Annotated in this window: 61 protein-coding genes and 1 rRNA gene (1 of these 62 only partly in view); 27 read left to right on the plus strand and 35 right to left on the minus strand. The window is 65.4% G+C overall.

Features of this window, described 5'->3' with window-relative positions; translation table 11 throughout:
• Positions 1-338: ribosomal RNA gene (locus ACFSCW_RS00005) — 16S ribosomal RNA — on the minus strand; the annotation flags it as partial.
• A 538-nt stretch (positions 339-876) separates the two neighbouring features.
• Positions 877-1,305: a CBS domain-containing protein gene (locus ACFSCW_RS00010; protein WP_380885612.1), complete on the minus strand. Its 429-nt coding sequence runs from the start codon at positions 1,303-1,305 to the stop codon at positions 877-879.
• 69 nt (positions 1,306-1,374) lie between these two features.
• Between ACFSCW_RS00010 and ACFSCW_RS00015 the strand changes: the two genes are divergently transcribed.
• Positions 1,375-1,680 (plus strand): hypothetical protein, encoded by a 306-nt coding sequence (locus ACFSCW_RS00015; protein WP_380885613.1) that lies wholly within the window; start codon positions 1,375-1,377, stop codon positions 1,678-1,680.
• A complete protein-coding gene (locus ACFSCW_RS00020; protein ID WP_380885614.1) occupies positions 1,661-2,041 on the plus strand; it encodes an acyl-CoA thioesterase in 381 nt (126 codons plus the stop codon). The genes ACFSCW_RS00015 and ACFSCW_RS00020 overlap by 20 nt, the downstream gene beginning before the upstream one ends.
• Here ACFSCW_RS00020 and ACFSCW_RS00025 read toward each other — a convergent pair.
• Together ACFSCW_RS00025 and mgtE are read right to left on the minus strand one after the other, a co-directional pair.
• Positions 2,038-2,433, minus strand: coding sequence for a DUF1489 family protein (locus ACFSCW_RS00025; RefSeq protein WP_380885615.1), 396 nt, complete (start codon positions 2,431-2,433; stop codon positions 2,038-2,040). The two genes, ACFSCW_RS00020 and ACFSCW_RS00025, sit on opposite strands and share 4 nt — an antisense overlap.
• A 31-nt stretch (positions 2,434-2,464) precedes the next feature.
• The gene (gene mgtE / locus ACFSCW_RS00030; protein WP_380885617.1) at positions 2,465-3,868 is read right to left on the minus strand and encodes a magnesium transporter; all 1,404 of its coding nucleotides are present in this window, start codon (positions 3,866-3,868) and stop codon (positions 2,465-2,467) included.
• Positions 3,869-3,988: 120 nt separating this feature from the next.
• Here mgtE and ACFSCW_RS00035 point away from each other — a divergent pair, with 120 nt between their 5' ends.
• The 6 genes from ACFSCW_RS00035 to ACFSCW_RS00060 are packed head-to-tail and all read left to right on the plus strand — an operon-like array spanning position 3,989 to position 7,439.
• Complete coding sequence (locus ACFSCW_RS00035; RefSeq protein WP_380885619.1) at positions 3,989-4,441, plus strand: peptidylprolyl isomerase; 453 nt, start codon at positions 3,989-3,991, stop codon at positions 4,439-4,441.
• Between the two features lie 14 nt (positions 4,442-4,455).
• The gene (gene crcB / locus ACFSCW_RS00040) at positions 4,456-4,812 is read left to right on the plus strand and encodes a fluoride efflux transporter CrcB (RefSeq protein WP_380885621.1); all 357 of its coding nucleotides are present in this window, start codon (positions 4,456-4,458) and stop codon (positions 4,810-4,812) included.
• A complete protein-coding gene (locus ACFSCW_RS00045; protein ID WP_380885623.1) occupies positions 4,809-5,894 on the plus strand; it encodes an RluA family pseudouridine synthase in 1,086 nt (361 codons plus the stop codon). The genes crcB and ACFSCW_RS00045 overlap by 4 nt, the downstream gene beginning before the upstream one ends.
• Positions 5,891-6,550: an HAD-IA family hydrolase gene (locus ACFSCW_RS00050; protein ID WP_380885625.1), complete on the plus strand. Its 660-nt coding sequence runs from the start codon at positions 5,891-5,893 to the stop codon at positions 6,548-6,550. The genes ACFSCW_RS00045 and ACFSCW_RS00050 overlap by 4 nt, the downstream gene beginning before the upstream one ends.
• The gene (locus ACFSCW_RS00055) at positions 6,547-6,762 is read left to right on the plus strand and encodes a hypothetical protein (protein ID WP_380885627.1); all 216 of its coding nucleotides are present in this window, start codon (positions 6,547-6,549) and stop codon (positions 6,760-6,762) included. The genes ACFSCW_RS00050 and ACFSCW_RS00055 overlap by 4 nt, the downstream gene beginning before the upstream one ends.
• A complete protein-coding gene (locus ACFSCW_RS00060; protein WP_380885629.1) occupies positions 6,759-7,439 on the plus strand; it encodes an ATP12 family chaperone protein in 681 nt (226 codons plus the stop codon). The genes ACFSCW_RS00055 and ACFSCW_RS00060 overlap by 4 nt, the downstream gene beginning before the upstream one ends.
• A gap of 124 nt (positions 7,440-7,563) precedes the next feature.
• Here the strand turns inward: ACFSCW_RS00060 and ACFSCW_RS00065 are convergent, their stop codons facing one another.
• The 5 genes from ACFSCW_RS00065 to ACFSCW_RS00085 all read right to left on the minus strand — a co-directional run bounded on the left by ACFSCW_RS00065 (position 7,564) and on the right by ACFSCW_RS00085 (position 14,950).
• Positions 7,564-8,865 (minus strand): dihydrolipoamide acetyltransferase family protein, encoded by a 1,302-nt coding sequence (locus tag ACFSCW_RS00065; protein ID WP_380885631.1) that lies wholly within the window; start codon positions 8,863-8,865, stop codon positions 7,564-7,566.
• Positions 8,866-8,870: 5 nt separating this feature from the next.
• Positions 8,871-9,875, minus strand: a complete 1,005-nt coding sequence (locus ACFSCW_RS00070) for an alpha-ketoacid dehydrogenase subunit beta (RefSeq protein WP_380889950.1) — start codon at positions 9,873-9,875, stop codon at positions 8,871-8,873.
• 44 nt (positions 9,876-9,919) lie between these two features.
• Positions 9,920-11,197 (minus strand): 3-methyl-2-oxobutanoate dehydrogenase (2-methylpropanoyl-transferring) subunit alpha, encoded by a 1,278-nt coding sequence (locus tag ACFSCW_RS00075; RefSeq protein WP_380885633.1) that lies wholly within the window; start codon positions 11,195-11,197, stop codon positions 9,920-9,922.
• Positions 11,198-11,266: 69 nt separating this feature from the next.
• Entirely contained in the window at positions 11,267-14,017 is a 2,751-nt protein-coding gene (locus ACFSCW_RS00080) for a [protein-PII] uridylyltransferase (RefSeq protein WP_380885635.1), read from the minus strand.
• A gap of 48 nt (positions 14,018-14,065) precedes the next feature.
• Positions 14,066-14,950 (minus strand): alpha/beta fold hydrolase, encoded by an 885-nt coding sequence (locus ACFSCW_RS00085; protein WP_380885637.1) that lies wholly within the window; start codon positions 14,948-14,950, stop codon positions 14,066-14,068.
• A 136-nt stretch (positions 14,951-15,086) separates the two neighbouring features.
• Here ACFSCW_RS00085 and ACFSCW_RS00090 point away from each other — a divergent pair, with 136 nt between their 5' ends.
• Entirely contained in the window at positions 15,087-15,557 is a 471-nt protein-coding gene (locus tag ACFSCW_RS00090; protein WP_380885639.1) for a DUF4440 domain-containing protein, read from the plus strand.
• Positions 15,554-16,231 carry a GNAT family N-acetyltransferase gene (locus ACFSCW_RS00095; RefSeq protein ID WP_380885641.1) on the plus strand — a complete coding sequence of 226 codons (678 nt, stop codon included), beginning with the start codon at positions 15,554-15,556 and terminating at the stop codon, positions 16,229-16,231. The genes ACFSCW_RS00090 and ACFSCW_RS00095 overlap by 4 nt, the downstream gene beginning before the upstream one ends.
• Here the strand turns inward: ACFSCW_RS00095 and mutS are convergent.
• Positions 16,218-18,779 (minus strand): DNA mismatch repair protein MutS, encoded by a 2,562-nt coding sequence (mutS, locus tag ACFSCW_RS00100; protein ID WP_380889952.1) that lies wholly within the window; start codon positions 18,777-18,779, stop codon positions 16,218-16,220. The genes ACFSCW_RS00095 and mutS overlap by 14 nt on opposite strands.
• A 103-nt stretch (positions 18,780-18,882) precedes the next feature.
• On the opposite strand from mutS, the gene ACFSCW_RS00105 reads away from it, so the two are divergent.
• The 5 genes from ACFSCW_RS00105 to ACFSCW_RS00125 all read left to right on the plus strand — a co-directional run bounded on the left by ACFSCW_RS00105 (position 18,883) and on the right by ACFSCW_RS00125 (position 24,304).
• Complete coding sequence (locus ACFSCW_RS00105; RefSeq protein ID WP_380885643.1) at positions 18,883-19,929, plus strand: type III polyketide synthase; 1,047 nt, start codon at positions 18,883-18,885, stop codon at positions 19,927-19,929.
• The gene (locus ACFSCW_RS00110; RefSeq protein ID WP_380885645.1) at positions 19,926-20,609 is read left to right on the plus strand and encodes a methyltransferase domain-containing protein; all 684 of its coding nucleotides are present in this window, start codon (positions 19,926-19,928) and stop codon (positions 20,607-20,609) included. Before ACFSCW_RS00105 ends, ACFSCW_RS00110 begins: the two co-directional genes overlap by 4 nt.
• Positions 20,588-21,661, plus strand: a complete 1,074-nt coding sequence (locus tag ACFSCW_RS00115) for an NAD(P)/FAD-dependent oxidoreductase (RefSeq protein ID WP_380885647.1) — start codon at positions 20,588-20,590, stop codon at positions 21,659-21,661. Before ACFSCW_RS00110 ends, ACFSCW_RS00115 begins: the two co-directional genes overlap by 22 nt.
• Positions 21,662-21,692: 31 nt before the next feature.
• Positions 21,693-22,088, plus strand: coding sequence for a peptide-methionine (R)-S-oxide reductase MsrB (gene msrB, locus ACFSCW_RS00120; protein WP_380885649.1), 396 nt, complete (start codon positions 21,693-21,695; stop codon positions 22,086-22,088).
• Between the two features lie 152 nt (positions 22,089-22,240).
• Positions 22,241-24,304: a transglycosylase domain-containing protein gene (locus ACFSCW_RS00125; RefSeq protein ID WP_380885651.1), complete on the plus strand. Its 2,064-nt coding sequence runs from the start codon at positions 22,241-22,243 to the stop codon at positions 24,302-24,304.
• On the opposite strand, the gene ACFSCW_RS00130 is transcribed toward ACFSCW_RS00125, so the two are convergent.
• From ACFSCW_RS00130 to ACFSCW_RS00140, 3 genes are read right to left on the minus strand one after another with little or no spacing between them, the layout of a single operon-like run.
• Positions 24,286-24,987 (minus strand): M48 family metallopeptidase, encoded by a 702-nt coding sequence (locus ACFSCW_RS00130; protein WP_380885653.1) that lies wholly within the window; start codon positions 24,985-24,987, stop codon positions 24,286-24,288. The two genes, ACFSCW_RS00125 and ACFSCW_RS00130, sit on opposite strands and share 19 nt — an antisense overlap.
• The gene (locus tag ACFSCW_RS00135; protein ID WP_380885655.1) at positions 24,962-25,402 is read right to left on the minus strand and encodes a YcgN family cysteine cluster protein; all 441 of its coding nucleotides are present in this window, start codon (positions 25,400-25,402) and stop codon (positions 24,962-24,964) included. The genes ACFSCW_RS00130 and ACFSCW_RS00135 overlap by 26 nt, the downstream gene beginning before the upstream one ends.
• Entirely contained in the window at positions 25,390-25,974 is a 585-nt protein-coding gene (locus tag ACFSCW_RS00140; protein WP_380885657.1) for an SCO family protein, read from the minus strand. Before ACFSCW_RS00140 ends, ACFSCW_RS00135 begins: the two co-directional genes overlap by 13 nt.
• Before the next feature lie 57 nt (positions 25,975-26,031).
• On the opposite strand from ACFSCW_RS00140, the gene ACFSCW_RS00145 reads away from it, so the two are divergent.
• The gene (locus tag ACFSCW_RS00145) at positions 26,032-26,622 is read left to right on the plus strand and encodes an ankyrin repeat domain-containing protein (RefSeq protein WP_380885659.1); all 591 of its coding nucleotides are present in this window, start codon (positions 26,032-26,034) and stop codon (positions 26,620-26,622) included.
• Between the two features lies 1 nt (position 26,623).
• Here the strand turns inward: ACFSCW_RS00145 and ACFSCW_RS00150 are convergent, their stop codons facing one another.
• The 11 genes from ACFSCW_RS00150 to ACFSCW_RS00200 form a co-directional block, all read right to left on the minus strand.
• A complete protein-coding gene (locus tag ACFSCW_RS00150) occupies positions 26,624-27,070 on the minus strand; it encodes an MmcB family DNA repair protein (RefSeq protein WP_380885661.1) in 447 nt (148 codons plus the stop codon).
• A 73-nt stretch (positions 27,071-27,143) separates the two neighbouring features.
• Positions 27,144-27,743 (minus strand): cell wall hydrolase, encoded by a 600-nt coding sequence (locus ACFSCW_RS00155; protein WP_380885663.1) that lies wholly within the window; start codon positions 27,741-27,743, stop codon positions 27,144-27,146.
• A gap of 239 nt (positions 27,744-27,982) precedes the next feature.
• Entirely contained in the window at positions 27,983-28,315 is a 333-nt protein-coding gene (locus tag ACFSCW_RS00160; RefSeq protein ID WP_380885665.1) for a DUF1491 family protein, read from the minus strand.
• Positions 28,312-28,770 carry a PaaI family thioesterase gene (locus ACFSCW_RS00165; RefSeq protein WP_380885667.1) on the minus strand — a complete coding sequence of 153 codons (459 nt, stop codon included), beginning with the start codon at positions 28,768-28,770 and terminating at the stop codon, positions 28,312-28,314. Before ACFSCW_RS00165 ends, ACFSCW_RS00160 begins: the two co-directional genes overlap by 4 nt.
• Entirely contained in the window at positions 28,760-29,224 is a 465-nt protein-coding gene (locus ACFSCW_RS00170) for a PTS sugar transporter subunit IIA (RefSeq protein ID WP_380885669.1), read from the minus strand. The genes ACFSCW_RS00165 and ACFSCW_RS00170 overlap by 11 nt, the downstream gene beginning before the upstream one ends.
• 62 nt (positions 29,225-29,286) lie before the next feature.
• Positions 29,287-29,868 (minus strand): ribosome hibernation-promoting factor, HPF/YfiA family, encoded by a 582-nt coding sequence (gene hpf / locus ACFSCW_RS00175; RefSeq protein ID WP_380889955.1) that lies wholly within the window; start codon positions 29,866-29,868, stop codon positions 29,287-29,289.
• Positions 29,869-29,919: 51 nt separating this feature from the next.
• Positions 29,920-30,621: a DNA polymerase III subunit epsilon gene (gene dnaQ / locus ACFSCW_RS00180; RefSeq protein WP_380885671.1), complete on the minus strand. Its 702-nt coding sequence runs from the start codon at positions 30,619-30,621 to the stop codon at positions 29,920-29,922.
• A gap of 11 nt (positions 30,622-30,632) precedes the next feature.
• Positions 30,633-31,226, minus strand: coding sequence for a dephospho-CoA kinase (coaE, locus tag ACFSCW_RS00185; RefSeq protein WP_380885673.1), 594 nt, complete (start codon positions 31,224-31,226; stop codon positions 30,633-30,635).
• Positions 31,223-32,056 carry a shikimate dehydrogenase family protein gene (locus ACFSCW_RS00190; protein WP_380885675.1) on the minus strand — a complete coding sequence of 278 codons (834 nt, stop codon included), beginning with the start codon at positions 32,054-32,056 and terminating at the stop codon, positions 31,223-31,225. The genes coaE and ACFSCW_RS00190 overlap by 4 nt, the downstream gene beginning before the upstream one ends.
• Positions 32,053-32,649: a Maf family protein gene (locus ACFSCW_RS00195; protein WP_380885677.1), complete on the minus strand. Its 597-nt coding sequence runs from the start codon at positions 32,647-32,649 to the stop codon at positions 32,053-32,055. The genes ACFSCW_RS00190 and ACFSCW_RS00195 overlap by 4 nt, the downstream gene beginning before the upstream one ends.
• Positions 32,640-33,464 (minus strand): pyruvate, water dikinase regulatory protein, encoded by an 825-nt coding sequence (locus ACFSCW_RS00200; RefSeq protein ID WP_380885679.1) that lies wholly within the window; start codon positions 33,462-33,464, stop codon positions 32,640-32,642. The genes ACFSCW_RS00195 and ACFSCW_RS00200 overlap by 10 nt, the downstream gene beginning before the upstream one ends.
• 268 nt (positions 33,465-33,732) lie before the next feature.
• On the opposite strand from ACFSCW_RS00200, the gene hemE reads away from it, so the two are divergent.
• From hemE to ACFSCW_RS00220, 4 genes are all read left to right on the plus strand, one after another.
• On the plus strand, positions 33,733-34,758 hold the full coding sequence (gene hemE, locus ACFSCW_RS00205; RefSeq protein ID WP_380885681.1) for a uroporphyrinogen decarboxylase: 1,026 nt from the start codon (positions 33,733-33,735) through the stop codon (positions 34,756-34,758).
• Entirely contained in the window at positions 34,758-35,201 is a 444-nt protein-coding gene (locus tag ACFSCW_RS00210; protein ID WP_380885683.1) for a CopD family protein, read from the plus strand. Before hemE ends, ACFSCW_RS00210 begins: the two co-directional genes overlap by 1 nt.
• Before the next feature lie 136 nt (positions 35,202-35,337).
• Positions 35,338-36,594: a transcription termination factor Rho gene (gene rho, locus ACFSCW_RS00215; RefSeq protein WP_380885685.1), complete on the plus strand. Its 1,257-nt coding sequence runs from the start codon at positions 35,338-35,340 to the stop codon at positions 36,592-36,594.
• 154 nt (positions 36,595-36,748) lie between these two features.
• Entirely contained in the window at positions 36,749-37,399 is a 651-nt protein-coding gene (locus ACFSCW_RS00220) for a TerC family protein (protein WP_380885687.1), read from the plus strand.
• On the opposite strand, the gene ACFSCW_RS00225 is transcribed toward ACFSCW_RS00220, so the two are convergent.
• On the minus strand, positions 37,396-38,091 hold the full coding sequence (locus tag ACFSCW_RS00225) for a dienelactone hydrolase family protein (protein WP_380885689.1): 696 nt from the start codon (positions 38,089-38,091) through the stop codon (positions 37,396-37,398). The two genes, ACFSCW_RS00220 and ACFSCW_RS00225, sit on opposite strands and share 4 nt — an antisense overlap.
• Positions 38,088-38,561, minus strand: a complete 474-nt coding sequence (locus tag ACFSCW_RS00230; RefSeq protein ID WP_380885691.1) for a methylated-DNA--[protein]-cysteine S-methyltransferase — start codon at positions 38,559-38,561, stop codon at positions 38,088-38,090. Before ACFSCW_RS00230 ends, ACFSCW_RS00225 begins: the two co-directional genes overlap by 4 nt.
• Positions 38,562-38,608: 47 nt before the next feature.
• On the opposite strand from ACFSCW_RS00230, the gene ACFSCW_RS00235 reads away from it, so the two are divergent.
• The 7 genes from ACFSCW_RS00235 (at position 38,609) to ACFSCW_RS00265 (ending at position 44,868) form a co-directional block, all read left to right on the plus strand.
• On the plus strand, positions 38,609-38,842 hold the full coding sequence (locus ACFSCW_RS00235) for a DUF6489 family protein (RefSeq protein WP_380885693.1): 234 nt from the start codon (positions 38,609-38,611) through the stop codon (positions 38,840-38,842).
• Complete coding sequence (gene mnmE / locus ACFSCW_RS00240) at positions 38,839-40,119, plus strand: tRNA uridine-5-carboxymethylaminomethyl(34) synthesis GTPase MnmE (protein ID WP_380885695.1); 1,281 nt, start codon at positions 38,839-38,841, stop codon at positions 40,117-40,119. The genes ACFSCW_RS00235 and mnmE overlap by 4 nt, the downstream gene beginning before the upstream one ends.
• A gap of 58 nt (positions 40,120-40,177) precedes the next feature.
• Entirely contained in the window at positions 40,178-42,010 is a 1,833-nt protein-coding gene (mnmG, locus tag ACFSCW_RS00245) for a tRNA uridine-5-carboxymethylaminomethyl(34) synthesis enzyme MnmG (protein WP_380885696.1), read from the plus strand.
• Positions 42,007-42,618, plus strand: coding sequence for a 16S rRNA (guanine(527)-N(7))-methyltransferase RsmG (gene rsmG, locus ACFSCW_RS00250; RefSeq protein ID WP_380885698.1), 612 nt, complete (start codon positions 42,007-42,009; stop codon positions 42,616-42,618). Before mnmG ends, rsmG begins: the two co-directional genes overlap by 4 nt.
• 2 nt (positions 42,619-42,620) lie before the next feature.
• Positions 42,621-43,403 (plus strand): ParA family protein, encoded by a 783-nt coding sequence (locus ACFSCW_RS00255; protein WP_380889957.1) that lies wholly within the window; start codon positions 42,621-42,623, stop codon positions 43,401-43,403.
• A complete protein-coding gene (locus ACFSCW_RS00260) occupies positions 43,400-44,290 on the plus strand; it encodes a ParB/RepB/Spo0J family partition protein (RefSeq protein WP_380885700.1) in 891 nt (296 codons plus the stop codon). Before ACFSCW_RS00255 ends, ACFSCW_RS00260 begins: the two co-directional genes overlap by 4 nt.
• Before the next feature lie 134 nt (positions 44,291-44,424).
• Positions 44,425-44,868, plus strand: coding sequence for a glycine zipper 2TM domain-containing protein (locus tag ACFSCW_RS00265; RefSeq protein ID WP_380885702.1), 444 nt, complete (start codon positions 44,425-44,427; stop codon positions 44,866-44,868).
• 82 nt (positions 44,869-44,950) lie between these two features.
• On the opposite strand, the gene ACFSCW_RS00270 is transcribed toward ACFSCW_RS00265, so the two are convergent.
• The 9 genes from ACFSCW_RS00270 to ACFSCW_RS00310 form a co-directional block, all read right to left on the minus strand.
• Complete coding sequence (locus ACFSCW_RS00270) at positions 44,951-45,877, minus strand: flagellar motor protein MotB (RefSeq protein ID WP_380885704.1); 927 nt, start codon at positions 45,875-45,877, stop codon at positions 44,951-44,953.
• Between the two features lies 1 nt (position 45,878).
• Positions 45,879-46,742: a flagellar motor stator protein MotA gene (motA, locus tag ACFSCW_RS00275; protein ID WP_380885706.1), complete on the minus strand. Its 864-nt coding sequence runs from the start codon at positions 46,740-46,742 to the stop codon at positions 45,879-45,881.
• 131 nt (positions 46,743-46,873) lie between these two features.
• A complete protein-coding gene (gene flgL, locus ACFSCW_RS00280) occupies positions 46,874-47,800 on the minus strand; it encodes a flagellar hook-associated protein FlgL (RefSeq protein WP_380885708.1) in 927 nt (308 codons plus the stop codon).
• Positions 47,801-47,803: 3 nt separating this feature from the next.
• Complete coding sequence (locus ACFSCW_RS00285; protein WP_380885710.1) at positions 47,804-49,402, minus strand: flagellar hook-associated protein FlgK; 1,599 nt, start codon at positions 49,400-49,402, stop codon at positions 47,804-47,806.
• Positions 49,399-49,746 (minus strand): rod-binding protein, encoded by a 348-nt coding sequence (locus tag ACFSCW_RS00290; RefSeq protein WP_380885712.1) that lies wholly within the window; start codon positions 49,744-49,746, stop codon positions 49,399-49,401. Before ACFSCW_RS00290 ends, ACFSCW_RS00285 begins: the two co-directional genes overlap by 4 nt.
• Entirely contained in the window at positions 49,743-50,939 is a 1,197-nt protein-coding gene (locus tag ACFSCW_RS00295; RefSeq protein ID WP_380885714.1) for a flagellar basal body P-ring protein FlgI, read from the minus strand. Before ACFSCW_RS00295 ends, ACFSCW_RS00290 begins: the two co-directional genes overlap by 4 nt.
• A gap of 8 nt (positions 50,940-50,947) precedes the next feature.
• Positions 50,948-51,610 carry a flagellar basal body L-ring protein FlgH gene (locus ACFSCW_RS00300; protein ID WP_380885716.1) on the minus strand — a complete coding sequence of 221 codons (663 nt, stop codon included), beginning with the start codon at positions 51,608-51,610 and terminating at the stop codon, positions 50,948-50,950.
• Positions 51,591-52,379 (minus strand): flagellar basal-body rod protein FlgG, encoded by a 789-nt coding sequence (gene flgG / locus ACFSCW_RS00305; RefSeq protein WP_380885718.1) that lies wholly within the window; start codon positions 52,377-52,379, stop codon positions 51,591-51,593. The genes ACFSCW_RS00300 and flgG overlap by 20 nt, the downstream gene beginning before the upstream one ends.
• Positions 52,380-52,392: 13 nt before the next feature.
• A protein-coding gene (locus tag ACFSCW_RS00310) for a flagellar basal body rod protein FlgF (protein WP_380885720.1) crosses the window boundary here: on the minus strand, positions 52,393-52,962 show its 3' portion. Its footprint extends 171 nt past the window's final position; 570 of the gene's 741 nt are visible here — the last part of the coding sequence; the start codon falls outside the window, past its right edge; the stop codon is at positions 52,393-52,395.

Below are 52,962 nucleotides of genomic sequence, written 5' to 3' on the forward strand. Positions count from 1 at the left end.
CCAATATTCCCCACTGCTGCCTCCCGTAGGAGTCTGGGCCGTGTCTCAGTCCCAGTGTGGCTGATCATCCTCTCAGACCAGCTAAGGATCGTCGCCTTGGTGAGCCTTTACCTCACCAACTAGCTAATCCTACGCGGGCTCATCTTTCGGCGATAAATCTTTGGTCTTGCGACATCATCCGGTATTAGCACGGGTTTCCCCGAGTTATTCCGAACCGAAAGGCAGATTCCCACGCGTTACGCACCCGTGCGCCACTAGACCCGAAGGTCTCGTTCGACTTGCATGTGTTAGGCATGCCGCCAGCGTTCGTTCTGAGCCAGGATCAAACTCTCAAGTTTGATGTCCGCATCCGACGCGGGAGGAATAGTCCCACGACGAACACGCTCATTTCAAGGAGCCGTTCCTGCACATATATCACGTATGGAAACGTGAAGGACATGTAAGACCGTCTGCCAAGACCGAAGCCTCGAACAGAAGATCTATGGAACGGCTTGGTTTTTCCGAGCACCCGGCACCTTGAGCTGCCGGACCCGGGGCCGCCGCCCACATGTCCCTTCATCTTGCATCAACAATGTCAAAGAGCCAAAAACAGGGACGCCGTGTGGCTTCCCCTTTTTACCGGGGTAGCCGGGCGTCCTGCTTTTTTGCGACCGCATCAGTGGGGGCCGTGCGGCCCGCGTCGCTGCGGTGAGAGGGCATATATGTGGGGCGTTTTCCCCCGTCAACAGCCTTTTTGCATTTTTTGTGACGGACTTCCGGATCGACGTTCCAGACCCCGTTCACGGCCGGATATGAGCGATTGAGAGCGTCCTACACGGCCCACTCTATATGTCGCGTGCGCGTATGCGTGCATTGGGTCGTGATTCCGCCGCCCGATCAGGCGGTCTGAATATATTCGCGCAGCGCTTCCGCTTCGGCTTCGATCTTGTCGATCCGGTACTTCACCAGGTCGCCGATCGACACGAATCCGACCAGCGAATCCGATTCGGTGACCGGCAGATGCCGGAATCGGCGCTGAGTCATCAGCGACAGCGCTGAGAGAACGCCCTGATTCGGGCTGACCGTGTGCGCCGGCGCCGTCATCACGTCGGCGACTCGCCTGTCGAGCGCCGCTGCGCCGCCGGAGGCGAGGCAGTAGACCACGTCGCGCTCCGAGAAGATGCCGAGCACGCGGCCGTTGTCCAACACGGGAAGCGCACCGATTCGCTTTTCCGCAAGCAGGGCGATCGCGTCCGACACGCTCGTGTCCGGCCCGACGCTGATCACTCTCCCTTCCCGTCCCTTCAGAATCGCCGCGATCGTCATGGTTCGACTCCCTGGTTGGGTGAACGAGCAGCATTGATGTTCGGTCCGTTTCCCGCAAGGGGAAAGGCGATGGCCGAACCCAAGCCCAGCCTGTCCGACCCGGACTATGCCCGATTCGCCTGGGGGCGCTTCAAGCGGCTGATGGCATGGATGGCGCTGGCGGCGCTGGTCGCGACAGCGACGGGCCTGGGCATTCTGTGGCTACTCCAGGGACCGGTGCCGCTGCTCTTCCTGATTTTCACCGCGGGCGGAATCTTTTTTTCAGTGCTGCTGGCCGCGGCGCTGATGGGGCTGGTCTTCCTGAGCGCCGGCACCGGCCATGACGAACATATTCAGGATTATTCGGAAGACGATGATGACAATCGATTCGCGTGAACCCATTCTCCGCGTCGCGCCCCGGCCCGGCGACATCAACTCGAACGGGCATATCTTCGGCGGCTGGGTGCTGAGTCAGATGGACATCGCCGGCGGCATCGTCGCCGGACGCACCGCCAAGGGCCCGACCGCGACGGTCGCGATCGAGGCGATGACCTTCATCGCGCCGATCCTGCTGCAGGACATCATCTCCGTTTACGCGCATGTCGAAAAGCGTGGCCGTACCTCGATGGGCATCCGCATCGAGGTGATCGCCGACCGCGCGCGGGGCGCTCAGCAGGTCAAGGTCACCGAAGGGCTGTTCACCTTCGTCGCGCTGGACGAGAACGCCCGTCCGCGCCCAGTCGCCTGGGAAGACTAGACGAGCGCCAGCGCGCTCAGCTCTTCAAGCAACTGCGGCGGCAAATCGGCGAGACCGGAGCCGCCGCCCATATCCTTGGGCGCATCCGACGGAGTCAGATATCGCCAGCCTTGGTGCGCGCGGCGCGGATGGGGCTGAACGGCGATCAGGTGCGAATCGAGCTCGATCAGGCAGCGCCGGTCCTCGCTTTCGGCAAAGCCCAGGATTTCCTGACGCCCGACGAGCCGGTGTTTGATGATCCAGAACAAGGATCCGCCGATCATCTCGGTGTGCCGCGTCGGTCGGTACCGCGTCGTGATGCGCACCACGCCGCTGTCCGCTCGCCCGGAGATTCGCGCGCGCAGCGCCTCGGCCGTGGCGCAGCCAACCGCGACTTTGGTCAGGTGAAGCATGGCCTCTCAGGTGGGGCGGAGGCGCGTCGGTTCAACCGCCCAAATGGAAGAGCGTCGCCAGACCCAAAAAGCTGAAGAACCCCATGACGTCGGTCGCGGTGGTCACGAACACCGCCGACGACACCGCCGGATCGACTCGCAGCCGGTCGAGCGTGATCGGGATCAGGATGCCGGCCAAGCCTGCGACGAGATTGTTGATCAGCATGGCGAGCGCGATCGTCAGGCCGAGCAACGGATAGGCGTAGATCAGCCCGACCGCGACGCCGATCAGGAGGCCGAGACTGAGCCCATTGGCGCTGGCGATGGTCAGCTCGCGCCCGAACATGCGGAGTGTGTTCGATTCGGTAAGCTGGTTGGTGGCAAGCGCGCGCACCGCCACCGCGAGCGTCTGCGTGCCGGCATTGCCCCCCATGCCGGAGACGATCGGCATCAGAACGGCTAGGAGAGCGAATCGGCCGATCTCGGCCTGAAAAAGCCCGACCACCGACGCGGCGAGAATCGCGGTGCCGAGGTTCACCACCAGCCAGGTGAGCCGCGTCTTGATCGTAAGCTGGATCGGCTGGTTGATGTCGCCGTCGCCGGCGCCGGACAGGCGGAGAATGTCCTCGCCCGCTTCTTCCTGGATGATGTGGACGATGTCGTCGACGGTGATCATGCCGACCAGCCGCCCCGACTGGTCGACGACGGCGGCCGAGATCAGCGCGTATTTCTGGAAGCGGAGCGCCACTTCCTCCTGATCCATGTCAACCGGAATCAGCGTCTGCTCGCGCTTCATCACGTCGGCTATCGCGACCTTGCGCGGCGTGCGCAGGATCCAGCTCAGCTGGCAGGTGCCCACCGGATGATGCGCGGGATCGACGACGAAGATTTCCCAGAAGTCGGTGGTCAGCTCGTCATTGCCGCGCAGATAGTCGATGACATGCCCGACGGTCCAATGCTCGGGCACCGCGATCAGCTCGCGCTGCATCAGGCGGCCGGCGGATTCCTCCGGGTAGCCGAGCGCTTCCTCGATCGCGGCGCGGTCGTCCGGCTCCATCGCGCGCAAGACTTCGCGCTGCTCGGCCGGCTCCATATCCTCGATGATCGCGACCGCGTCGTCGGTATCGAGCTCGGAGGCGATGTCCGCGACCTGAGACGGATCGAGCTCGTCGATCAGGTCCTCGCGGACATAATCGTTCATCTCGGCGAACACGTCGCCGTCGAGCAGGTCCTTCAATGCGAGGGCGAGCGGCTGGCGCCATTCGGACGGGGCCAGCTCGAACAGGTCGGCGATGTCGGCCGGGTGGAGCGGCGCGACCAGGGCGCGCGCGCCTTCCTCGTCGCCCTCTTCCAGCCGGTCGATGACGGCGCGAACGAACTCGGGCTTCAGCCGGTCGTCCTCGTCGAGCTGGGTTTCTGCTTCGGAAGCGGTCTGGTCGAGTTCGGTCTCGCTCATCTCCGCCTCCTTTGCTTTAGCGCCCGCGGCGGCTTAGGCCGGGCGCGCGGGAAAAGGCAATCCTTCCATCCCTGTGGCACCTCTCTATATGGGCGCCTTTACATCCCAAGGAGTTCCGACATGGCCGGCGATACGCTCACGCTTTCTCTCGACACCGGCGGCGACGTGGTCATCCGGCTGCGCCCCGACCTCGCCCCCAACCATGTCGAGCGAATCTCCGAGCTGGCGAGCGAAGGCTTTTACGATGGCGTGGTGTTCCATCGCGTGATCGACGGCTTCATGGCCCAGGGCGGCGACCCGACCGGCACCGGCACCAGCGGCTCCAGCAAGCCGAACCTGAAGCAGGAATTCAACAGCGAGCCGCACGTGCGCGGCGCCTGCTCGATGGCGCGGACGATGGATCCGAACAGCGCCAATTCGCAGTTCTTCATCTGCCTGGACGACGCGACGTTCCTCGACCGGCAGTACACCGTGTGGGGCGTGGTCGAGAGCGGCATGGAGTTCGTCGACAAGCTTCCCAAGGGCGAGCCGCCGCGCAATCCCGGCAAGATCCTGAAAGCGACGGTCTCCTGAACACACTTCTCGTCATGCTCGGCGGCGCCATCGGCGCGGCGCTGCGCTTCCATGTCGGAAGCGTAACGATCCGCGCTTGGGGTCCGTCCTTTCCTTGGGGGACTTTGATCGCGAACATCTCCGGCGGGCTGGCGATGGGCCTGCTCGCCGGCATCCTTGCGCGAACGAGCGGCGGCAACGAGCCGTACCGCCTGTTCTTCGGGGTCGGCGTGCTGGGTGGATATACGACCTTCTCGGCATTCAGCCTGGAAACGTTCGGCATGATCGAGCGCGGACAGACCGCGCTTGCCCTTGGCTATATTTTGATTTCGGTCGCTGGCGCGATCGGCGCGCTGGCGGCCGGATTGTTGCTGGTGCGCGCGGTCGCATGAGCGAAGTCCGCACCTTCACCGTCGCGCCTGACGACGACGGCATCAGGCTCGACCGCTGGTTCAAGCGGCACATGCCGGACATTTCGTTCGCGCAGGTCTCGCGCTGGGCGCGCACCGGCCAGCTCCGCCTCGACGGCAAGCGCGCCACGCCCGGCGATCGGATCGAAGCCGGACAGGCGATTCGCGTGCCGCCCGCCGAACCGGCTGCGCCCGAAAAGGCCAAGCCGAAGCGCGAACGGGTACCGCTGACCGACGACCAGATCGCCTTCGCCCAGGAATTGCTGATCCATCAGGACGCCCAGGCGCTGGTCATTAACAAGCCGCCGGGGCTCGCGACGCAGGGCGGCACCAAGACGCACGAACATGTCGATGCGCTGCTCGACGCGCTCCAGTTCGAAGCGGACGGACGGCCAAAGCTGGTCCACCGACTCGACAAGGACACGTCGGGCGCGCTGCTGCTCGCCCGCACCAGCCGGGCCGCCGCCTTCTTCGGCAAGAGTTTTTCCAGCCGCACTGCGCGCAAGGTCTATTGGGCGCTGGTCGCGGGCGTGCCCTCGATCGAGAACGGGTTCATCGACCTTCCGCTTGCCAAGCAGCCCGGCACCGGCGGCGAGAAGATGCATGTCGACGAAAAGGAAGGGCTGCCCGCCAAGACGCGCTACCGTCTGATCGAGCGCGCCGGGAACAACACGGCCTGGCTGGAGCTGCAGCCGCTGACGGGCCGCACCCACCAGCTGCGCGTGCATCTGGCGGCGATCGGTCATCCGATCGTCGGCGACGGCAAATATGGCGGTCCGGACGCGTTTCTGGCCGGCAGCATCAGCCGCAAGATGCACCTGCACGCGCGGCGCATCCGCATCGACCATCCCGATGGGGGACGTCTTGACGTCACTGCCGAGCTTCCTGCGCACTTTGCCGAAAGCCTGCACACGCTGGGCTTCGACCCGAGCGCGGGCGACCTTCCCCTCGACGAAGTGAAGTTCAGCGAGACGCCCGAAGGCAAGCGCCGCGCCACAACCGCCGCCGCCAAGGCGCGCCGCAAAGAACGGAAGGGCGAGCGCCGGTCGCGGAGGCGGGGGTGAACCGCCTCGCCCTGTTCGATTGCGACGGGACGCTGGTCGATTCGCACGGGGCCATCGGCCGCGCGATGGACGAGTGCTTTACCTGCCACGGCCTGACGCCGCCCGATCGCCACGCGACGCGGCGGGTGATCGGGCTCAGCCTGCCCCATGCGATGCAGGCACTGCTGCCGGACGCGGAGGCCGAGCTGCATCACGCGCTGGCCGAGACCTACAAATCCGCCTTTCAGCGCCACCGTGCCGAGGGTCTGGTCGACGAGCCGCTGTTCGAAGGGATTGCCGAGGCACTGGCCGCGCTGGAGGCCCGGGGCTGGCTGCTCGGCGTGGCGACCGGCAAGTCGGACCGGGGCCTGCGGCTCTGTCTTGAGCGGCACGGGCTTCACGCCCGGTTCGTCACGCTGCAGACCGCCGACCGCCATCCCTCCAAGCCGCACCCGGCGATGGCGGAGGCGGCGATCGCCGAAGCCGGGGCGGCACCCGAAATTACGGTGATGATCGGCGACACCAGCTTCGACATGATGATGGCGCGCGCCGCCGGCGCCCATGCGCTGGGCGTCGGCTGGGGCTATCATGACGCGGCCGAGCTGCAGGCCGCGGGCGCAGCCGCCGTGGTCGACACGGCCGAGGAGCTGACCTGCTGGATGGAGCGTTTCGCGTGACGAATCCCGATGACCTCGCCCGCACACGCTTCTTCATCCTGTCGCTGCTGCGTCTGTCCGGCGCGGTGCTGGTGATGTTCGGGCTGGTGATCGCCGCGGGCCGGTTCGAGTCCATCCCAAAAGTTGCCGGCACGGCGATGGTGCTGATCGGCGCACTCGACTTTGCGCTGGTGCCGCGACTGCTGGCGCGGCGCTGGCGAACCCCGAAGTGAAGCGTTTCTGGAAAGAGGCGCGGGCTGACGACGGCACGGTGCTGCTCGACGGCAAGCCGGTGCGCACGCCCAAGCGCAACCCGCTGGCGCTGCCGACGTCCGCGCTTGCCAAGGCGATCGCTGCGGAATGGAACGCGGTCGGCGAGGAACTAGACCCGCGCACGCTGCCGCTGACCGGCCTCGCCAACGCTGCAATCGACATCGTCGAACCGGATCGGCTGAGCTTCGCAGCCCAGCTTGCCAAATATGGCGAGACCGATTTGCTCGCCTATCGCGCGGAATCGCCGCCCGAGCTGGTCGCGCGCCAGGCCGCGGAGTGGGACCCGCTGCTCGACTGGGTGCGCGCACGATACGATGTGCATGTCGAGATCGTTACCGGCATCATGCATCGGCCGCAGCCGGCGGCGACCGTGGCGCGGCTGCGCGATGCGACCATTGCATGCGGCGACTTCGAGCTGGCGGCCCTGTCGCCGCTGGTGACGATCGGCGGCTCGCTGATCGCGGGCCTTGCCGTGCTCGAACGCGCATTCGATGCCGGCACGGTCTGGGCCGCCGTCAATCTGGATGAGTTGTGGCAGGAAGAACAATGGGGCGCCGACCTGCTGGCCGAGCAAGCACGCGAGTCCCGGCGGCGGGACTGGGATGTCGCGGTGCGGTTTTTGGGGTTGCATCGTTAAACAAGCAGCGCCCTAAACTCCGTTCGGGCTGAGCCTGTCGAAGCCCTGCCCTTTTTGCGGAATCAAGAGAAGAACAGGCCTTCGACAAGCTCAGGCCGAACGGTGCGGGTGGAAGCTTCCGAACCTAATCCGCGAACAGCAGGACCGGGGTTTCCAGCAGTTTCTTCAGCGCCTGCACATAGCTTGCCGCATCCCACCCATCGACAACGCGGTGGTCGCAACTGATCGACAGGTTCATCAGCTTGGCGCGAACGATGTCGTCGCCGCGGAACACCGGGCGCTCGACGATCTTGTTGGGGCCGATGATCGCGACTTCGGGGCGGTTGATGACCGGCGTCGTCGCAATGCCGCCCAAAGGCCCGAGCGAAGTGACGGTGATCGTGCCGCCGCCGAGTTCGTCGGGCTTGAGCTTCTGCGTGCGGGCCGCCTCGGCCAGCCGGGCGATTTCGCTCGCGAGCTGCCAGACATTCTTGTCCTGCGCATCGCGGATGACCGGCACGGTGAGACCGGCATCGGTCTGCGCCGCCATGCCGAGATGGACGCGGCCCGACCGCGTCACAACACCCGCTTCATCGTCATAGCGCGCGTTGAGCATCGGAAACTCGGGAAGCGTCCGGCAGATCGCGACGATCAGGAACGGCAACATCGTCAGCTTCGGCCGCTGCCCACGATTGGCATTCAGATCGGCGCGGACGTCCTCGAGTGCGGTCACGTCGATTTCGTCGACATAGGTGAAGTGCGGGATGTGGCGCTTCGCCGCCTGCATGTTCTCGGCGATCTTGCGGCGCATGCCGATGACCTTGATCGTCTCGTCCGCGCGCGCGCGGCTGACGTGGGGCGCGTGATAGCCCTGGCCGGCATTGTAGGTAAGGAAGGCGTCGAGATCGTGGTGCCGGATGCGCCCTTCCTGCGACGGCTTCACTTGCGACAGGTCGATCCCGAGCTCCTTCGCGCGCGCGCGAACCGCGGGCGAGGCGAGGACCGAAGCGTGCGACCTGGGCTCCTCGACTCCGTTCGGGCTGAGCTTGTCGAAGCCTTGGTCTTTCTTCTCCGGAGCGGAAGGCGAAGGGAGGGCTTCGACAGGCTCAGCCCGAACGGCAGGAGGTGTGACGGACGGCGGCAGATCCGCTTCGGTCTCCACCGACATCGGCGCAGCCTTGTCCTCGGCCACTCCGGCATCCTCCCCTGCCGTCTCAATAACGACCAAGGTCGAGCCGATCGGAATCTGGTCGCCGACCTCGCCCGCCAACTGCAGGACGGTGCCAGCGACCGGGCTTTCCATCTCGACCGTCGCCTTGTCGGTCATCATGTCGGCGAGCTGCTGGTCTTCCTCCACACGATCGCCGACCTTGACGTGCCACGCGACGATCTCGGCCTCGGCAATGCCTTCGCCGATGTCGGGCAGACGGAATTCGAAGCGCGCCATCGCGGTCAGTCCTTCATGATCTTCTTGAGCGCCTGGCCGATGCGGACCGGGCCCGGGAAATACGCCCATTCGAGGCTGTGCGGATAAGGGGTGTCGAAGCCGGTCACGCGTTCGATCGGCGCTTCGAGGTGATAGAAGCAGCGTTCCTGCACCAGAGCGGACAGCTCGGCGCCGAAGCCCGAGGTGCGTGTCGCTTCGTGGACGATCATGCAGCGGCCGGTCTTTTTCACCGATGCCTCGATCGCGTCGACGTCGAGCGGGACGAGCGTGCGCAGATCGAGGATCTCGGCATCGACGCCCGCTTCCTCGACCACTTTCTGGCAGACATGGACCATCGTGCCGTAGCAGAGGATCGTCAGCGCCTCGCCGGCGCGCACGACGTTGGCCTTGCCGAGCGGCACTTTGTAATAGCCTTCGGGCACTTCACCGCCGGGATGCCTCGACCAATTCTCGGCCGGGCGGTCCCAATGGCCGTTGAACGGGCCGTTGTAGATGCGCTTCGGCTCGAAGAAGATCGTTGGATCATTGTCCTCGATCGCAGCGATCAGCAGCCCCTTGGCGTCATAGGGCGTGGCCGGGATCACCGTCTTCACGCCGGAGACGTGAGTGAAGATGCCCTCGGGCGACTGGGAGTGCGTCTGTCCGCCGAAAATGCCGCCGCCATAGGGAGAGCGGATCGTCATCGGCGCCGTGAATTCGCCCGCGGAGCGATAGCGCAGCCGCGCCGCTTCCGACACGAGCTGATCGAGCGCCGGGTAGATATAGTCGGCGAACTGGATTTCCGGTACCGGCCGCAGCCCGTACGCGCCCATGCCCACCGCTACGCCGACAATGCCGCATTCCGTGATCGGCGTATCGAACACGCGGGTCTTGCCGTATTTTTTCTGCAGGCCCGCGGTCGCGCGGAACACGCCGCCGAAATAGCCAACATCCTCGCCCATCACGATCACATCCGGATCGCGCGCCATCATCACGTCCAGGGCCGAGTTGATCGCCTGGATCATGTTCATGCGGGTGACAGCACCCGCTTCGCCCGTCTCTGCGGTCATTTCGCTCACTTCCGCGCCCATGGCCGCCCCGAGGCTTCTTCTTCGTCCAGCATCATCTGCCGCTGCTCGCGCAGGTGCCAGGGCATTTCCTCGAACACCCCGTCGAACAGCGTGTCGAGCGGCTGGTGCAGGCCGTGGCCGAGGATGCCATTCTTCTCCGCCGCCTTCTGCGCGTCACGGACGAGCTCGGCGACTTCCTTGTCCTGGGCGGCGTGGCGCTCCTCGTCCCATTCGCCAATCGCGATCAGGTGATTTTTGAGACGATTGATCGGATCGCCGAGTGGCCAAGCGTTGGGCTCGCCGGCCGAGCGGTATTGCGAAGGGTCGTCGGAGGTCGAATGGCCCTCCGCGCGATAGGTGAAATGCTCGATCAGGGTCGGCCCCTGGTTGGTCCGCGCCCGCTCGGCCGCCCAAAGCGTCGCCGCATACACCGCCAGCGCATCGTTGCCGTCGACGCGGAGCCCGGCAATGCCGTAGCCGACCGCACGCGCCGCAAAGGTCGTCGCCTCGGCGCCGGCAAAGCCAGAGAAGGAGCTGATCGCCCACTGGTTGTTGACGACGTTGAAGATGACCGGCGCGCGATAGACGGTTGCGAAGGTGAGCGCCGAGTGGAAGTCGCCTTCCGCCGTCGAGCCTTCGCCGCACCAGGTTGCCGCGATCCGCGTGTCGCCGCGCGAGGCCGAGGCCATCGCCCAGCCCACCGCCTGCGGATATTGGGTCGCGAGGTTGCCGGAGATCGAGAAGAAGCTGAACCGCTTTTCCGAATACATGATCGGGAGCTGCTTGCCCTGCAGCTTGTCGCCCGTGTTCGAATAGATCTGGTTCATCATGTCGGTCAGCGGACAGCCGCGCGAGATCAGCACGCCCTGCTGGCGGTAGGACGGGAAGCACATATCGTCGTCCGCCAGCGCAGCGGCAGCAGCGACCGACACCGCCTCCTCACCCAGGGATTTCATGTAGAAGCTGGTCTTGCCCTGCCGCTGCGCGCGGAACATGCGCTCGTCGAAGGCGCGGACCAGCACCATGTTGCGCAGCATCCGGCGCATCGCATCCGGGCTGAGCTTCGGGTCCCACGGCCCGACCGCCCGATTCTCCTCGTCGAGTACACGGACCATGGAATAGGCGAGGTCGATGAAATCCTGCGGCCTGTCAGCCGTGTCCGGACGCCGCGCGGCGCCGGCGGCGGGCACGTCGACCGCGCTGAAATCGACTTCGTCACCGGGCCGGAACTTCGGCTCGGGCACATGCAGCCGGAGCGGCGGCAGGTTGGAACGGATGGACATCCTCTCTCCAGATTCGGGCTCAGCGGCCCTTTGCCGTGCTTGTTATAAAATTACAAAGCTTCTCGCGAGTCAGGCGGCGGCGCGGACCGGCGACTGTCCTTCGGCCGCCTCCAAAAGCCGCTTTTCGAGGGCTTTCAGACGCGCCGGCGCAATGATCTTCGCGCCCAGCAAATCAGTGACATAGAAGGTGTCGACCGCGCGCTCGCCATAGGTCGCGATATGCGCCGAGTGGATCGTGACCTTCGACTGGAACAGCCCGTAGGCGAGCGCATAAAGCAGTGCCGCACGGTCGCGCGCATTGACCTCGATCACCGTGAAACGATTCGAGGCGCGGTTGTCGATCAGCACATTGGCCGCGATCGGGAAGGCATCGGCGCGCGGACGCGGCAGCGGCTTGGCGACCAGCCGTTCGGTCAGCCGCGAACGGTTGGCGAGGGCATCCTCGACCGCGGCTTTCAGCCGTTCGAGGCGGCCGCTTTCGTCGAATGGCTGACCGTACGGATCCTGCACCAGGAAATTGTCGAGGGCCATGCCGTCGCGCGTGGTGTGGATGCGCGCGTCGATGATGCTGCCGCCGGCAAGATGGATGCCGCCGGCGATGCGGTAGAACAGGCCGGGATGGTCGGCGGCGTAGACGGTGACGAGCGTGGCGCCGCGTTCCGGATAGACCGAGGCGGCAATCGCGAGCTGCTTGTCGCCGCTTTCAGCGACGTGCCGCGCATTCTCCTCCAGCACGTCGAGCGGTTCAGCCACCCAATAAGGCTCCGGCAGCCGCTTTGCGTAGCGCTGAAAGTCAGGCTTGCTCCAGCCAAGGCGTTCCGCCAGCGCCTGCTGCTTCGCCTCGACACGCTCCTTGCGGCCGGTCTGCTTATGGCCGAGCCGAAGCACTTCTTCGGCGCCCTCGAACAGCTCGGCGAGCAACTGACGCTTCCAGCTATTCCACACGCCCGGCCCGACCGCGCGAATGTCGACGATGGTCAGCAGCAGCAGCAGCTTCAGCCGCTCCGGGCTTTGCACCACTTCCGCGAAATCGAGGATCGTCTTGAAATCGGAAAGGTCGCGCTTGAACGCTGTAGCCGACATCAACAGGTGATAGCGGACCAGCCAGGATACGGTCTCGGTCTCAGCCGCCGTAAGGCCGAGTCGCGGACAAAGCTGCAGCGCGATCTCCGCGCCGAGCACGCTGTGGTCGCCGCCGCGGCCCTTGGCGATGTCGTGCAGCAACACCGCCAGATAAAGCACCCGGCGCGAGACGATCTGGCGGACGATGCTGGTCGCGATAGGATGCTCGGCCTTCAATCCGCCGCGCTCGATCGTTGCGAGCAAGCCGATTGCGCGGATCGTGTGCTCGTCGACCGTGTAATGATGGTACATGTCGAACTGCGTCTGCGCGACGACCCGGCCGAAGTCCGGCACGAAACGGCCGAACACGCCGGCCTCGTTCATCCAGCGCAGCACCGACTCGGGGTCGCGCGGTGAAGTCAGCACGTCGAGGAACAGCGCGTTGGCGCGCGGATCGCGCCGCACTTTTGCGTCGATGAGCCGGGCGTCGCGGCGTGCGGCACGAATGGCCGCCGGGTGGAGTTCGAGGCCGTGCTTGTCGGCCAGTGCGAACATCTCGATCAGCCGCACCGCGTCCTGCTGCAGAAAATCGTCCGACGGCAGCGCCAGCCGTCCGCGCACCAGCCGGAAGCCGTTCAGCTTGCGCGGGCGGCGCGGAATCGCCGCCAAAGTGAAGCGGCTGCCACGGCTCGCGAATTGCTCGTCGAGATGGGCGAGGAACAGCCCGGTCAGGTCGCCGACCGTCTTCGCCTGCAGGAAATAATACTGCATGAAGCGCTCGACCGCCGATTTGCCGGTGCGGTTGGCGTAATGCATCCGCTCGGCGATCTCGCGCTGATAGTCGAAGGTCAGACGCTCCTCGGCCCGCCCGGCGATCATGTGCAGGTGGCAGCGCACCGCCCAAAGGAAATTCTCGGCGCGCTGGAATTGGTGGAGCTCGTCGGGTGTCAGCAGCCCGGCGTCGACCAGGTCTTCGACCGAATCGACGCGGTGAACGTATTTGCCGATCCAGAACAGCGTGTGCAGGTCGCGCAGGCCGCCCTTCCCTTCCTTGACGTTGGGCTCGACGACATAGCGGCTGTCGCCCATGCGCCGGTGGCGCTCGTTGCGCTCCTCCAGCTTGGCGGCGACGAAGGCACGGTCGGTCCCTTCCACCACTTCGCGGCGGAAGCGGGCGACGCCTTCATCGTTCAGCGCACGGTCGCCCCAGATGAACCGACCCTCGAGCAAAGCGGTGCGCACCGTGAGGTCGCTTTTCGCCATCCGCACCGTCTCGTCGAGCGAGCGGCTGGAATGGCCGACTTTCAGCCCCAGATCCCAAAGGGTGTAGAGCATTGATTCGATGACCTGCTCCACCCAGCCGGTTTGCTTCCACGGCGTGAGGAAAGCGATGTCGACGTCCGAATAGGGCGCCATCTCGCCGCGGCCATAACCACCGACAGCGAGAAGCGCGATCCGCTCGCCGGCGGTGGGGTTGCTGACCGGGTACAAGCGCTTGGTCGTGAAATCGAAGGCGAGGCGGACGATCTGGTCGATCAGGAAGGCTTGTCCGCTCGCCGCTTCCAGTCCGCGCGACGGATTCTGCATCAGCCGATCGGCGATCTCGGCGCGGCCCTTGTCCAGCGCGGCCTTCAGCAACGCGACTGCCTCTGCGCGCAGCTTCGGCCCGTCGCTTTCCAGCGCCGCAATATCGTCGGCGAGCACGCGCCGGTCGATGATTGCGCGGCGATTGGGAACGGCGTCGATGCGGCTGGCCATTCCCTCTACATAGGAGCGGCCAGCCCATCGGTCATCAGCGTTGCGCCGTCAAAGCGCGGGCTGCAGCACCACCTCGATCTTTTCGGCGGCGGCCGGTTCGGCCGCGCCCTCGATGAAGGCGAGCAGGTCGGGATTGATGATCTCCGGATGCGTGGTGCACATGCCGTGCGGCAGACCGGCATAGGTCTTGAGCGTGCTGTTTTTCAGCAGCTGCGCGGAAAGCGGCGCCGAATCGGCATAGGGCACGATCTGGTCGTCATCGCCGTGCATCACCAGCACCGGCACATCGATCGCCAACAGATCGTCCGTGAAGTCGGTTTCGGAAAAGGCCTTGATGCAGTCGTAGTGCGCCTTCGCGCCGCCCATCATGCCCTGCCGCCACCAATTCCAGATCACGCCCTGATCGACCTTCGCGCCCGGTCGGTTGTAGCCGTAGAAAGGGCCGCTCGCGATATCGAGGAAGAACTGGGCGCGGTTCGCGTTCTGTGCGGTGCGAAAGCCGTCGAACACTTCGATCGGCAGGCCGCCCGGGTTCCGCTCGGTCTTCAGCATGAGCGGCGGCACCGCGCCGATGATCACCGCCTTGGCGACCCGTCCCGGCTGGGCGCGCGCGACATAATGAACGACTTCGCCGCCGCCCGTCGAATGGCCGATATGCACCGCGCCCTTGAGGTCCAGTGCTTCCGCGAGCGCAGCGACGTCGGCAGCATAGGTGTCCATCTCATTGCCGGTCCATGTCTGGTCCGACCGCCCATGACCGCGGCGATCGTGCGCGATCACGCGGAAGCCGCGGCCTAAGAAGAACATCATCTGGTTGTCCCAGTCGTCGGCGCTGAGCGGCCAGCCGTGATGGAAGACCAGCGGCTGGGCCTCCTTCGGACCCCAATCCTTGTACCAGATACGCGTGCCGTCCGATGTCGTGATCGCGTTCATCTCTCGGCTCCCAAGTGAGTCGCCCGCCCGGTCCCCTTCATACCATGCGGGCGGCTGCGCGGCATCGTTGCGTCTGCGATGCGTTTCGCGCCCCATTATGCTATCGAAGCGCCACTTCGAGGCGGGGGAGGTTCAGATGAACGGAGTTGCGAAGGCAGCAATAGCGTTGACGCTCGTGGGTGCAAGAGGCCCGACATCGGCAGCCGATCCGGCGGTCGAAGCGCCGATCCGCACGTTCCTCGAGGCGTTCAATCGCGGCGACGTCACGGCGGCAGCGGCCACGCATGTGGCAAGCGGCGTCTCCATCGTCGACGAAGTTGCGCCCTATCACTGGAGCAGCTTCCAGGATTGGCTCGGCGCGCTGGACAAGGAGACGAAGGACGGCGGTCTGACCGAGCAAAGCGTGATCGTCACCGGGCCGACCGTTCGCGAGCAAGTCAGCGGCGACAGCGCCTATGTCATCATGCCGGTCCGCTACGCCTTCAAGGCGCGCGGCAGGGCGATGCGCGAGGATGCGCAGATGACATTCGTGCTGACCAAGGTCACCGGGAGCTGGAAAATCGCGAACTGGACCTGGACCGGCCCCGATCCCAAACCGGTGCGGTGACGACAACTCATCCGCTCGACCGGCCGGTATGGAATGCGCTGACCACGCGACAGGCGTCGCTGGCAGTCGGCAATGCACGGGCGTTGCGGTTTCGTCCGGAGATCAACCTGTTCGCCGCGGCGGCCGATCCGGGTGATGCCGAGGCGATCAGTGCTTTGCTTCCCGAGACGGGCGCAATCGGACTGGTCGAGGCTGGCGAGACGCCGCCCATTCCCGGCGCGCGAATTAGGAAGCGGGCTGTCGTGAACCAGATGGTCGCAGAGCGCTCGCCGGGCGTAGCGGAAGGGTTCGATTATCTGGTGCTGGGCGACGCCGATGCGGCGGAAATGCTGGCCTTGGCGACCCTGACCGAGCCGGGCCCGTTCTTTTCCGAAACGCATCGGATGGGCCATTTCATCGGCCTGCGCGAAAGAGGGCGGCTGGTCGCGATGGCCGGGCAGCGGATGCGCGTGCCCGGCTTCACCGAAGTGAGCGGCGTTTGCACTCATCCCGATTCGCGCGGGCGCGGCTATGCCGGCAAACTGATGCGGGTCCTGATCGAGCGGATCGTCGGCGAAGGCGATGCCGCCTTCCTTCACGTCTATCCGGACAACTTCGGGGCAATCGGTCTCTACGAGACACTGGGCTTTCGCTTCCGCGCGCAACTGACCTTTACGGTGCTCAGTCGCGCGTGAGCGCCTTCAGCCGGTAAAGCACCTCCAGCGCCTCGCGCGGGCTGAGCGCGTCGATGTCGAGCGACTCAACCTCGGCGCGGATCGCGTCGAGCTGTTCTTCTTCCGCCTGCGCGGTGGCAGCGAAGAGCGGCAAGTCGTCGAGGCCGGCGGCGATGCCGCCGGTCTTCTCGCGTCCCGACTCCAGCTTCTTCAGCACGTCGCGCGCACGGCCGAGCACCGGCGGCGGCAGACCGGCGAGCTTGGCGACGGCGAGCCCGTAGCTGCGGTCGGCGGCGCCTTCGACGACTTCGTGCAGCAGCACGAGATCGCCTTTCCATTCCCGCGCGCGGACATGATGGAGCGACAGCGCATCCAGCTTGCCGGCGAGGCGAGTCAGTTCGTGATAATGCGTGGCGAACAGGCAGCGGCAGCGATTGAGGTCGTGCACCGCCTCGACCACCGCCCAGGCGATGGCGAGACCGTCATAGGTCGAGGTGCCGCGGCCGACTTCGTCGAGGATCACGAAGCTCTGCGGCGTCGCTTGCGCCAGGATCGCGGCGGTCTCGACCATCTCGACCATGAAGGTCGAACGGCCGCGGGCCAGATTGTCCGATGCGCCGACCCGGCTGAACAAGCGGTCAACCAGGCCAAGCGTCGCAGACGCGGCGGGGACGTAGCTGCCCGCCTGCGCCAGCACGCAGATCAGCGCGTTCTGGCGGAGAAAGGTCGATTTGCCCCCCATGTTGGGGCCAGTGACGAGCCAGAGCCGCGCCTGCTCCGACAGGCCGCAATCATTGGCCACGAAGCGCCCGCCCGCCTTCGCCACCGCTGCTTCGACGACGGGGTGCCGGCCCGCGACGATCTCGAGACAGGGGTGATCGACCAGCGCCGGCCGGCACCAGCCGCCCTCGACCGCGCGTTCGGCGAGGCCCGCAGCGACGTCGAGCCGGGCGATTGCGTCCGCGGCAGACGCAATGGCGTCACGCCGGTCGAGCGCCTGCTCGGTCAAATCCTCCAGATGCGCCGCCTCGGCGGCGAGCGCGTGCGCCCCGGCCTGCGTCACGCGCAGCGCCTGCTCGTGCAGCTCGGGCGCGTTGAAACGGACCACCCCGGCCAGCGTCTGGCGATGCGCGAAACCCGACTCGGGCGCCATCAATTTGTCGGCAGCGCGCGCCGGCACCTCGATATGATAGCCGAGCACATTGTTGTGCCGGATCTTGAGCGCCGACACGCCGGTCTGGTCGCGGTAGCGCGCCTCCAGCGCCGCGATCGCCCGCCGCCCTTCGCCGCCCAGGCCGCGCAGCTCGTCGAGTGCGGCGTCATAGCATTCCGCGATATAGCCGCCCTGCGATGCGTCGAGCGGCGGGCTCGGCACCAGCGCGCGGACGAGCAGGTCGACAAAGCTGGCATGCCCTTCGAGTGCTGGCAGCAGCTCGGCCAAGAGTGCCGGCGGCTGATCGATCCGCGCGAGCCGATCGCGGAGGGCACGCGCTTCGCTCAGGCCATCGCGGAGCTGCGCAAGATCGCGCGGGCCACCTCGCTTTGCGACGAGCCGGCCGAGCGCGCGGCCGATATCGGGCATTGCCCGCAGCGCCGCCCGAGTCGCGTGCCGCAGCCCGTCGTCATGGAACAAGGCGACGAGGTCGAACCGCGCCTGGATTTTCGCGCGCTCGGTCAGCGGCGCGCCAAGATCGGCGGCGAGCAGCCGCGCTCCGGCGCCGGTGACAGTGCGGTCTATACAATCAAGCAGACTGCCAACCCGGCCGCCGCTCTGCGCCTGAGTCAGTTCCAGGCTCTCGCGCGTCGCCGCGTCGATCAGCATATGCTCGGCGGCCGAACGCCGGCGGGGCCGCTGAAGGAACGGCAGCGCGCCTTTGCCGACATGCTCGAGATAGGCGACGAGCCCGCCCGCCGCCGACACGCCCGGTCGCCCAAACTGCCCGAGCCCGTCGAGCGTCGCGACACCGAACAGGCCGCACAAACGCCGTTCAGCGCCAGTGCTCTCAAAAGTAGAACGTGGGCGCTCGATCGCGTTGCGACCCCAGCTTTCGGGCGCGATCACCTCAGCAGCGGCATAATGCGCGAGTTCGGCATCGAGCAGATCGGGCGTGATTTCGGCGATCTCGAGAACGCCCGTCGAAATGTCGGCGGCCGCCAACCCGATCGCGCCACCGATTTCCGCCAGCGCGACCAGCCAGTTCGATCGGCGCGCGTCGAGCAATGTCTCTTCGGTCAGCGTGCCCGCCGTCACGAACCGCACGATCGCGCGGTCGACCAGCGCCTTGGAGCCGCGCGCCTTGGCCTCTGCCGGCGATTCGGTCTGCTCGGCGATGGCGACGCGGAAGCCGGCCTTGATCAGCCGGGCGAGGTAGGATTCCGCCGAATGGACAGGCACGCCGCACATCGGGATCGGCGCACCGTCATGCTCGCCGCGCGACGTCAGTGCGATGTCGAGCGCTGCCGCGGCCGCCTTCGCATCGTCGAAGAACAGCTCGAAGAAATCGCCCATCCGGTAGAACAGCAGGCAATCCGCCGCTTCCGCCTTGAGGCGCAGATATTGCGCCATCATCGGCGTTGGGGCGCTGTTCATGTTTGCCGGACTAGCGTTCCGGGCCCGGCTTTCCAACGGGCGCGTTATCGGTCAGAACTCCCTATCCACAGAAAGAAACCGGGTGGCTGAAGCGTTCATCAATGCGATCGGGACGGCCGTTCCCGATCAGGACATCCACCAGCCGTTTCTCGACTGGGCGCTGGCGCGCATTGCCGATCCGCGCCACGCCCGGCTGTTCGAGCGTATGGTCGCGCGAAGCGGGCTGGAGCATCGCTGGTCGGTGCTGCCGTCTGCGCCGAACGGGGGTTCGCCCGCCGAGCCGGGCGGCTTTTACGGGCGCGAGACCTTGCCCGGCACGGCCGAGCGAATGCGCTTCTACGGTGAGGCCGCGCCCGCGCTCGCGTTGCGCGCGATCGACGCGCTGGACGGCGACCTCAGCGGAATCACGCATCTGGTCGTCGCAAGCTGCACCGGCTTTGTCGCGCCCGGCGTCGACCAGATCATCGCGCGACGACTCGGCCTGTCGCCAAGCGTGGAGCGGCTGCTGGTCGGCTATATGGGATGTTACGCGGCTTCGGTCGCACTCCGGTCCGCGCGTCATATCGTGCGCTCGGATCCCGCCGCGCGCGTGCTGGTCGTCACGGTCGAGCTCTGTTCGCTGCACTTGCATGAAATGGACGAGATCGAGCCGATGCTGGCCGGTTTGCAGTTCGGCGACGGGTCGGCTGCGGCGCTTGTCACGGGCGATCCCCATGGGCTTCGCCTGGGCACGCCGTTCTCGGCAACGCTCCCCGAATCGAACGAGCTCATCCGGTGGGACATCACCGACAAGGGCTTTGTCATGCACTTGTCCGGCGAAGTGCCGGGCCGGATCGGCGCTGCGCTTGCGGAGCCGGACATGCGCGAGGCCATCGTGAATGGTGGCGTCGAGGAATGGGGGGTGCATGCGGGCGGACGGTCGATCCTCGACGCGGTCGAGAACGCGCTGCAATTGCCGCCGGATTCGCTGGACGACAGCCGGGCCGTGCTGCGCGCGTTCGGCAACATGTCCTCTTCGACGCTGATGTTCGTGCTTCAGCGCAAGTTCGGCCGCCAGTTCGACGCCGGCGTGGCCATCGCCTTCGGACCGGGCCTTGCTGCCGAAGGGTTTCGGTTCGCGAGCGCATGAGCCTCGCCCAGCGCACCATCGCCGAAGAGCGGATGGATTCGGAGGAGCTGTCGCCGTCCGAATATGCGGCGGTGATCGGCGATCTTGCCAAGGTCAATTGGTGGACGATGGCGGCGCGACCGACGCTGTCGTTCGTCAAGCGCGCAACGAAGGACCGGCCATTCCGCTTGCTCGATGTGGGGTTCGGGCATGGCGACATGCTGCGCCGGATTGCGGCTTATGCGGAGAAACGCGGCCAGACCTGCGGGCTGGTTGGCGTCGACCTCAACCCGCGGAGCGAGCCGGCGGCGCGCGCGGCGACGCCGTCCAACATGCCGATCCGCTACGTCACCGGCGATTATGTCGAGCTGGCAAGCGAGCCCTGGGACCTGATCGTCTCCAGCCTGGTCGCGCACCACATGACGCACGAACAGCTCGTGCTCTTCCTGCGCTTCATGGATGCGACCGCCAGAATGGGCTGGCTGATCAACGATTTGCACCGGCACACGCTGCCCCATCTCGGTTTCCCGGTGCTGGCGACGCTGATGCGCTGGCATCCGATCGTGAAGGCGGACGGCACGCTTTCGATCGCGCGCTCTTACCGCCCGGCCGAATGGCCGCCGATCCTTGAGGAAGCGGGCGTGAGCGCGCGGGTCTATCGCGCTTTCCCGTTCCGGCTGTGCGTCGAGTCGATACGCTGATCCTGGGCGGTGGGCCGGCTGGCTCGGCCGCTGCGATCACCCTGGCCCGGTCCGGCGCAAGGGCGTTGGTGCTGGAGAAGCAGCGCGAAACCGGCGACGCGCTGTGCGGAGGATTTTTGAGCTGGCATAGCCTCGACGAGCTCGAGCGGCTCGGCATCGAAAAGTTGCGCGGCGCGACTGTCGATCATGTCCGGCTGTTCACTCCGAGCGGCTCGGCGAGCGCGACGCTGCCGCGGCTCGCACTGGGCGTGTCGCGTCGCCAGTTGGATTCAGCGCTGCTCGCCCGTGCTGAAGCGTTGGGCGCGGCCGTCGAGCGCGGGGTCACCGCTCGCGAGATTCGAGGTCGGTCGCTAGTGGCGGAGAGGGTGGGATTCGAACCCGAACGGCTGCTGCTCGCGGCCGGCAAACATGACGTGCGGGGCGGGGGGCGTCCCAAGCCGTCGGGCGATCCCGCGCTTGGGCTGCGCGTGCGTCTGGGGCCATCCGCAGCGCTGGCCCGTTTGCTGGAGGGCGCGATCGAACTGCACTTGTTCGATCGCGGCTATGCCGGACTGGTGCTGCAGGAAGACGGGACCGGCAATCTCTGCCTTGCCATTCGCAAGTCGCGTCTGAACGAAGTCGGCGGTCCACGCGCCTTGCTGCAGGGGATCGGGCGCGAAGTGCCGGCTTTGGGCGAACGGCTCGCCTGGCTGGGCGAGGCCGCGCAAGTCGATGCGATCGCATCGATTCCCTATGGCTGGCGCGCCATGACGACAGAGTCCGGCGTCTATCGGCTCGGCGACCAGGCTGGCGTCATACCGTCACTTGCGGGCGAAGGCACGGGCATTGCGCTCGCGAGCGGTGTGCTCGCGGCGGAAGCGGTGCTGCGCGGCGAGAGCGCCGAGCTTTACCAGCGCAAGCTCGCGCGCCGCACGCTGCGGCCGATCACCGTCGCCCGCGCGATCCTCGCCGCCGCCGAGCGTCCCGCGACCGCGCCGGTGCTGGCGCAACTTATGCGGATCGCGCCGGGTCTTGCCACATTGCTCGCCCAAGCCACGCGCGTGAGCCATTGACGAGTCTCCGTGCCGCCCCAAATTGCCGCGCATGGAAAAGCTCGACCTTCCCGAGTCGGAGTGGCGGAAGCGCCTCTCCCCCCAACAATATCATGTGCTGCGCGAAGCCGGCACCGAGCGAGCCTTCACCGGCGCGCTCTACGATAACAAGGCCGAGGGCACCTACCGCTGCGCGGCGTGCGGAGCGGACCTGTTCCAGAGCGACACCAAGTATGATTCGGGATCGGGCTGGCCGAGCTTCACCCATCCGTTCGCGCCCGAAGCGGTGACGGAGCACGAGGATGTCAGCCACGGCATGCGCCGGGTCGAAGTGCGTTGCGCGAAGTGCGACGGGCATCTGGGTCATGTGTTCCCCGACGGTCCGGGGCCGGAAGGCCTGCGCTATTGCATCAACAGCGTGTCGCTGGACTTCGAACCGAAGAAATAGCCGGACAGGCCGAGGGCGCGGCGGCGCGGTTCATCCTTGTGACAGGCGGGGTTAGCCACTAAACCGGGCGCACCCCGATGGCATCTCCTCCGCGCCCTTCGCGCCCTCCCCAGCCGAAACAGCCTGCGCCGTCCCAGAGACGCCGCACCTTCATGCGTGTGATCAAGATCGCCGCCGCGAGCGCGCTGGTCGGGCTCGTCGCGCTGGTGGTCGCTGTGTACCTCCAGGCGTCGACGCTGCCGACCTATTCGGAGCTGAAATCCTCGCCGAACGGGCAGATGATCCGCGTCCATGCCGCCGACGGCACGGTGCTGGTGTCGCTTGGGCCGAGCTATGGCGAGTGGCTGACCTACGACCAGATCCCGCAGGTGATGAAGGACGCGATGGTCTCGGTCGAGGACAAGCGCTACCGCATGCATCTGGGCGTCGACCCGATCGGCATCGCGCGCTCGACCTATGTGCGGGTGCGCCGCGGCTATTGGGCGCAGGGCGGATCGACCATCACCCAGCAACTCGCACGCAACGTGTTCCTGACCAACAGCCGCACTTTCGGCCGCAAGGCACGCGAATGGCTGCTCGCGCTGGCTATGGAGCGAAAATTCTCGAAGGACCAGATCCTCGAGCTCTATCTGAACAAGGTCTATTTCGGCGGCGGCTCCTACGGCATCGATGCTGCCTCGCGCCGTTTCTTCGGCCATTCCGCGAACAATCTGAGCCTGGCCGAAGCCGCCGTGATCGCGGGGCTGGTCAAGGCACCGTCGCGCTATTCGCCGACCGCCGATGCCGAGGCCGCGATCGGCCGTTCGGGCGTGGTGCTGAACTCAATGGTCGAAAACGGCGTGATCAGCCAGGCCGACGCCGCCAACGCCGAACAGGTGAAGGTCAAGCTGAACGAAGACGCGAACGAGAACAGCGTCCGCTACTTTACCGACTGGGCGCTGCCGCAGCTCGAAACCTTGATCGACGAGACGGTCGAACCGCTGGACGTCTGGACTACGCTCGATCCTGAAATGCAGAAGGCCGGCCAGGCCGCGATTCGCGCCAACGCGCCGGGCAACGCGCAAGGTGCGCTCGTCTCCCTCGACCGCGACGGCGCGGTGCGGGCGATGATCGGCGGCAAGGATTACGTCACCTCGATTTACAACCGCGCGACGCAGGCGACGCGCCAGCCCGGATCGGCGTTCAAGCTGTTCGTGTACCTCTCGGCGCTGGAGGCCGGCTACAAACCCGACGACACCGTTGTCGACGAGCCGGTGACGATCGGCGGCTGGAGTCCGCGCAACAGCAATGGCCGCTACACCGGCGCGATCAACCTGCGCACCGCCTTCACCTATTCCGTGAACACGATCGCAGCGAAGATTGGTCAGGACGTCGGCACCACGACGATCGCCGACATGGCGCGGCGTTTCGGCATTACCACGCCGATCAACACCCAGCCTTCGATGGTGCTCGGCACGTCGGACGTGCGGCTGATCGACATGACGCGCGCCTTTGCCTCGGTCGGCTCAAAAGGCATCGCGATCTCGCCCTATGGCATCACCAAAGTCACTTCGACGAACGGACGCGTGCTGTACAAGCACGAAACCGACACCTCGCGGGTGCTGGTCGCGCCTTGGGTCGCGGCCGAGATGACCGACCTGATGCAAAGCGCGGTCTCCGCGGGCACTGGTCGCGCGGCGCAGATCGGGCGGCCGGTCGCCGGCAAGACGGGCACGACCAGCAGCAACAAGGACGGTTGGTTCTTGGGCTTTTCCAGCGGCCTGACGACCGGCGTTTGGATGGGCCGCGACGATGCGCGCACCGTGCCCGGCCTCCAGGGGGGCACCGCGCCGGCCCGCGCCTTCGCCGCCTTCATGCGGGTCGCTGTCGCCAAGCGCCCGGTCGAGCCTTTCGAGACGCAAGTGAAGCTGCCCGAATGGCAGCTCGAGCCGGACGCGGAAGCCTATTACGGCAATGCCGACCAGGCGCAGGCGCCACCGCCAGTGCTTGACGAGCAGGGCAATCCGGTGGCGCCGACGGCGCGGCCTTATGACGAGCAGGGCGGCAATCCGGATCAGGGCGGACAGGAGCAGCTCGACGATGCATTCATCGACCGGGCGATCGGCCGCGACCGTCCCCCGCCGGCCGAACCGCGCGACCGGCGCGCGCCGCCGCCCGATTATCGCGACCGGCCGCGGGAACCGCAGCCGCAGCCGGATCAGGGACGCCCGTACTGATGCAATGATGCGCCGTGCGTGCGCAGCCAGGCGCGCGCCCCGGCGGGGCTTTCGCCCAGCAGCTTTCGTTCCAGCGCCTTGAACGCGGGGCCGTGATTCATGTGCACACGGTGCGCGACTTCGTGAGCGACAGTCGAGCGGCGCACGAACGGCGGGGCGAGGATCAGCCGCCAGCTATAGCGGATATCGCCGTTTGCCGAGCAGCTCCCCCAGCGCGAGCGCGTGTCTGATACCGAAACGCAGGCGACCGTCACGCCGGCTTCCGCGGCGATAGCGCGCGTTTCCGCGTCCAGCACGCGTCGCGCTTCGGCCTTGAGCCAGCGCAGCACGCGCGCTTCGAACAGCGCCGGATTGCCGCCGACATACACAACGGCGCCATCTCGCCTCGTCACGCGCGTCGTCGCCGGAATGAAAGTCAGCGTTTCTCCCGCCACGTCGAGCGTCATGCCCGGCGCAAACGCCGTGCGCGACGGAATCCGGGCGAGCTGCGCCTCCACCCAGGGCCGCTGGGTCTCGACCCAGGCATAAGCGTGGCGCAGCGACGCGCGGCGGGGGAGCGTCAGCCGCACGGCGCCGTCGCGGGGATCGACGCGCAGTCGCATCACGCGCGCAGCGGCGTGGCGCACAACCTTGACCGGCTTGCCCGCGAATTGCGGCTCAGCCTTCGAGAATATGGTCTTCAAGCTCGCCCGCTTCGACTTCGGAGACGGTCCAGCCCCGCACCGATATGCCCGCCTTGTGCACCGATTCGGGATCGCCACTGTTGAGCGGGTGCCAATCGGCCAATGGCTTGCCCTCGGCGCGTAATTTGTATGCGCACGTGTCCGGCAGCCAATCGAGCGTCGCTGCGAGTTTCGGCGTCAGCCGCACGCATTCGGGCACGAAGGCGCGGCGGTGCCGGTAGTTCGAGCATCGCCCGCTATGCCGGTCGAGCAGCTTGCAGGCGACGTTGGTCGGGAACAGCTCGCCTGTTTCCTCGTCCTCCAGCTTGTGCACGCAGCATCTGCCGCAGCCGTCGCACAGCGCCTCCCATTGCGCGCGGTCGAGTGCCTCGAGCGGCTTGTCTTCCCAGAAGCGCCCGCCGCTCATTGCACCCATCGCTTCAGCTCGGCGGCGATCTGGTCGGGCGCGCCATCCTGCGGAATCAGCGCGATCGGGTCGCCCTTCGGCCCGAATAGGTACGCGACGCGGCTGTGGTTCACGAGATAGTCGGAAGCGCCTTCCCGCTTCTCCTTCGAATAGACGACAGCATATTCCTTGGCGGTGGTCGCGATCTGCTCGGGCGTGCCGGTCAGGCCGGTCAGCTTCGGGTGAAAGGCGGTCACATATTGCTTCAGCACCGGCGGCGTGTCGCGCTCCGGATCGACGCTGACGAAGATCGGCGCGATCTTGGCGGCAAGCTGCGGGTCCGAACCTTCGAGCTGCCGGTAGCCGGCCATCAGCTTCTGCAGGTCGACCGGGCACACGTCCGGGCAAAAGGTGTAGCCGAAGTACATCAGCCGATATCGACCGGCGAAGTCTCGATCGGTGACGGTCTTGCCGTCCTGGTTGGTGAGCTGGAACGGGCCGCCGATCCGCGCGCCGGCAAGCGGCGCCTCGGGCGCAGTGGCGGACTGACCGCAGGCGGCAAGCGCGAGCGGCAGGGCGAACAGGAAAGCGCGGAAGTTCATCGCGCAGGCAGAAATGCTGTGCTAACCCGCGCCGATCAAGTGCAGGTGGGCCTTATCGTGACGTTTCGCACCGCTTTTATCCCTCTCGCCATCGTCGCCATTGCCGCTCCGGCGAGTGCGCAATTCTCTTCAAGCTTCAATTTTCTGAAAGCGGTCAAGGATCGCGATGGCGCCAAGGCGATGGAATTGCTCGGTAAGGGCGGTCCCAACCTGATCGACACCCCGGATTATTCGACCGGCCAGCGCGCGATCCACATGGTGGTGAAGGACGGCGATCTGAACTGGCTCGGCTTCCTGATCCAGAAGGGCGCACGCGTCGACCTCAAGGACAACCAAGGCAATACGCCGCTGATGGTCGCGGCGCGCGTCGGCTTCGTCGAGGGCGCCCGTCTGCTCATCGCTAGGAGCGCACAGGTCAATGCGAGCAACTCGCTGGGGGAAACGCCGCTGATCATCTCCGTGCAGAATCGCGACCTTGCGATGACGCGGCTGCTGCTGACCGAAGGCGCCGACCCGGCCAAAAAGGATACCTCGACCGGCATGTCCGCGCGCGATTACGCGGTGCGCGACGGCCGTTCCGAGGCGCTCATCAAGCTGATGGACGAGATCAAGCCGACGCCGAAGCGCGGCATCGCCGGGCCGAAATAACTCAGCCGAACGATTCGCAATCGGGATCGAGATGGCCGAGCAGCCGGCGGGCGGCGCGGCGGCCGAAATCCAGCGTCGCCACCTTACGGCGCGGCGCGGGCACCGCGAACTCGGCAGCCTCGCGCGCAATCGCCGCGTCGTAGCGATCGGCGACAATCAAGCCAGCCAAGTCAGGGCTGAATGCGTCCGTGTCGAACGGCGAAAGGTCGAAGCCCTGCGGCACGGCCCAGAAGAAGCGGTCGCAATAGTCCAGATAATCACGCCATTTGCCGTCGCCGAGCAGATCGGCGCGCGAGCACTTGATCTCGACGATAATGATGCGCCCCCGCGCGTCCACCGCCATCAGGTCGGCGCGGCGGCCGTTGGCGAGCGGCACTTCGCCGATCGCGACATAGTCGTGCCGCAACAGCAACCGCGATACGCCGCGTGCGACATCGATCGCGGTCATCGCGGACGGCAAAAGGGCGGGATGGCTTGCCACCCCGCCCTTTTAGAACATCATGCGAACGCTGAAAAGCGGATCAGCGATAGAAAACGTGATTGCCGAGCTGAGCAACGCGCACCCGGTTCCAGCCCGGACGAACGCGCGTGGCGTGGAAGTAGAGCGCCTTCGACGCACGGCTGTCCCACTGATCGTTCATTGCGATCTGGGCGATGGCGACCGCGGTCTTCCACATGATCCCGGAGCGGGCGATCGGCGGGAAGCCGTGGCCGCGGACGAACGAGAACTGCCCCTTCTGGAAAACGACCGAGCAGACCGACGGCGGGAAACGACCACCCGACTTGGCGCGGTTCAGCACGACCTCGGCAACGGCGAGCTGGCCTTCGAGTGGCTCGCTCTTCGATTCGAAATAGACGGAAGCCGCCAGGCACTCGGTCTCTTTGTCCAGCGTGGCGGGAACCGCCTGCTGCGAGACGAGCTTGTCGAGGCTCCTGGTCTGGATCCGGCCGGTGTCCTCCTCCTCGGCAGGCGCGGCCGTGATGGCGCTGTCGCTGCTGGACTGGGGAACCGGGGGAAGCGGCTCGACGGCAACAGCCGGAACCGATTGGGAAATTGATTCGTTGGTGGTCACGAAAACGGGCTTGGAATCCGTTTCGGCGAACGACGGGGCGCTCACCACGGTCCCGACAAAAGTGCAGAAGGTCACAGCCGCAAGACTAGCGGCCCGATAAATGCGACTCATTATTCGTTCTACTGTGCGGTGAGTCGATCGACGGGATGAGGCGCAAAACAGCCGCGCGTCTTCCTGATCTTCCCCCCGACTGCGCTATCTCCGCTGCGGTGCTTCCGCTTTGCGGCGATGCGGCGCGTGACTGGTTGCATCCGCTTTCGTTTCGCCGGCGGCCAGCGTCAACAAACTCAGGTCATTTCAGCGGCGAACCGTTCGGCGTCTGCGATGTCCAGTTCAATTAACCATAAGTCGGGGTCCGAAGCGCGCCGGCGCTGGATGTAGCCGTCGCGAATCGCGTCGGACTCAACATCTTGCGGTCCGCACGGCGTCCAGTGGTAGTTTCCTTGCCCGTCTAGCGTGCGCTCAAGCAGCGCCTTCGGCTCACCCCGTTCGCTGCAGAGAAGCAGGATTGCGCCCGCCATGTCGTCGCCTCGGGCGAGCACCGCCGCGAATCCGCCCTCCGCCGTGACGCGCCGGATCAGCGCATCGACGGTCATGCGAGCGGTCAGGCGCGGAGTCATGCGGGTGGCGCGTAGCCCTTCAGCGATGACAGGGGAATGCGGGAGCGCATGAACGTGCCGGTGCCGCGTGCGGCCTCTTCGCCATCGGGACCAATCAGGCGCGCATCGGCGACCAGAACTCTGCGCCGTCCGCTTACCCAGCGTCCTTCCGCAATCACCGGGCCAGAGACGATCGGGCGCGTGAACAACATGTTGAAAGCGGTGGTCAGCAGGAATCGGTCGCTGACCAGGCTGTTCGCCGCATAGAAAGCGGCGTCATCCAGCATCTTGAAATAGCTGGTGCCGTGCGCCGCTCCGGCCGCGTGGTGGACGGATGCATCGACCTCGAAGCTGATCCGGGCCACACCTTCTTCAAGGATCTCGAGCCGGGACTGGAAGAGCCGGTTGATCGGCGCCGACGCGTACAGCGATTCAAGCGCGCGAAAATGCGCCTGGGCTCCCGCCTCAGGCGGCATCGCGCGTTTCGGCCGTCGCGAATAGGGCGTAGAGCGCATCCGGCGAGCCGGCGCCGCGCAGTTTGGCAACGAACGCCTTGTCGCGCAGCTTGCGGCTCACCTGGGCCAGCACCTTCAGATGTTCGGCACCCGCATCGACCGGCGACAGCAGCATGAACACAATATCGACCGGCAGATCGTCGATGGCGCCGTAATCGATCGGCTTGGGAAGCCGGACAAGCACCGCGCGAATCGTGTCGAGCTCGGGCATGCGGCCATGCGGGATCGCAATCCCGCCGCCAAAGCCGGTGGTGCCGAGCCGCTCGCGCTCGTTCAGCCGCTCGACGACGTCCTTTGCCGGCAGCCCGAGCGCCCGCTCGGCAATGCCGCCGAGCGCCTGGAACAACGCCTTTTTGTTGGCGACCGCCAAGTCGGAAACGACCGCGTCACCGCTCAGGAGATGAATGAGATCCATTGAGACAAGTCCGATGCGGCGCGGGCCTTAGCGCGCGCCGGCCAAGAGTCAAATGACGTGAGTCACACCCGTTGCGGCTCGACCCAGCCAATCGTCCCGTCGCCTCGTCGGTAGACCATGTTGAACGTGCCGGTGGCGCTGTTCTTGAACAAAAGCGCGTTGGTGTTGCGCAAATCGAGCATCATCACCGCGTCCGAAACGCTGGCGTCGGGCACATCAACTCGCGTCTCGGCGACGATCGGCGGATTGTCCGGCGCTTCCTCTTCCTGTTCGGCCTCGGGCAGGCTGAAAACCGTATAGCCGGCATTGTCGAAGGCCACGTCGGCGATGCTCGCCGCCTGACCATTGCGGTTGCGCAGGCGCCGCATATAGCGCCGCATCTGCTTTTCTATTTTATTGAGCGCATCCTCGAACGCCGGCTGCGCCTCAACGCCACGGCTGCTGCCCTTCAGCACCACGCTGTTGGGCGCATACAGGATGATCTCGCAGTCGAAGCGATGGTCGTGTGGCCCCTTGCCGAACGTGACGGTCGAGGAAATGGCGCGGGCATCATATTTGTCGTTGGTCGCCTGCAATCGCCGCGCGGCATGACCCCGGAGCGCTTCGCCTACATCGACCTGATGTCCCGAAACGCGCACGTCCATCTGAGCCTCCATCGTCAGGGCGGGGAAATCGAGCCCCCGCAGCGTCAATCCTCAAGCAGCCGCCGTCGTTCCCATCAACCATACAGGATCGGTCAACTGTGCGAGGAATCGCGCATGCCGCTCCAGCTCCTCGGGGGAAGCCGCGTGCGGCCGCGGCGGACGAACCGGCCGCGTGATGTCGTAATTGATCGTCGTCGCCGGCCCCTTGTCCGCAGGCGCTTCGGCCAGTCCCAAGCCAATCTGGCGGCCGCCGGTCAGCTCGACATAGCATTGCGACAGCAACTGCGCGTCGAGCAGCGCGCCATGCTTGATGCGGTGGCTGCGATCGACGCCGAAACGCGCGCACATCGCGTCGAGGCTGTGCTTGGCGCCGGGAAATTTCGTGCGCGACAGCGCCAGCGTGTCTATCATCCGCGAGCGCGGCACGTGCAGCCGGCCGCACTCGCCCAGCTCGAAATTCAAAAAAGCGAAGTCGAACGCGGCATTGTGCGCGACAAGGGGGCTGTCCTCGAGAAAATCGAGCAATTCCTCGCACGCGTCGCGGAAGAGCTGCTGTCCGGCCAGGAAGGCATCGGAAAGACCGTGCACCGCCTGCGCCTCCGGCGGCATCGGCCGTTCGGGGTTGAAATAGGCATGGAAGGTCCGGCCGGTTTCGACGCGGTTGATCAGCTCGATGCAGCCGATCTCGACCATGCGGTGGCCTTCGGAAACCTGGATTCCGGTAGTCTCGGTATCGAAAACGACTTCGCGCATTGTCCGTGCAGCTATCGCGCTTTGGGCTCCAACAAACAAGAGATGAGTTGCCGCACCTGGGCGCGGGTGTCCTTGTGCGGGACGCCGGTGTCGATGACGAAATCCGCGCGCGCGCGCTTTTCGGCGTCCGGCATTTGCAGCGCCAGGATGTGCTCGAACTTCTCGACCGTCATGCCCGGGCGGGCAAGCACGCGGGTGCGCTGGGCTTCGGCAGGAGCGGAGACAACTACCACTGCGTCCAGGCCCGCTTTGCCCGTTTTTTCGAACAACAGAGGAATGTCGAACACGATCAGCGGCGCATCCCTGTGCCGGTCCAGAAAAGCCTGACGCATCTGCTCGACTGCCGGATGCACGATCGCTTCGAGCCGGGCGAGCGCCTCTGGATCGCCGAGCACGCGCGGTCCGAGCTTTGCCCGGTCGACGCCTCCGGGACCGGTGGCGCCGGGAAACGCCGCCTCGATCGCTTCGATCAGTTCCCCGTCCGGTCCCTGAAGCCGGTGAACCGCCGCATCGGCATCGAACACCGGCACGCCCGCCTCTTCGAACATGGCGGCGACCGCCGATTTGCCCATGCCAATCGATCCGGTGAGCCCGAGAATCTTCATGACGCCTGTGTCGAGCCTGGTCGAGACATCAGCAGATCACGCAGTTCGTCGTCGCGATCGCGCGGCGGTTCGGCATCGAAGAACAGCTCGAAAGCGAGTGCGGCCTGGCCGATGAGCATCTCCAGCCCGTCGATCGTCTCCAGCCCTCGATCTTCCGCCGCCTGCAGCAGCGGCGTCAGCAACGGCGCATAGACCACGTCGTAGACGACAGCGTCCTCGGGCAGCGGGGCCAGGTCGAGCGCGAGCGGCGGCTGGCCGGTCATGCCGAGCATGCTTGCGTTGACGAGCAATGCCGCGGGCGGGAGCGGGCCGTCCAGCGGCAAGGCCTTCCCCATGAGGCCAAAGGCCGCGAGCAAGCCGGCGCCTTTCAGCGGCGTGCGATTGAGCAGAGTGACCGGCCCAACACCCACTCGCGACAAAGCGAACAGCACTGCACGCGCCGCGCCGCCCGCACCGATCACGACGACCGGCTTTCCGGCGAGATCGAGCGCAGAGATTGGCGACCAGAAACCGGCCGCGTCGGTGTTGGTGCCGGCAATGCCGCCGCTTTCGTCATGGAAAACGGTGTTGATCGCGCCGATCGTATCGCGGATGCCGCCCGGATCGGGAACATGTTCCAGTGCCGCTTCCTTGTGCGGAGCAGTGATGTTGCAGCCGCGCCAGGCTGGGTCGGTCCTGCGGGATTCGAAGTATCCGGCGAGTTCGTCCGGCCGCACCGGGCATCGGCGATATTCGCCCTGGATGCCCAGCGCATCGAGCCAGAAACCGTGGATGACCGGCGACTTAGAATGGGCGATCGGATCGCCGATCACCTCTGCGTACGGTGTCATGACGTCAATACTTCCCGCGTTCGGAGGTAGTCGAGCAGCGGCAGCAGGGGCATCCCCATCACCGTGAACTGACTGCCCTCTATCTTATGGAAAAGCTGGGCGCCGGGCCCCTCAACCCGGTAGACGCCTACGCACCAACGCGCCTGTTCCCAATCGCGGTCGAGATATGAATCGATAAAGGTGTCCGACAAGGGACGGACATGCATCACCGCGCGATCGACGAAGCGCCAGATCGGTCGGCCGCCTTCCGCGATGACCGCGGCACTGTAGAGATGGTGAGGCTTTCCCGACATGCGCCGCAGATGCTCCGCCGCCTCCGCCCGGGACTCGGGCTTGTCGAGCAGCGTCCCGTCATCGAGCGCCACCACGGAATCGCAGCCGAGCACAAGCGCGCCAGGGTCGCGGCTCGAGACTTTCAGCGCCTTCAACTCGGCAAGCGCGTCGGCCATGTCGCGCGGGCCGTGATTTTGGGCAGCAAGGCTCGCCTTGGCAGCATCTTCGTCGACGCCCGGCGACAGAGCCTCGAACGGCACGCCCGCGGCCTCCAGCATTGCACGACGACTGCTCGATCCGGACGCGAGGATCAGGCGCATTGCCGCCGCTCGTTGCACAGGTTGATGATCGCCGCCGCCGTTTCCTCGATCGAGCGGCGGGTCACGTCAATCACCGGCCAGCCATTGTCCGCGAAGATGCGCCGGGCGAAGGCGACTTCGCGGGCGACTGCTTCCTGGTCGACATAATCGGTCTCCGGCGCCTGATTGAGCGACAGCAGCCGATTGCGTCGGACAGCGATCAGCCGTTCGACGTTAGTCGTCAAACCAACGACCAGTGGATGTTTCAATCGGAACAGGCTTTTCGGCGGCGGCGATTCGACCACCAGCGGAATGTTCGCGACCTTGTAGCCGCGATTGGCGAGATAGATGGACGTCGGCGTCTTCGACGTGCGGGAAATGCCGGCGAGGACGATGTCGGCTTCTTCCCAATCGTCGAATCCGATGCCATCGTCATGGGCGATCGTGAATTGGATCGCGTCGACGCGCGCGAAATAGGCGGCGTCCAGCGCGTGTTGCCGCCCCGGCCGCGCGACGGCGGTCTGTCCCAGCATATTGGAAAGGGCGTCCGTCACCGGATCGATCGCGCCGACCGCGGGCAGGCCGAGGGTGCGGCAGCGCTGTTCGAGCGTGCGCCGGGTCTCCGGATTGACCAGCGTGAACAACACCAGCCCCGGATTCTGGGCGATCTCCTCGAGAATGCGTTCGAGGTTGGCGCCGGATCGGATCATCGGCCAGAAATGCCGGATCGTCTCGACGCCCTCGAACTGCGCAAGCGCCGCCTTGGCGATCGTTTCGAGGGTCTCGCCGGTGGAATCGGAGAGAAGATGAAGGTGCAGCCGCGTGGTCACGTCCATATCCCTGTGGAAAAGCGGGCGGAGAGGCAAGCGGGAGATCGGTGCGGGCGATTCCGCGCCCGATCCGGCAGGCGTCTCCAACAGCTTCGCCCACAGCCGGAAAATATCGCTCTACTCCTGTGGATTACGGGGAACAGGCGCGCGAATCGGGAACCTTCCGCGATTCCGCCAGAGTCAAATTGTTGGCAGAGTCCCGCAACCCGCCTAAGTCCCCACCACTCCCGCCCCAACTTCCTTCATCATCCTTTTCAATTAAGAGAATAATAGATTGAAGAGCGGTCGTCCCTTGCTGAACGTGCTTCGCGGCGAACGAGGCGAAAGGCCGCCTGTCTGGCTCATGCGGCAAGCGGGACGCTATCTGCCCGAATATCGCGCTTTGCGAGCCGAAAAGGGCGGATTCCTCGAGCTGGCCCTGGACCCGGAGGCTGCCGCCGAGATCACGCTCCAACCAATCCGGCGCTTCGGCTTCGACGGCGCGATCCTGTTCTCCGACATTCTGATGGTGCCGATGGCGCTCGGCCAGAAACTCTGGTTCGAAGCCGGCGAAGGGCCGCGCCTCGCGCCGAAACTGGTCGATCATGCGCTCGGTGAGCTGGAGAGCGCCCCTCAACGGCTCATGCCCATCTATGAGACGGTGCATCGGGTCGCGACTGCGCTGCCGCCCCAAGTGACCTTTCTGGGCTTTGCCGGCAGCCCTTGGACGGTCGCCACCTATATGGTCGCCGGCCAGGGCAGCCGCGAACAGGCGGAGGCGCGGCGCTTCGCCTATCGCGATCCGCAGGCATTCGGCGCGATCATCGATGCGATCGAACGGATGACCGTCGATTATCTCTCGAAGCAGATCGAAGCGGGCGTCCATGCCGTCCAGTTGTTCGATAGCTGGGCCGGATCGCTGTCGCCGGCGCAATATGAGCAATGGGTGATCGCCCCGACGGCGAGGCTGGTGTCGGCGCTCAGGACGCGCCATCCAGACACGCCGATCATCGGATTCCCGAAAGGCTCGGGCGGCAAGTTGCCCGCCTATGCGCGCGAGACCGGCGTGGATGCGATCGGGCTCGACGAAACGGTCGATCCCGCCTGGGCCAACGCCAGCCTGCCCGACGGCTTGCCGGTGCAGGGGAATCTCGATCCGCTCGCGCTGATCGCCGGCGGAGTGGCGCTCGACCAGGCAGCGGCGCGCATTCTTGACGCCTTCGCCGGGCGCCCGCACATCTTCAACCTTGGACACGGGATCCTGCCCGACACGCCGATCGCGCATGTCGAGCAGCTGCTGGCGCGGGTACGGGGAGGCTGATGCTTGGAGTCCTGGAATTGTCCTATCTCTGGCTGAAGGCCGCCCACATCATCTTCGTCATCTTCTGGATGGCGGGACTGTTCATTTTTCCGCGCTATCTGGTCCATCACCAAGATGCGCTCGGCCGGCCCGAAGAGGCGGCCGCCTGGATCGAACGCGAGGCGAAGTTGCGCAAGATCATCCTCACGCCGTCGATCGGCGCGGTCTGGCTGTTCGGGCTTCTGCTCGCGACGGTCGGCCATTTCTGGGGCGAGACCTGGCTTTATGCCAAGCTCGCGATCGTCTTCGCGCTGAGTGGTTTCCAGGGCTGGCTGGTCGGCTATTCGAAAGCGCTTGCGAAAGGCGAGGCGCGCTTGTCGTCGCGCCGCCTGCGCATCTTCAACGAGCTGCCCGCGCTCGCCGTGGTCGTGATCGTCTATCTGGTGGTCGTGAAGCCGTTCTGACCGGCTTGACTTGAATCAAGCCGCTCCCTAACTCGCCTCAAGTCGTGCAGCCGCTTTCCTGGCCGCGCGTTCTCCTTAGATCGCCGTTCCTTCGTTCGATCTTCCTCTCCCGAAATCCAGCTTTCCGAGCCCCCCGATGCACCTCAAAGACCTGAAAAAGAATACGCCCGCCGAGTTGGTCGAAATGGCCGAACGGCTTGGGGTCGAGGGCGCGTCGACGCTCCGCAAGCAGGATCTGATGTTCGCGATCCTGAAGGCTGAGGCGGAGAATGGCGAACAGATCATGGGCGAAGGCACGATCGAGGTGCTGCCCGACGGCTTCGGCTTCCTGCGCTCGCCAGAAGCAAATTATCTCGCCGGCCCCGACGACATCTATGTCTCGCCGAACCAGGTGAGGAAATTCGGCCTGCGCACCGGCGACACCGTCGAAGGCGAGGTCCGTGCGCCGAAGGATGGCGAACGCTATTTCGCACTGACCCGGCTGAACGCGGTCAATTTCGACGATCCCGACGCCGTGCGTCACCGCGTCAATTTCGACAATCTGACCCCGCTGTATCCCGAACAAAAACTCGATCTCGATCCCAAGGACCCGACGATCAAGGACAAGTCCGCGCGAGTGATCGACATCATCTCGCCGCAGGGCAAAGGCCAGCGCGCGCTGATCGTCGCGCCACCGCGCGTCGGCAAGACCGTGCTGCTGCAGAACATTGCGCGCTCGATCACGGCCAATCACCCTGAGGTGTTCCTGATCGTGCTGCTGATCGACGAGCGGCCCGAGGAAGTCACCGACATGCAGCGCTCGGTAAAAGGCGAGGTCATCTCCTCGACCTTCGACGAGCCGGCGCAGCGCCACGTCCAGGTCGCCGAAATGGTGATCGAAAAGGCGAAGCGCCTGGTCGAGCACAAGAAGGACGTGGTGATCCTGCTCGATTCGATCACCCGCCTCGGCCGCGCCTACAACACGGTCGTGCCGAGCTCCGGCAAGGTGCTGACCGGCGGCGTCGACGCCAACGCTCTGCAGCGGCCGAAGCGCTTCTTCGGCGCCGCGCGCAACATCGAGGAAGGCGGCTCGCTTTCGATCATCGCCACTGCACTGATCGATACCGGCAGCCGCATGGACGAAGTGATCTTTGAAGAGTTCAAGGGCACCGGCAACTCGGAAATCGTGCTCGACCGCAAGGTCGCCGACAAGCGCGTGTTCCCGGCGATGGACGTCGGCAAGTCCGGCACGCGCAAGGAAGAGTTGCTGGTCGACAAGGGCAAGCTCTCCAAGATGTGGGTGCTCCGCCGCATCCTGATGCAAATGGGTACCGTCGACGCGATGGAGTTCCTGCTCGACAAGATGAAGGACTCGAAGACCAACGAGGACTTCTTCGACTCAATGAATCAGTAACCGAATGCGGCCGGCAGCACTTTGCTGCCGGACTCGCATCGGTTCGGCCGGCGGGCGTCGCCCGACCGACGGCGCGGATTTACTCCGCGCCCTCTCTCTAGACTCATTCTGTGCCTTGCGAGAGACCAACGCTGCGCTACAGCGTTGAGCCTCTATGCAAGACCTCTGGGCCCATATCGTCGCCGACTTCGCCAATATCGGCTCGCCGTCCGCGCTCGCCGCTTTCGGCCAGGTGCTGATGATCGATGTCATGCTGGCGGGGGACAATGCGATCGTCGTCGGTGCGCTGGCCGCGGGCCTGCCTGTCGATCAGCGCAAGAAAGTCATCCTGATCGGCATCATCGCCGCGCTGGTGCTCCGCATCCTGTTCGCGCTGATCGTGACCCAATTGCTCCAGATCGTCGGCCTCGTCTTTGCCGGCGGGCTGATCCTGCTCTGGGTCGCCTGGAAGATGTGGCGCGAGCTGACCTACAAGGACGCGAACGCTGACGGGCACGAGGATTTGAGAGCCGCCAAGAGCTTCGCCGGCGCGGCCTGGGCGGTCGCGGTGGCCGATGTCAGCATGAGCCTCGACAACGTGCTCGCCGTCGCCGGCGCCGCGCGTGAGCACCCCGGCATCCTGATCGTCGGCCTGCTGCTGTCGGTAGCGCTGATGGGCATCGCGGCGAACTTTATCGCCCGGTACATCGAGCGCTACCGATGGATCGCTTATGTCGGCCTCGCGGTGATCGTCTATGTCGCGGGCAAGATGATCTACGACGGCATCGTCGACCCGCACGTCGGCGTGGGCGTGTTGTTCTCCTAGGCAAGATGCTCCGCGAAGAACGCTTCTGTTCGCCCGTCTGCCAGCCGCGCGCCTTCCTCGTTCCGGCGTTTGCCTATTTCGGCCGCGAAGCCGTGGTCGAGACCTTCATAGTCGTGCAGCACGACTTTCGGATGGTCGTCGAGGCCTTCGTGCATCGCCCTCTGCACGTCCGGCCCGACGAAATGGTCGGCGGTCGGAATGTGCAGCATCAGTGGACGGCTGATCGCGTGTTTCTCGCGCAGCAGATTGTCGATGCCAACACCGTAATAGCCGACGCTCGCATCGATATCGGTGCGGGTTGACGTCATGAAGGCAAGCCGGCCGCCTAGGCAGTAACCGACGCAGCCGACCTTTCCCCTTCCGCCAAGCCTTTGCCGAGCGGCCTTGATCGTGGCCTCGATATCACGAATGCCTTGATCCTGGTTGAACTTGCCCATCAGCCCGAGCGCCTGCTGGAACTGCTCTGGCACATCGGGATCGAACTCGACGCGCGGTTGCAGCCGCCAGAACAGGTCGGGCGCGAGGGCGAGATAGCCTTGGCTTGCCCAATGGTCGCATTTGCGGCGGATGCCTTCGTTGACCCCGAAAATCTCCTGGATCACGATCACGGCGGCGCGCGGCGTTCCGGCGGGCTCGGCGCAATAGGCCTGGAAGGAGCCGTCATGCTCCAGCGTCTCGATCGCGATCATCATAGCAGCCATCCTTCCGCGCGTTCGTGCTTCAAAAGCCAGATCTTGGTGTCCGGTCCGTCGCCTGCCGAATAATAACTGAGCGTGCCGCCGGCGCCGAGCACGCGGTGACAGGGGACGACGATCGGGAACGGATTGGTTGCGCAGGCTTGGCCGACCGCGCGGGCGCTGGCGCCGGTCCGTGCGGCCAGGTCGCCGTAGGTCGCGGTTTCGCCATAGCCGATACCGCAGATCGCATCGCGGAGCTCCGGCCCGCGGTCGCTCGGCAGCGGCGCCAGCGGCAGATCGAACCGGGTGAGCCGGCCGTCGAAATAGGCGGAAAGCTGCGCCACCGCCTCGTCCACCGCGGGATGGCCAGAATCGGAAGGGCCGCCGCGTCCGATGCGGATGCCGGTCAGCACATCGCCCTCCGCTTCGACCCGAATCGGACCGATGGGCGTTGCGATCATCGCACTGGCGCGCGCATAAGCCATAGGGGCGGGTTAGCAGTGGGGCGAAGCACCGCTCAAGCGGAGATGTCATGAAGATCAATGTCGAAGTGGATTGCACGCCGGAGGAAGCCCGGCGCTTCATGGGCCTGCCGGACCTGACACCGGTGCACGAAGCCTATGTCGCGCAGCTCGTCGACACCGTGAAGAACGGCGTCTCCTCCGAGGGGCTTGAGACGATGATGAAGAGTTGGGGTCCGATGAGCGACGCCGGCTTCAAACTGTGGCAGCAGATGCTCGAAGGGATGAGCGGCCGCGCCACGTGAAGGACACGATCTTCGCGCTGTCGAGCGGCGCGCCGCCCGCCGCGATCGCGGTTATACGGGTCAGCGGGGCGAAGGCACTTCGGGCCTTGGAACAGCTTGCGGGAGCGGCCCCGGCACCGCGAACCATGTCATTGAGAACCATACGAAATCCAGAGACAGGCGAGGTTCTGGATCGCGGACTCATTGCGGTCTTTCCGGCCGTGACATCGGTGACGGGCGAGCCGTTGGCCGAACTCCATCTTCACGGCAGCCGCGCGATTGTCGAGGCGGTCGAAAACGTTCTTGCCGGCATGGAGGGGGTGAGACGAGCAAGGGCTGGTGAATTCACGTGGAGAGCCTTCGAGAATGGCAGGATCGATCTGGTGCAGGTCGAAAGTCTGTCGGACCTCTTGCGCGCCGAAACCGAATCTCAGCGCCGCGCCGCAATGGCGGAGGAGGGGCTGAGCGGGGAGGTTGAGAGATGGCGGGGCGCCTTATTGCACCTGTCTGCGTTGGTTGAAGCCGCACTTGATCAATCGGACGAGGACGATGTCCCAACCGACCGAACCGAGATCGACCGGATCGGTTCGCGCCTGGCCGCCGTAATAGGTTCGATGCTTGACCGACCTGGAGCCGAGCGACTCTTCGATGGCATTCGGGTTGTGTTCGCCGGGCCTCCGAATTCGGGCAAGTCTACTCTGATCAACGCATTGTCTGGGCGAGAGGTCGCGATCACCTCGCCGATAGCCGGCACAACCCGCGACGTCATCGAGGCGCCGGTTAAGCTCGGAGGTGTGGCTTTCGTGCTGACCGATACTGCGGGCCTCCGCGCAGAAAGCGGCGACCCGATTGAGAGAATCGGGATTGAGCGCGCGCACCGCCGTATCGAGGAGGCGGACCTAGTCGTTTGGATGGACGATGGTCCACCCCCTCATGACGAGGCTGCCAAGGTCATCCGGATCTTTCCGCGCGCAGATGAGCGTCGCGTTCGCGCGAGTGCGGACGAGCTCCCTGTTTCCGCAGTAACGGGCGAGGGGCTTGCCGCATTGACTCATCTGCTCATTGAGCGCGGTCGGGCGTTATTGCCGCGCGAGGGCGAAGTCGCGCTCTCGCGGCGCCAACGTGAACATCTGAGCCGGTGCCATGCGAGCCTGGCCGAATTTCAAAACGAGTCTGATGAGCTGATCGCTGCTGAGCATCTGAGGCAGGCGCGGCAGGCGCTTGATGAGTTAACCGGACGCGCCGGTACTGAGGAGATGCTGGACGCACTGTTCGCCACCTTCTGCGTCGGCAAATAACGGTGTTCCACGTGGAACAGTTTGACATGCACGCCTCTCTGCGATTTGAGCGCGCGCCATGTACGACGTGATTGTCATCGGTGGGGGACATGCCGGCTGCGAGGCTGCGGCCGCGGCTGCGCGGATGGGCGCCGCGACTGCATTGGTCACATTCGATCGGCGCATGCTCGGCGCAATGTCGTGCAATCCAGCCTTCGGAGGCCTGGGCAAGGGGCATCTTGTCCGTGAGGTTGATGCGCTGGACGGTTTGATCGGCCGCGCCGCCGACGAGGCTGCCATCCATCACCGCATGCTCAATGCTTCAAAAGGAAGTGCGGTGCGCGGGCCGCGCGTGCAGGCAGATCGCAAGCTCTACCGTGCCGCGATCCAGAGGATGCTAGCCGATCAGCAGCGTCTCGACATTGTAGAGGGCGAAGCCGCATCCCTCCTTCTCGATGCGAGCCGGGTGGCCGGTGTCTCGTTTGCGGATGGGCGGCAGGTTCGTGCCAGGGCAGTCGTTCTCGCGACCGGTACGTTCCTCAATGGCCGAATGCATCGCGGCCTTGCGACTCAGATTGGGGGACGCGTTGGCGAGGCATCGTCGACGCGCCTCGGCGACCAGCTTCGCGCGCTCAGCCTTCCCATCGCTCGCCTCAAGACGGGAACGCCGCCGCGGCTTGATGGGCGCACGATCGATTGGGCGGGTCTCGACGCGCAGCCGTCGGACGATCTCGCTTGGACGATGTCATCGCTCACGTCGCGCCGGCGGAATCCTCAACTGTCCTGCTTCATCACCCGGACGACGGCATTGGCTCACGATGCGATCCGCGCATCTTTGCACGAATCGCCGCTGCATTCCGGGGCGATCGAGGGCAGGGGCCCCCGCTATTGTCCGTCGATCGAAGACAAGGTGCTGCGCTTCGGCGACCGCGATGGCCACCAGATCTTTCTGGAGCCCGAAGGTCTCGATGATCCGCTGATCTACCCGAACGGCATTTCCACTTCACTGCCGCTGCGGGCGCAGGAGCTATTCGTTCGGGCGATCCCGGGTCTCGAGCGGGTACAGATCGCCCAGCCGGGTTACGCGGTTGAATATGACTATATCGATCCGCGCGCGCTTGAGCCCAGCCTTGAGTTGCGAGCAGTGCGCGGGCTGTTCTTCGCCGGACAGATCAACGGCACGACCGGCTATGAGGAAGCGGCGGCCCAAGGTCTCGTCGCTGGCATCAATGCCGCACGCCTTGCCGGCGACCAAAGCCCCGTGATCCTCGACCGTGCCGACAGCTATATCGGTGTGATGATCGACGACCTGACACTGCAGGGAGTCACAGAACCCTATCGGATGCTGACGGCACGCGCGGAGTATCGCCTCCGCCTTCGTGCCGACAATGCGGCTGAGCGTTTGACGGGATTGGGCGAGACCGTTGGTTGCATCGGATCCGAACGGGCAGCTCATGCTCGAGCGCGGCGCGAGAAGCGCGACGAAATCGACGCTCTGCTGGCAAAGCCCCTTCGGGCACGCGAGGTGACGCCCGAGCTGCGCGATGATGGCCGCACTCGCTCGCTGGCCGAATGGCTGCGCTTTGGCGGCGTCGAGCGTGAGCACTTGATCGCCGCAGAACCTGCCCTCGCCGACGCGGACGCGGATCTACTCAACGTCGCAATCGATGATGCACGCTACGCTCCCTATCTCGAGCGGCAGGAGACGGAAGTGCGTGCGATCCGAGCGGCCGGGCGTGCGCCGATTCCAGGTAACATCGATTATCGCACTATTCCCGGCCTCTCGAACGAGATGGTCGAACGCCTTGAGGCAGCGCGGCCAGCCGACCTCGAAAGCGCCAGCCGCATCCGCGGCATTACTCCCGCTGCACTCGCAGTCATCCTGGCGCACACCCAGAAGCGTGCGGCGTGACCGAAGAAGAATCGCGCGATTGGATTGCGGAGCGATATGGGGCCGAAAAGCTCGGGCTGCTTGATCGTTACGTCGAACTGCTCCTCACCGCAAATCGCACCCAGAACCTCATAAGCAAGGCAACGGAACCTCAAATCTGGGCGCGTCACATCCTCGATTCCGCCCAGCTTCTTCGCTTCGCGCCGGAGGCTCGATCTTGGCTCGACGTTGGATCGGGGCCCGGTTTGCCAGGCATTGTCATCGCTATTCTCGCCGACGTGCCCACCATGTTGGTCGAGCCGCGGCGCAAGCGCGTCGAGTTCCTTGCAGATGTTGCGCACCGGCTTGGGCTCGCTCACATCCGCATCCGGCAAGCCGCCATAGCACAGGTGCGCGGCGAAAAGTTCGCGGCTGTTACCGCGCGGGCCTACGCAGCTTTGCCCGAGATCTTGCTGTCCACGCATCAACTCACAACTTCATCCACAATTTGGGTGTTGCCGAAGGGCCGAAGTGCGCAGGCCGAACTGGATGAAGCGCGTCAGGCATGGCAAGGTGTGTTCCACGTGGAACAGAGCCTGACCGACAACGATTCCCATATCATTGTCGCGACGGATGTAAGGCCGAGGTGAGCATGATCTGCGTAGCTGTGGCGAACCAGAAAGGCGGTGTGGGTAAGACCACAACCGCGATCAATGTCGCTACCGCTCTGGCGGCGATCGGCTGGCGCGTGCTGCTCGTCGATCTAGACCCGCAGGGCAATGCGTCTACCGGCCTCGGAATTCCTCAGTCTGCGCGCGAGGCAAACAGTTACGACCTGCTGACGGGACAGGTTTCACTCGAAGAGTGCGTAATCGGCTCCCGCGTGCCTCGCCTGGAGATCGTGCCGGCCACGGTCGACCTCTCGGGTGCCGAGATTGAGCTGGTCGATATGGAGCACCGCACCCATCGGCTGCGCAACGCGCTTCATGGCCGCAGCGCTTCACGGTGGGACATTTGTCTCATCGATTGCCCGCCATCGCTGGGGCTGCTCACGATCAACGCGATGGTCGCTGCAGACTCCCTGCTTGTGCCGCTGCAGTGCGAATTCTTCGCGCTGGAGGGATTGAGCCAGCTCCTGCAGACGATCGAGCGGATCCGCGCGCGGTTCAATCCCGGCCTCGCGATCCTAGGCGTTGCGCTGACGATGTACGATCGTCGCAACAACCTCACCGAGCAGGTCGCGCAGGATGTCCGCACCTGTCTCGGCGATGTCGTGTTTGCAACCGTGATCCCGCGGAACGTCCGCTTGTCGGAAGCGCCGAGCCACGGTGTGCCGGCCTTAATCTACGATCATCGCTGCTCCGGCTCCGAAGCCTATATGGCGCTCGCTCGTGAGCTGCTGGCCCGCCTTCCTCATCTGAAGAGAGCTGCATGACCGACGCTGGCGCCGCCCGCAAACGCCCGACCGGATTGGGTCGGGGGCTTTCCGCGCTTCTCGGGGAAGCCGGCCGGGAGGAGCCGATCGCACCGGCCGGTGACCGGTCGACCGGCGTCCGCTTCCTCGCAGTCTCCGAGCTCGAGCCGCACCCGGAACAGCCGCGTCGACATTTCGACGAGGACGCGTTGGACGAGCTTGCCCGCTCGATCGAAGCCCGCGGGCTGATCCAGCCGATCGTCGTTCGGCCGCACGAAGGTCGTTACCAGATCGTTGCCGGTGAGCGGCGTTGGCGCGCTGCCCAGCGCGCGCAACTGCATCAGGTCCCGGTCATCGTCCGCGAGTTCGACGAAGCGGAAACGCTGGAGCTGGCGCTGGTCGAGAACATCCAGCGCGAGGATCTGAACGCGATCGAAGAGGCCGAGGCCTATCGCAAGCTGATCGATCGCTTCGGCCACAGCCAGGAAGCGCTCGGGCGGATCGTCCATAAATCGCGCAGCCACATTGCCAACCTGTTGAGATTGCTCGATCTTCCGGCGGCCGTGCGCACAATGGTCGCCGACACGCGGCTGTCGATGGGCCATGCCCGGGCGCTGATCACAGCGATCGATCCGGAAGGTCTGGCCAACCAGGTCGTCGAGCGCGGTCTGTCGGTGCGCGAAACAGAGCGGCTGGCGCAAGGTGCTCGCCCGGCTGCGTCGCGGGCAGCGTCGGTTCCCCGAGAACGCGATGCCGACGTCGCTGCGCTGGAACGGCAACTCGGCGACATTCTGGGTCTCAAGGTCAAGATCGCCTACGCCAAAGGAACCGGATCGGTCACCCTGGGCTTCTCGAGCCTCGATCAGCTCGACCTGATTTGCCAGCGTTTGACCGGCGAGCGTATCTAAGCGCCGATAAAAGCACGTCTTTTCCCCCATCGAAAGCTGAACGCGCGCTAACAGGCGCATTCAGGCTCATCTCACGCGACTCGGTTCATAAGCACTCCCAAGACGCGGGAATCCGCGGGCGAAGGAGACGAACCATGATGAAGAAGATCGGACTGATCGGTGCGGCGCTGGCGACTGTTGCTGGCGCGACCGTCGCGGCAACTCCGGCCAATGCGCAGTATTATGGCGGCGGCTACAGCCGCGGCTATTACGGCAACAATGGCTATTATGGTCGGGGCGGCTACGGCAACGGCTATTATGGCAACAATTATTACGGCAGCCGCTATGGCAATGGCTATTACGGCCGCGGCTATAACAACGGCTACTATAGCGGCCGGTCCTATTATGGCCGCAACAGCTATGCCTATCGTTGCGGCGGCAGCGGCACGACCGGCGCGATCGCCGGCGCGGTTGCCGGCGGCCTGCTCGGCAGCGCGGTCGTCGGGCGTCACGGCAGCAACACCGCGGGCGCCCTGATCGGCGGCGGCCTGGGCGCGCTGCTCGGCCAGCAGATCGAGCGTAACGGCCGCTGCTACTAAGCCAAAGCCAGCTTTCCCCTCCGGTGGCTTAACGAGGGGACGGAGGCCGGGGCGGCGACGCTCCGGCCTTTTGTATGCCTGCCTAGCCGGTGAAGTCCCGGAAGCCGCGGTACATCAGCGTGATCGAGACGCGGCGATTGCGCGGATCGGCCGGGTTCTTCTCGATATAGGGGTCGCGATCGGCGACGCCTTCGATCCGCTCGAACCGTCGCTCGACGATGCCGCCCATTGCCAGCTTGCGCCGCGTCGCCTCGGCGCGGCCGCTCGACAGCATCCAGTTGTTCATCGTCCGCGGATCGCCATAGCCAAGGCTATCGGTGTGACCGCGAATCGAGATCTGGTTGGGCATCGACGAGACCGCTTTGGCGACCGTGTCGATCAGCCCGGCCGCATCGGGATTGAGCGCAGTCGTGCCCAGCGCGAACATCGAATAATCCGCGTCGTCGACCAGATCGATGCGCAGCCCATCGCGGGTCGGCGTAAAGCGCACATGATTGGCCAGCTTCTTCAGTGCCTGATTGGTCGCGAGCTGACGCGAAAGCTGCAACCGGACACGCGAGAAATTCTGCATGTCCTCGGCGCGAAGCTTATTGCCCGCAGGGGTTTTGAGCGAACCTTCCGGTCCGCTGCCGACCTGCGGTCCACCTTCCGCGCCGACCGGAATGGTCATCGCGCGCGTGCCCGTCTGCGAGGCCTTGAACGGGTAATTGTCCTTGTCCGTCAATGACGAGCCACCGAGCAGGCCATTCGAGCCCGCGCTGTTCTGGCGGTATTCCACCAGCGTCGGCGTGAAATAATCGGCGATCGACTTGCGCTGTTTCTCGGTGGTCGCGCCCAGCAGCCACATCAGCAGGAAGAAGGCCATCATCGCGGTCACGAAATCGGCATAGGCGACTTTCCAGGCGCCGCCGTGATGCCCGCCATGATCGTCGCCGACGATTTTCTTGACGATGATACGCGGCGGCTCGTTGGAGCCAGCGCGCGCGGGGACAGTGACGCGCTTCGCCATGCTACTTGCCGCGCAGGCCGTCGAACACTTCGGCGAAGCTCGGCTGCTTCGCATGGATGATGCCGGAACGCGCCGCTTCGATCACCAGCGGCTGCGGGTGGCCATGGAGCGACGCGATGATGATCTGCTTGATGGTCTGATAGATGGCGGCGTCTTCCTCCATCACGGCCTTCAGCCGCGTGGCGAGGGGGCCGACCATGCCATAGGCGAGCAGCACGCCCAGAAAGGTGCCGACCAGCGCCGAGCCGATCATCGCACCCAGAATCGCCGGCGGCTTGTCGATCGAGCCCATCGTCTTCACGACGCCGAGCACTGCCGCGACGATGCCGAGCGCGGGAAGAGCATCGGCGAGGCTCTGGAGCTGGTTCGCCGGCCCCATCGCTTCGTGATGGTGCGTCTTGATGCTGTTATCGACGACTTCCTCGACCGCATGCACGTCGAGCGTGCCCGACGAAACCACGACCAACCGCAACGTGTCGGCGATCAGATGGACCAGCGTCGTGTCCTTCAGCAGCTTCGGATACTCGGCGAAGACCGCGCTGGACTTGGGGTCCTCGACATGCGGCTCGAGCGCGATGGGTCCTTCGACGCGCAGCATCTTCATCAGCCGCGAGACCAGGAAGATGACGTCGAGGAAGTCCTTTTTGGTGTAGCTCGGTCCCTTGAAGGCTTTCCCCAGTCCCGCGCCGAGCGCCTTCAATTGCTTGCCGTTGTTGCCGATGATCAGCGCGCCGACAGCCGCGCCGCCGATGATGATCATCTCGTGCGGCAGGGCTTCCAGCACCGGTCCCAGCGCGCCGCCCGTGAAGACGAAGCCGCCGAACACCATGCCCAGGAGAACGACAAGACCGATCGCTGGAAACATCGGGCTTACGCCGCCTCCTTAAAAGCCACCTCGCGGATACGCCCGCGCACATGAGGTAAGACGGCCGATGTTCCCGAAACTTGAGGAACAATGTTGGTTAAAAACGCGGTAATCCGCGATTTTTCGGCGTGTTAGTTGATGTAGTCGAACAGGCTGAGCTGGCTGAGCTTCGAGAAGCTCGCCTGGGTCGCCTGCAGCGTCAGCATCGTCTTCTGCAGGTCGGTCACCGCCGCCTGCACGTCGACGCCTTCGAGATTGCCGCGATCGATCTGATAATCGTTGGCGGCCTGCGAAAGCCGCTCGGATTCGATGTCGAGCCGGGCGCCGCGGGCACCGATCGAGGCGCGGGCGGTGTTCACGCGTTCGAGTGCGTTCTTCAGGCCATCGCTGGCATCGGCCAGCGCCTGCTGGCGCGCGGCGGGCGTCGCGCTGCCGCCGACATCGAGCGCGGCGGCGAGATCGCCGACGATCTGGAACACGTCCTTGGTGCCGGCTCCGGCCTGGATGTTGCCGAAGATGCGCGCGCCGCTGTCGGTCGCCTGCACGTTGACGCCGTTGCCGATCGGGATCGGCGGCGCTTCGCCTTCGCCGGCATAGCTGATCGTGCCATCGGCCGCGCGGGTATAGGCCGCCCCGCTGCCGCTGCCGCCGAACAACGCGGTGCCGCGCACGTCCGTGGTGTTGGCGGTCGAATAGAGATTGTCGACGATCGACTTGAGCTCGGCTGCGAGCGCGGCGCGGTTGTCGTCGTTCAGCGTGTCGCTGCCGGCGCGGACCAGCAATTCCTGGGCGCGCTGCAGATCGTTTGCCACGCTCTCCAGCGCGGTGTCGCCCTGGCCGAGCAGCGACTGGGCGAGCTTGACGTTGCTGGCCGACTGGGTGTCGTTCGACGCGCCCGTCGCCATCCGCGCGAGCCGGGCCGAGACGACGGGATCGTCCGACGGCGTCAGGATGCGCTTGCCGGTCGAGATCTGCTCCTGGATCTTGGAGGCAAGACCCGACAGGTCGGCCATTTGCCGATTGCGCGAGTCGAAGAAATAGGCCGTGCCGATCTTCATGACTTACCTCACCGCGTCGAGGATCGACTGGAAGATCTCGCGCGAGACCTGGATCACGCGGCTCGACGCCGCATAGGCCTGCTGGAACTTCATCAGGTCGACCGCTTCCTGGTCGAGATTGACGCCGGTCACCGCGTCGCGCGCGGCGGTCGCGCCTTCCAGGATCGCGTTCTGCGCATCCTGCACTTGCCGCTTGGCCGAGAGCGCCGAGGCATTGGACGAGACCATCTCGTTCGCCGTGCTCTCGAACGCGCCGCTGGTGCGGAGCGCAGCCAGCGCATCGAGATTGCCGTTGTCACGGCTGCCGGGCTTGGTCGCCGAGATGGTGAAGCTGTCGCCATCGGCCGGCGAGCCGCTGACCGTGATGTCGAGGCCGGCGAGGGTGACTGGTGTGCCCGGGGTGTAGGGCGCGGTGCCGATCACGCTGTTGGTGACCGGATCGGTCGCGGTCAGCACGCCGCCGCTAATTGTGTATTTCGTGGAAGTAAGCGGGGTGCCGTTGGTCTGGGAGACCAGCGCGCCGCTGCCGGTGTTGGAGGCTCCGTTGCCGACCGTCCAGGCCCGGGCCGCGGCGACCTGCCGGACCGACAGCGCGTTGACAGAAATCGTTCCATTTCCGGCACTTGCGTCGAAAATCGCAGCGCCGGGATTGCCGTCGAGATCGACGCCTTGGGCCTGGACCTGATTGACGCCGGTGGCGAGCGAAGAGGCGAGGTCGGTGAGCTGCTGCCGGAGATCGGCGACGCGCGTCGAGGCTTCGCCAAAGCCGGCGATCGAGCCGCCGCGCAGCACGACGGCCTGGGGCGTGACGTTTGGGTCGAGCGTCAGCGCCATCGTGCCGGCCGCGTTGAACGACACGTCGAGCGGCTTGGTGTCGAGGCCGTCGACCAGCACCGGACCGTTTACGTCGTTGAACTTGACGGTGGCGACGCCGCGTTCGTCGGTCTTGACGCTGATCGATGCGAGCTGGCTGATCTGATCGATCAGATTGTCGCGCTGATCCATCAATTGCTGCTGCTCGTTGCTGCCGTCGCGGGCCTTGACCAGGCCCTTGTTGGCTTCGACCAGGGCGGTGGCGAGACCGTTCAATTGATCGACCGCGAGCTTGGCCGAGGCGCGCAGGTCGGTGTCGATCGAGGCAAGCCCGTTGGCTGAGGTCGAGAAGGCCGCGGACACGCCATAGGCAGCATCCAGGAACGCGGCGCGCGGGGCCGAGCCGGTCGGATCGGCGGCGATTGCCTGGCCCGCATTGAAGAATTTGGTCATCGCCGTCGAAATGCCGGCGGTGTCGAGGGTCTTTTCGACGCGGTCGAGCCACACGATCGTGGAGCCGGTGCGGCCCGACTCAGCGGTGGCGTTCCGCATATCGGCCGCCTTGAACGCATCCCATTCGCGGCTGACGGTGTTGGCGGCGACGCCCGAGCCGACCGACGTGTTCGAAAGCAGGATGTAGCGCCCGGCGCCGCCCGAAATCTCGGTCAGGTTCGCTTCGCGGCGGACATAGCCCTTGGTGCTCGCGTTCGCGATATTCTCGCCAACGACGTTCAGCGCCGTTTGATAGGCGCGCACACCGGTCGAGCCGATCGAGAGCAGGTCGCTCATTTGGCTTCTCCGCCTTTCGCGCTCGCGTCTCCGCCCTTCAGCTCAGGCCGGTTCTTGGCGAGGAAATCGGTCAAGGCCTTGCCGATCCCCATCGGTGTATGGAGCGCTATGGTTTCCGAAAGCTTAGCGTCCTGCATGTCGCGGAACTGATCGCCGGCATCGCTGTCGAACAGACCGTCGTCCAGCTTCGCCGCGCGCGCGGATTTCAGCATCTGGTTGATGAACACGGCCTCGAACTGGGCCGCGGCCTTGGCCAGATTGTCCTTTGTCGCCAGCCGACTGGTGTCGGTGGCGACGCTGGGACTGCTGGTGATCGGTGATGCCAGAGGCGGGATCGTGGTCACAGGACGATCAACTCCGCTTTCAGGGCGCCAGCTTCCTTCAGCGCCTCCAGGATGGCGACCAGGTCGGCCGGCGTTGCGCCGATATTGTTCACCGCTTTCACGATGTCGGCGAGCTTGGGGCCGGGATCGAGCAGGAACATCGGGTTCGCCTTTTCCTCGACCTGGACGTTGCTCTGCTGCTCGATGGCTGTGACACCGTTGGACAGCGGCGCGGGCTGAACCACACGCGGCGCTTCGTCGATGCGGACGGTCAGGCGGCCGTGCGTCACCGCGGCCGGGCCGACGCGGACCGCCGAGTTGATGACGACGGTGCCGGTGCGGGCGTTGACGATCACTTTCGCCGGCGGCTCGGCCGAGACGACGGTGAGGTTCTCGACATCGCTCATCAGCGCGGTGCGGACTTCGGCGCCCTGCGGCGCCTTGATCGCGATCGACACGCCGTCGAGCGTGCGGGCGGTGCCCGTGCCGAATCGCTTGTTGATCGCCTCGGCGACGCGCTCCGACGTGGTGAAGTCGGACTTTTGCAGATTGAAGCGCAGCTCGTCGCTGGTCGCAAAGCCGGTCTCGACCGCGCGCTCAACCGTAGCGCCGTCGGGAATGCGGCCGGTCGAAGGGACGTTGACGGTGAGCTTCGACCCGTCCGCGCCTTCGACGCCGAGACCGCCGACCGCGAGCGCGCCCTGCGCCATCGCGTAGATCTGTCCGTCCGCGCCCTGGAGCGGGACCATCAGCAAGCTGCCGCCGCGCAAGGATTTCGCCTTGCCGATCGCGGCGACGGTCACGTCGATCCGCTGGCCGGGTTTGGAGAAGGCAGGCAGTTCGGCCGTCACCATCACCGCCGCCGCATTCTTCAGGCCCGGATTGACGCCGGCCGGCAGGTTGAGTCCGAAGCGCGAGGTCACGCCCTTCATCGACTGGACGGTATATTCCAGATTGTCGTCGCCGGTGCCGGCCAGGCCTACCACGATGCCGTAGCCGACCAGCTGGTTCGGGCGCACGCCGGCAAAGGCGCCAAGGTCCTTGATCCGCTCGGCGGAGACAGGCGCGGCGATCAGCGCCAATGCGACACAAAGCGCCTGCACCAAAAGCGTCCATCCCGAGCGAAGTCGAGGGACGTACTGATCTGCCGCACCGAGGAAAGTGCGTGTCTCGACTTCGCTCGACATGGACGGGTTTTTTCTGTTCTGCCGCATGTGGAATCCTAGAAAGGGCTGACCAGCGAGAAGAAGCGCTGCAGCCAGCCGGGCCGGCTCTGCCGCTGCAGGTCGCCGCGGCCGGTGTAAGTGATCTTCGCATCCGCCACGCGGGTGGAAAGGACGCGATTGTCGAAATCGATGTCGGCGATCCGGACAAGGCCCTGGATCTGGACATATTCGTCGCCGCGATTGAGCCGAAGCTGCTTTTCGCCGCGCACCAGCATCGTGCCGTTCGGATAGACCTGCGCCACGGTGACGCTGATTTCGCCGGTCAGGCTGTTCGACTGGCTGGCGCTGCCATTGCCCTTGAACGCCTGCGTGCCGCTCGCCGACGCGTCGGTCGGGTTGAACAGCGACAGCGCGCCGGTCGAGGGCGGGGTCAGGCCGATATTGCCGTCGCGGCCGGATTTGGACGCGACATCCTTCTGCGCGCTCATCCGTTCGGCGAGCACGATCGTCAGCGGATCGCCGACCCGGCGCGCACGCGGACCTTCGTACAGCGCTGCATAGCCGCCCGACGCCTGGAAGATTGCGCCGTTTGCCGGCGGCGGAGGAACCTGGACCGGAGCAACCGGCGCGAAATCGACCTTCGGCGCCTTCTTGGCGAGGGCGGGCGAGGCGATGAGCGCCAGCGCGATCAGCGCAGCCTTAGAGATTCTGGTTGGCATATTGCAGCATCTGGTCGGTGGCCGAGATCATCTTCGAATTGACCTCGTAGGCGCGCTGCGTCTCGATCATGTCGACCATTTCCTCGACGACATTGACGTTCGAGCCTTCGAGCATGCCCTGGCGGATCGAGCCGCGGCCTTCGATACCGGCGACGCCGACCTGGGGCGCACCGCTTGCGGCGGTCTCGGTCAGATAGTTGCCGCTCTGCGGCGCAAGGCCGGCCGAGTTGGCGAAGGTCGCGAGCGTGATCTGGCCGATCTGGGTCGGCGCCGTCTGGCCGGCGACGGTTGCGGAGACCGTGCCGTCCGAGCCGATCGTGATCGACGTCGCGCCTTGCGGGATCGTGATGCCGGGCTGCACCTGATAGCCTTCCGACGTCACCATCAGGCCTTCGGGCGAGCGGGAGAAATTGCCCGCGCGGGTGTAGCCGATCTGGCCGCCCGGCATCTGCACCTGGAAGAAGCCGTCGCCGTCGAGCGCCAGATCGAGCGAGTTGCCGGTGGTCTGGAGCGACCCCTGCGTGTCGATCTTGGCCGTGCCCTGCACGCGCACGCCGGTGCCGAGATTGAGCCCGGTCGCGTACTTCGTTTCCGACGTGCTCGGCGCGCCATTGGCCGTGATCGTCTGATAGGCGAGCGTCTCGAACGCGGCGCGGTCGCGCTTGAACCCGGTCGTGTTGACGTTCGCCAGGTTGTTCGAGATCACGCGCATCCGCTCGTTCTGAGCGTCGAGGCCCGTGCGGGCGATGTGCATCGCTGCGCTGGTCATTTCATTGGTCCTTTCACGGCATCCGCATCAGAGATGCGCCGCCATCGTCCATGTCCTTGGCGGAGGAGAGCATTTTGGCCTGGATTTCGTAGGAGCGCTGATTCTCGATCATCCGGATCAGCATCTCGGTCATGTTGACGTTCGACTGCTCGAGCGAGCCGGATTTGACTGTGGCGTCCAGATTGGCGGGAAGCGTGCCGCCGTCCTTGACGCGCAGCAGGTTGTCCAGGCCCTTGACGGTGGTGCTGCCCTTCGGATCGACCAGCTTCAGCCGGTCGATCGCCTGCGGCTTGTCGAGATCGCCGCCCGGCGGGACCACGAGGACGGAGCCGTCCGGGCCGATCGTCACCTTGGCGGCAGGCGGCAAGGTGATCGGCCCGCTATTGCCGATCACCGGAAAACCGTCGCCGGTCTGCAGCACGCCCGAAGGCGCGATCGTGAGGTCGCCGCGGCGGGTATAGGCTTCTTCGCCGTCGCCTGCCTGCACCGCCATCCACGCGTCGCCGTCGATCGCGACGTCGAGGTCGCGGCCGGTGGAGAGCACGGCGCCGCCCTTGCGGTCGGCATCGACGACTTCCTCGGA

The sequence above is a fragment of the Sphingomonas tabacisoli genome (genome assembly GCF_042678385.1).
Taxonomy (GTDB): domain Bacteria; phylum Pseudomonadota; class Alphaproteobacteria; order Sphingomonadales; family Sphingomonadaceae; genus Sphingomonas_B; species Sphingomonas_B tabacisoli.

Bases quoted from the DNA above. Each gene is read 5' to 3' on its own strand.
- ACFSCW_RS00010 (WP_380885612.1), bottom strand. From the start codon at position 1,305: ATGACGATCGCGGCGATTCTGAAGGGACGGGAAGGGAGAGTGATCAGC.
- ACFSCW_RS00015 (WP_380885613.1), top strand. From the start codon at position 1,375: ATGGCCGAACCCAAGCCCAGCCTGTCCGACCCGGACTATGCCCGATTC.
- ACFSCW_RS00020 (WP_380885614.1), top strand. From the start codon at position 1,661: ATGACAATCGATTCGCGTGAACCCATTCTCCGCGTCGCGCCCCGGCCC.
- ACFSCW_RS00025 (WP_380885615.1), bottom strand. From the start codon at position 2,433: ATGCTTCACCTGACCAAAGTCGCGGTTGGCTGCGCCACGGCCGAGGCG.
- mgtE (WP_380885617.1), bottom strand. From the start codon at position 3,868: ATGAGCGAGACCGAACTCGACCAGACCGCTTCCGAAGCAGAAACCCAG.
- ACFSCW_RS00035 (WP_380885619.1), top strand. From the start codon at position 3,989: ATGGCCGGCGATACGCTCACGCTTTCTCTCGACACCGGCGGCGACGTG.
- crcB (WP_380885621.1), top strand. From the start codon at position 4,456: ATGCTCGGCGGCGCCATCGGCGCGGCGCTGCGCTTCCATGTCGGAAGC.
- ACFSCW_RS00045 (WP_380885623.1), top strand. From the start codon at position 4,809: ATGAGCGAAGTCCGCACCTTCACCGTCGCGCCTGACGACGACGGCATC.
- ACFSCW_RS00065 (WP_380885631.1), bottom strand. From the start codon at position 8,865: ATGGCGCGCTTCGAATTCCGTCTGCCCGACATCGGCGAAGGCATTGCC.
- ACFSCW_RS00070 (WP_380889950.1), bottom strand. From the start codon at position 9,875: ATGAACATGATCCAGGCGATCAACTCGGCCCTGGACGTGATGATGGCG.
- ACFSCW_RS00075 (WP_380885633.1), bottom strand. From the start codon at position 11,197: ATGTCCATCCGTTCCAACCTGCCGCCGCTCCGGCTGCATGTGCCCGAG.
- ACFSCW_RS00080 (WP_380885635.1), bottom strand. From the start codon at position 14,017: ATGGCCAGCCGCATCGACGCCGTTCCCAATCGCCGCGCAATCATCGAC.
- ACFSCW_RS00085 (WP_380885637.1), bottom strand. From the start codon at position 14,950: ATGAACGCGATCACGACATCGGACGGCACGCGTATCTGGTACAAGGAT.
- ACFSCW_RS00090 (WP_380885639.1), top strand. From the start codon at position 15,087: ATGAACGGAGTTGCGAAGGCAGCAATAGCGTTGACGCTCGTGGGTGCA.
- mutS (WP_380889952.1), bottom strand. From the start codon at position 18,779: ATGATGGCGCAATATCTGCGCCTCAAGGCGGAAGCGGCGGATTGCCTG.
- ACFSCW_RS00110 (WP_380885645.1), top strand. From the start codon at position 19,926: ATGAGCCTCGCCCAGCGCACCATCGCCGAAGAGCGGATGGATTCGGAG.
- msrB (WP_380885649.1), top strand. From the start codon at position 21,693: ATGGAAAAGCTCGACCTTCCCGAGTCGGAGTGGCGGAAGCGCCTCTCC.
- ACFSCW_RS00125 (WP_380885651.1), top strand. From the start codon at position 22,241: ATGCGTGTGATCAAGATCGCCGCCGCGAGCGCGCTGGTCGGGCTCGTC.
- ACFSCW_RS00135 (WP_380885655.1), bottom strand. From the start codon at position 25,402: ATGGGTGCAATGAGCGGCGGGCGCTTCTGGGAAGACAAGCCGCTCGAG.
- ACFSCW_RS00140 (WP_380885657.1), bottom strand. From the start codon at position 25,974: ATGAACTTCCGCGCTTTCCTGTTCGCCCTGCCGCTCGCGCTTGCCGCC.
- ACFSCW_RS00150 (WP_380885661.1), bottom strand. From the start codon at position 27,070: ATGACCGCGATCGATGTCGCACGCGGCGTATCGCGGTTGCTGTTGCGG.
- ACFSCW_RS00160 (WP_380885665.1), bottom strand. From the start codon at position 28,315: ATGACTCCGCGCCTGACCGCTCGCATGACCGTCGATGCGCTGATCCGG.
- ACFSCW_RS00165 (WP_380885667.1), bottom strand. From the start codon at position 28,770: ATGCCGCCTGAGGCGGGAGCCCAGGCGCATTTTCGCGCGCTTGAATCG.
- ACFSCW_RS00170 (WP_380885669.1), bottom strand. From the start codon at position 29,224: ATGGATCTCATTCATCTCCTGAGCGGTGACGCGGTCGTTTCCGACTTG.
- hpf (WP_380889955.1), bottom strand. From the start codon at position 29,868: ATGGACGTGCGCGTTTCGGGACATCAGGTCGATGTAGGCGAAGCGCTC.
- dnaQ (WP_380885671.1), bottom strand. From the start codon at position 30,621: ATGCGCGAAGTCGTTTTCGATACCGAGACTACCGGAATCCAGGTTTCC.
- coaE (WP_380885673.1), bottom strand. From the start codon at position 31,226: ATGAAGATTCTCGGGCTCACCGGATCGATTGGCATGGGCAAATCGGCG.
- ACFSCW_RS00190 (WP_380885675.1), bottom strand. From the start codon at position 32,056: ATGACACCGTACGCAGAGGTGATCGGCGATCCGATCGCCCATTCTAAG.
- ACFSCW_RS00195 (WP_380885677.1), bottom strand. From the start codon at position 32,649: ATGCGCCTGATCCTCGCGTCCGGATCGAGCAGTCGTCGTGCAATGCTG.
- ACFSCW_RS00200 (WP_380885679.1), bottom strand. From the start codon at position 33,464: ATGGACGTGACCACGCGGCTGCACCTTCATCTTCTCTCCGATTCCACC.
- ACFSCW_RS00210 (WP_380885683.1), top strand. From the start codon at position 34,758: ATGCTTGGAGTCCTGGAATTGTCCTATCTCTGGCTGAAGGCCGCCCAC.
- rho (WP_380885685.1), top strand. From the start codon at position 35,338: ATGCACCTCAAAGACCTGAAAAAGAATACGCCCGCCGAGTTGGTCGAA.
- ACFSCW_RS00220 (WP_380885687.1), top strand. From the start codon at position 36,749: ATGCAAGACCTCTGGGCCCATATCGTCGCCGACTTCGCCAATATCGGC.
- ACFSCW_RS00225 (WP_380885689.1), bottom strand. From the start codon at position 38,091: ATGATGATCGCGATCGAGACGCTGGAGCATGACGGCTCCTTCCAGGCC.
- ACFSCW_RS00230 (WP_380885691.1), bottom strand. From the start codon at position 38,561: ATGGCTTATGCGCGCGCCAGTGCGATGATCGCAACGCCCATCGGTCCG.
- ACFSCW_RS00235 (WP_380885693.1), top strand. From the start codon at position 38,609: ATGAAGATCAATGTCGAAGTGGATTGCACGCCGGAGGAAGCCCGGCGC.
- mnmG (WP_380885696.1), top strand. From the start codon at position 40,178: ATGTACGACGTGATTGTCATCGGTGGGGGACATGCCGGCTGCGAGGCT.
- ACFSCW_RS00255 (WP_380889957.1), top strand. From the start codon at position 42,621: ATGATCTGCGTAGCTGTGGCGAACCAGAAAGGCGGTGTGGGTAAGACC.
- ACFSCW_RS00260 (WP_380885700.1), top strand. From the start codon at position 43,400: ATGACCGACGCTGGCGCCGCCCGCAAACGCCCGACCGGATTGGGTCGG.
- ACFSCW_RS00265 (WP_380885702.1), top strand. From the start codon at position 44,425: ATGATGAAGAAGATCGGACTGATCGGTGCGGCGCTGGCGACTGTTGCT.
- ACFSCW_RS00270 (WP_380885704.1), bottom strand. From the start codon at position 45,877: ATGGCGAAGCGCGTCACTGTCCCCGCGCGCGCTGGCTCCAACGAGCCG.
- motA (WP_380885706.1), bottom strand. From the start codon at position 46,742: ATGTTTCCAGCGATCGGTCTTGTCGTTCTCCTGGGCATGGTGTTCGGC.
- flgL (WP_380885708.1), bottom strand. From the start codon at position 47,800: ATGAAGATCGGCACGGCCTATTTCTTCGACTCGCGCAATCGGCAAATG.
- ACFSCW_RS00285 (WP_380885710.1), bottom strand. From the start codon at position 49,402: ATGAGCGACCTGCTCTCGATCGGCTCGACCGGTGTGCGCGCCTATCAA.
- ACFSCW_RS00295 (WP_380885714.1), bottom strand. From the start codon at position 50,939: ATGCGGCAGAACAGAAAAAACCCGTCCATGTCGAGCGAAGTCGAGACA.
- ACFSCW_RS00300 (WP_380885716.1), bottom strand. From the start codon at position 51,610: ATGCCAACCAGAATCTCTAAGGCTGCGCTGATCGCGCTGGCGCTCATC.
- flgG (WP_380885718.1), bottom strand. From the start codon at position 52,379: ATGACCAGCGCAGCGATGCACATCGCCCGCACGGGCCTCGACGCTCAG.